Raw genomic sequence first — 57,671 nt, forward strand, 5'->3', positions numbered from 1 at the left:
ACTCTAACTAGAGATTGAGAATGAATTGCACATGACATAGCAGTTGAGCCCACTTTGTTCTCAGATAGAACTATACCCTCTTGGAAAGCACTATTAATCGCTAAGTTTGTATTTGATTTACTTTTAATGGCCCTCAATGATCTACATTTTGTATCTGTAAGCATGAGTGACCAACCAGCTGGAGAAACAGCTTGTGCAAGGCGATCGATATGCACATTGGCAATTCTAAGAAGATTGAGGTTTTTATCTCTAATAGATTCAAATTCGAAACCCTTTAGAATCTCGTAATCTAAGGAAGCATTCATCGATAAAGCGCCATTCGCACACCGCATCCACGAGTCCAATATAGGGTGATGAACACCATGTATTTTATCAAATGCGCCGTTCTGAAATAGCTCCCGATTTGTTTGGATTAGAGACCCCATTTTGAATCCTTATATTTTTATTTTAAGTCCAAGACTACCCAAAAATTCTTAGCAAAGAAACATAACTTTTCTTCATTTTTTTGCGAAAAAATCAAAGATAAAATGAGTCGCAAGGATCCAAAAAAGCACACCTGAACTCTTTTAACAGTCCTTTGCTCTTACGTAACAATTTCAAGACATCCCTAATCCAGAGCACTTGACCATCAAGCATAACTAAACAAATAAAAAATATAACTCATTGGAATATCTAAAGTAGTTAATCAATCAAAGCCTCTAATGCCACATTCATGCAGCCCTGACATTTACAGGCAGGGCAACCGATACCAATCGGAATTGGCTCAATAAACGGATCGCCAAAGTGGACACTCTGTACGGCACTAACGCACTGACTACAAGGTTGCTGTAGAGCCTCGACACGCCGCTTATCCATCTCCGCATTCCAGTGTGCTGATTCTGTTAAATAACGATCATTAAGCTCTTTCTGGCGATTCTTACGCCCCCACCAACCAGTACCTGGTTCAGGTCTTACAGGGCAATTTTCAGGAAAGTCATAGCTGCGATTCTCAATACTGCAACAAGCATCACAGGATACCGTGATAAACTCATTGGCCAGCAAACGGGTAGAGCCTTCACACACAGTTTTAGTGAAATCACATTTTGAGCATTGGAGTTTGAAGAGCTTTCCCATAATTTATTGCCCTGAGCTTAGTTTTTGATTGCAGTTGCAGCTTAAACAAGCTTGGAAAGTATATTTTAAGCAAGTTAAATCATACCAATCTCTAGCATAACAGCTTCTAACTCACGTAATTCTCGCAGTTTGTGCTTTCTGGCGTCACGTAGTGCACTAGTTTCTCTTCCGTGAACATATCGTGCGTTATCGCGGCGTTTCTTACCTTCTAATGTCTTAGCGCTAGTCGAACGACTCCCGTGAAACCTACAGTTGTTTTTGCCGCGCTCTGATGGGTTTCGGCATTGTTGCTTACTTCGCTTACTTACTGCTTGGCATCGTGGGCACGTTACTCGGCCACCAAGGGTTGTGATAGTGGGTTCCTTAATCATTTCGTAGTACCTCTTGGAAGGAAGCATGGTAGATGCAGGTTTGCAGGTTTATATGCCAATTTCTATTTCTTCTACTAAGAGAAAATTTGTAAGAGCTATTAGAAAACACCACTAAAACCTGCAAACCTGCACCACATGAGCTACCCCCCATTTGCCAATTTTTCAGTTAGCTCATCCTCAGCTACTTTTATACCAAGCCGATTACGATTATCAGGAGCAAGTTCATACCCATGTTCTTTTAACTTACGACCGAAACTTTTAGACGTCATACCTTTAAAGCCGTTACAACGACACCAGTTATCAAATGATTGATATAGGATGCTTGCTGGTGTCTTAAAAGTACTACCTATATCGCAGCACTCCATCAACCACTGATTCAGAACATCTTGATCATCCCGATACTCTTTCGTAGCCCCCAATAGCTGATTAGGGACCTCTAAACCTGACTTAACCCATGCTCCTACGCCACTTATAGCCCAGTTCAGAATACCAGCTGCTTCATTACGTAATTTCTGCTGAAGTTTTGGATCTACCTCTTGGTCTGTTATGACATGATTGAATGGTACCAACACCATTCGCCTCCACATTCCCTCACTGTTATCCGTGATGATAGGCTTATGATTACCAACCATTAGTAGTTTATGAGTAGGCGAGAAAGAAATCTCACTACTGTATAAAGGTCTAGCTGTAATTGTATCTCCGCCACTAAGTTCTTTAACCCTCGCATCATCGAGCATTCGCCCTTCTGTTGTCTCACTACAGTAGGCAAATCGCGCGCCCCTCAATTTCATGAGGTCTGGGCTAGCCTGTTGTGTGCTTCGAGTGTGTTTCATTAGTAATTCAGTCTGCAATTTCACTGCGTAATCACCCAGCAACCATCCAAGAAGCTCTATCAAAACAGTTTTGCCGTTGCGGCCAAGACCGTAAAAGAAAACAAATTTGTGCTCAATTACTTCGCCTGTTAAGAGATATCCGACATATCGTTGTATAAACTGCCTGACATCGTGATCAGGCAATACCTTGTTCAAGTACTTTAAAAAGAGAGGACAACTAGCTTCAGAATCGAATGAGACATTGGCACGCTTTGAAACCCTCAAACTGGGCTCACTCCGCAGCAATGAGCCTAACCGAAGATCGATAACACCGTTTTGAACCCCCAGTAAATATGGATCGGCATCGAAGTAAGTCGAGTTTGCCCACATGCCGTGTTCAACTCGCCCCAATTCAACCATCGAATTCAGTGCATTTTTCATGCTAACCCTGCGAATTTCAGTAGCTAAATCCGCAATCCCCTTGTTTTGAGGGTCTATCTGAGCGATAGCGTTCATCTGCGCATGAAGCGAGCATACAACGCTTTTGGCAGCCTCTATTACAACTGGAGGATCTACTTTCGACCACCCTGTTTGTTCATCGAACATCAAATAGATGTTTAAATCCTGAATATAAATTAGACGATCACGATACATGTCAGCGAATAGCTTACCGTTAGCGATATCGCCCTTGTGATTACCACTCGATGTTCGATTAACTAGCGATTTAGTCAGCACCTGTTGGTCGATAGAGCTTCTTTCAATTGCAACTGGCAAGGTTGATTCATAATCGAGCGGTATCCGATGATCCCAAGTATTCGACTGCTTTGCTTTAGCTACAAGGCTTTTCACTCCGAGACCCTCTGGGCGCTCTATACGTTCAGCTAAAGCCCTATCGAACCTCCTGTTACACTCATCGAAACTGTATTTTTCTGATGATGTACCTTGCAGAGCTCCCGAACTGTATTGATGAAACCATTCTCGACCTTCCTCACCATAGACTCTTGCAAGAGCATTCGCCGTATCAGACCAGTCTTGTTCATCATCAGGGTAAATATGCGCTAACACTCTGCTTAAGGATTCTTCTGTAAGTTTCGCGTAGTGGGTCGACTGTTTAGAAAGCTCAGCAGGTTCAAGTTTTTTAGAGGCCGTGTTTCTTAATCCCGAGCCTCCTGTTTCTTTTGCCCAGTCATCGAGATACCCAAGAAGCTTATCCATTCGCTGTTCAGATAAAAACGCTAGCTTTAGACAAGTATCCTCGCCATAGAATGGAATACCCGTTAAGGCCATGAATGAGCCTTGCGAAAACACTTCAATTTGCCTGTTTTTGTATTTCGATATGCCGGGATGACGAGCAGCAAATACTGAAGGACTAAAATCAAAAACCTCCTTGGTTCTAGGTGGGCGATCACTCAATATGAAAATCTTAAAACCCGTGCCTGAGGGACTTTCCTCCACATAGGCGTCTAGTTTGTTCACTAGGTCGCGAACGCCCGAATCAACTTCAGTCGAATCTATATCGGCGAATCCGTCGCCATCTAAACAATAAAGGTAATACTTATCGACTTCATTGACGGCAGTTGTCGCCAACCCTGATTTACCAAGAGAAATACCAACTCCAGTCCCCGCTCTATTTGCTAGATCAATTGTTTCATGCAGCTGATACCTGTTCTGATTCTCTAGGTGACTTACACGATCGCCATGGGAGTTAACTGGTGATTTTAACCACTTACCACTCTCGGACTTAAATCTGTTCCACAGCATGAAATCACGGCCGAAATAATCTAAGAAAACTTCGCTTAAAACATCTCCAGCAAATTCACTACTTGGTTCTATATGAACTGTTTCAATAGCCATCAATGAACCCCGCTCGCGCCGAATACGGTATTTTTGATTGGCTTAGGTGTCCAATGCCCAACCGTAATAATTTCATCGTATGGCCTAGCGCAATCTTCACAAATAACTGCATATGACTGCTTAAGATCTCTAGGCTTACGAATTGTAAGAACGACAGATGCTTGCGCATTACATCTATGACAGTTTTTATCACCATATCGCTGAGTGGCCTTGGCTATTTTTGTTCTAGAAATTTTCATCACAGCCCCCCAACTCTTCGATAAGTGACTTGATATCAGATTTACGCCATGCCCTACGTTTGGCAGAAACTTGAACAGATGAGGGATAAACCCCACTTTGAACGCATCGATAAAATGTAGCTTTAGATATTGGAATCAGATCAGGGATGATCTGTTCGATTGAAATGAAACCCGGCCCATCCAGACTGATAGGCACTGTAGTGTTTTGAGTCATGTTGCATCTCCCGATTAACAGAAGATACCCATCATAGGCATATTACCTACCCTCGCAACCAGTATTTCTCCAACCCACTGTTAACTTGTTAACACAAAGCATCAACGAAACTTTATCCAATAAAAACAAACACATAAGAACTACCTAATATATAAAAACCATATTTTTAATAAAAAATAATTCTATAAAAAACCAACTAAACCACTGTAATGATCGGATAGTTTTTTTAGCCACTCACGTTTTTCATCTAGGTATCTGTGCTGATTATAAAGACCACCGACACCGGGAAGTTTATGGTGGAGAACACCTTCTGCCACTTCGAAGGGACAGCCAATCGCTGCTAGTTGGCTACGTGCAGTTTTACGAAGATCATTAGGAGCCCAATCCTTTACTGGGCATACGGCTTTATCTGAATAGATTTTAGCCTTTGATCGGCCGGAATGAGCATACACCTCAACGCCCAAAACCTTTTGAGCTATATGCCCCCCGATTCGTGAGGGGAACCAATACCCACTACCTTTGCGTCTATTTACAATTTCTAACGCTCTACCCTCAAGCGGCACCCAGTGATCAGAGTGCTGCCTTTTCATTTCTGCCTTAGGGATAACAATCCACAAACCTTCCTCACGCTCATGTAACCACTCATCACGAAGTTTGCACACCTCTCCACTACGCAACCCAAGATAAAGTACTAGTGCTAATACATCGGCCACAGTATCAGAGTAATTATTTAGCCACGGTAATAGCTGGGATATCTCTTTAACATCAAGCGAACGCTCTCTTTTACCTTGAGTTAACTTCCCGCCCATATCAGTATTAATCAAGCAAGCCTTGTCTGTACGTCCGACATTAACTGCAAATTGCCATGCCCTGCGTAGCTCTTGCCGAAACACTCTTGCAACATCTGGAGCTCTATCAGCGATGTTCAGAATATGGTTGTGCAACAACGGCCCATTCGACTCAGATACTGCCATGGACTTCAACTTACCAAGATCACCTTCAAGCAACCTGCGCGTCTCACGTGCGCCTTTTAGCTGCCGATCCTTTTCAACTCGCTCAGTTAAGTAATCCTCAACCATATCACCAAACGTATAGACAGGTTTCACTCTCTCACTTTCAGCTAGGTATTGCTTAGCGCGCTCAGCCTCTGCGACAGATCTAGGGTCACAGTTAGTCTCTCTCAGCTTCCTCTGATTCAGAAATGCTGCCCGCGCCTCGGCTAGTTCCATACCGGGCCACGTACCTAGCTTTATCTGCTTTAGCTTATCTCCAGCCCGATAGCGATACGTCCAAGTTTTTGTCCCATTCGCATTAGCCCTAAGCCTCAAACCTTGATACGGATGTGTATCAGCCAAGATACCTGCTTTGTGATTCTTAACGGCGAGAGCAGTCAGTGGTTTCTTTGGAGTAGCATCTATACCGCTCGTTTGTTTGCGCGATTGAGTCGGCAGTTTTAGAATGTCAGCAGCCATCCTCACCTCCTTCTAGGTAGAGTGGTTAGCAGGCCCAGCGTTGCAGCGTTGGGTTTTGCGTAAATAAGTAGCTTAGGATTTAGTTTACTACACCAAGCACTATTTACTACACCAAATGCTACACTAACAACTGAGATTTAATGAAATCTCTTGAAATCCATTGAGACGCACCGAGACATCAAAACACTTAACGCAAACCGACAAATAACATATGAATCAAATAGTTAAAAACAAAAACATCAATAATAACACCGGTTTGCATATGCAAAATCTTTCCCAACACACTCCAATGATGCAACAGTATTTACGCATCAAAGCCGATCACCCACATGAATTTCTGTTCTATCGCATGGGGGATTTTTATGAGCTTTTTTATGACGATGCTAAACGAGCTGCCGAACTGTTAGACATATCGCTAACTGCACGTGGTAAATCTGGCGGTGAGCCCATTCCAATGGCCGGAGTCCCTTTTCATTCAGCCGAGGGCTACGTCGCCAGACTGGTTAGACTGGGTGAGTCCGTTGTCATTTGCGAGCAAGTTGGTGATCCAGCCACCAGTAAGGGGCCGGTTGAGCGTCAAGTTGCTCGAATCATCACACCTGGCACATTGACAGACGAGGCGTTTCTAGAGGAACGTCGTGATAATCTTTTAGCCGCCATTTATGAGCATAAAAATCGATACGGCCTAGCTGTATTGGACATTAGCGCAGGGCGCTTTCATGTATCTGAACTCGACAATTCAGCATTCGCCCACTCCGAAATCGAGCGACTAAAGCCTGCAGAGCTGCTTGTCTCAGATGAGCTTGCTGAGCAAGAGTGGATCCAGTCGCTTCGCGGCCTTGGCCTGAGGCGCCAGCCACCTTGGGCATTTGAGATAGAGACCGCACATCGAATTTTAAACGAGCAATTCAAAACTCGAGACCTAGTGGGGTTTGGCTGTGAAGGCATGTCACTTGCTATTGCGGCGGCTGGCTGTTTAATGCAATACGCTAAAGATACTCAGCGAAGCGCTCTACCCCACGTCAACAGTTTAATCGTAGATAAGGGTAACGAGGCGGTTCATATCGACGCCGCTACACGCAAAAATCTTGAGATCGATATCAACCTTAATGGTGGTAGCGAGCAAACCCTGGTCTCTGTTTTAGATAGAACTAAGACTCCCATGGCCGCCAGAATGCTGCGCCGATGGCTGCACAGACCCCTTCGCAGTATCACTGTTCTACAGGAAAGACAGCAAGCCATTCAGTGGATGCTGGATCAGTTCCGTTTTGAAGCCTTTGACGATGTCATGCGCTCAATTGGCGATATAGAGCGAATTCTGTCACGTGTTGCTCTGCGCTCAGCTCGACCAAGGGATCTAGAGCGTCTCAAATTGGCACTGAATGCGCTACCAGACATCCAAGAATTACTGACAGATTGCGAAGGCAATCGACTCATCCACCTCAAACAGGCTGTCTCTTCCTTTCCGGATCTAGCCTCGCTTTTGAGCCGAGCTATTAAAGTGAATCCTCCCGTTGTCATTCGTGAAGGCGGTGTCATTGCCAGTGGCTACGATGCTGAGCTTGATGAGCTTCAGGGCCTGAGTGAAAACGCAGGTAGCTATCTAATTGACCTCGAGGAACGTGAACGAGTTCGCACAGGCATCGCCACACTTAAGGTTGGCTACAATCGCGTGCACGGCTACTTTATTGAGGTCGGTAAAGCCCAACAGTTTGAACCTCCAGTAGAGTATCAACGCCGTCAGACTCTTAAGAACGCAGAGCGTTTTATAACACCGGAACTTAAAGAGTTTGAGGATAAAGCACTTAGCGCGAAAAGCCGTGCATTGGCCCGCGAAAAAGCCCTCTATGATGAGCTGCTCGATCTACTTGCCGAACAGCTTACTCCTCTTCGTTCATCAGCCGAGGCACTGGCAGAGTTAGATTTGCTACGCAACCTCGCTGAACGCGCCTCTACTTTGGAATACAGCTGCCCAGCTTTGATTAATTCGGCTAGTTTAAGGATTACTGAAGGTCGCCACCCTGTTGTTGAACAGGTGTTAGACACGCCCTTTGTCGCCAACAATGCCGAACTCAATTCAGAACGACAGATGCTGATGGTGACCGGTCCAAATATGGGTGGTAAATCCACCTATATGCGACAAATAGCCATCATTACCTTAATGGCTCAGATTGGCTCCTTTGTTCCGGCCAGCAGCGCGGAAATTGGCATCGTCGATCAAATCTTCACTCGAATGGGTAGCTCCGATGACCTGGCGGGCGGACGCTCTACCTTCATGGTTGAGATGACCGAAACGGCTAACATACTGCATAACGCAACAGAGCGCTCTTTAGTTCTAATGGATGAGGTAGGAAGAGGCACAAGTACATTTGATGGCCTATCACTTGCATGGTCCGCAGCAGAGTATTTAGCTAAAGAGTGTAAGGCTCTGACGCTATTCGCAACCCACTATTTTGAACTAACACAACTATCAGAGCTTATTGACGGCGTCGTCAATGTGCACTTAACGGCTGTTGAACATAACGACCATATTGTCTTTATGCATGAGGTCCAAGAGGGGCCTGCAAGCCAGAGTTACGGTCTGCAAGTTGCTCAATTGGCAGGTGTACCTCGCTCAGTGATTCAAAGTGCCCGATCAAAACTGATTCAGCTCGAAGAGGGGAGCCAATCTCAACCTCTTACTTCAACCAGCCTCAAAACAGCTGGAGCGGCATCACCACAACAAAACGATCTCTTTATCGCTCCTATTCCATCTGAGAGCGACTTAAAGTTAAAAGCATTGGATCCTGACTCACTCACACCTAGAGAGGCATTGGACCTAATCTATGAGCTCAAACAGTTAGTTGAGAAATACTGATCCGCTTAATCTATACTCAATAGAAAGCTGATGGGAGGTAACACATGACGTTTATCGTGACCGAAAACTGTATCAAGTGTAAGTATACGGATTGTGTCGATGTGTGCCCCGTGGATTGTTTTTACGAAGGCCCCAATTTCTTAGTGATACATCCTGATGAGTGTATCGATTGCGCACTGTGCGAACCTGAATGCCCTGCTCAAGCTATTAAACATGAGGATGACCTTCTCCCACAGGAGGATATCTACTACAAACTCAATGCCGAACTGAGTGAGCAGTGGCCAAACATCCGTTACCGGAAGGCACCACTCTCTGATGCTGAAGAGTGGAATGGAAAAACCGACAAGCTAGCGTTACTAGAGCGTTAGCTACAGCCTAAACAGCGAATCGACGTTAAGACCATTCTCTAAACAGATCGCTCTAAGCTTTTTGAGTCCTTCCACCTGAATCTGTCGTACCCTTTCGCGAGTCAGGCCGATTTCATTACCCACCATTTCCAGGGTCTGAGCATCAAAACCACGCAAGCCGAAGCGTCGAGAGATAACCTCGCAATGTTTTTCTGGAAGCGTGCCTATCCAATATTCTAGATTCTTGTGAAGGTCTTCATCGGCGTTATGGTCATCGGGGGACTTAACATTTTCATCCGAAATGGCTTCCGTTAGCGATCGACCATCCTCTGTTGCCACAATATCCAAAGACCCAACGCGTTGATTCAACCGCATAATCTTTTCAACATTCTCCAGAGGCTCATCTAGATGACGAGCCACATCTTCTGGGGTCGGCTCACGATCCAGTGTAAGAGAGAGCTCACGTGCAACGCGAAGATAGTTGTTCAACTCTTTAAGAATATGGATGGGTAGACGTATGGTTCGCGTCTGGTTCATGACCCCACGTTCAACCGCTTGGCGAATCCACCAAGTGGCATAGGTGGAAAAACGAAAGCCTTTTTCAGGGTCAAACTTTTCTACTGCACGAATAAGTCCAAGATTACCCTCTTCAACGAGATCCATCAGTGATAAGCCGCGATTTTGGTAACGACGCGCAATGTTAACCACCAACCTCAGATTAGCCTCGATCATTCGCGCACGGGATTTCATGCACCCCTCTTGTTGGATCGCTCTACCCAAAGATTTCTCTTCATCGGGCGTCAACAGCGAGGCAGCACCAATTTCATTGAGGTAGAGTTGGGTCGAGTCCAGCTGACCTGCTGAGATTAAATCTTCATGAGCGACACCGTCTTTACCACGACGAGAGTCGACGACTGTCTCATGCTCATTTTGATTATTATTCTGTTCGCCATCTAAAAGATCTAAATCATCTGACAACTCATCATTGAACTCAATCTTGCTGTCTGAATTCATACTGCACTCACTTCATCAAGCTATTGGGTGAGGGCTTGTTGAAACGTTCGGGCTATCGTTTGGGTAGATAGCGCAACGGATCAACCGGCTTACCGTCTTTTCGAATCTCAAAGTGAAGCATGGGAACCGTTGCTCCGCTGCTTCCAAGCTCAGCAATCACTTGCCCCGCTTTTACCTGCTGATTCTCTTTAACCAGAATTTTACTGTTGTGCGCATAGGCACTCAAAAACTCTTGGCTATGACTGATAATGACAAGATTTCCGTATCCTAGCAAACCGCTGCCGGCATATACCACCTGCCCAGGTGCTGCTGCTTTAACTGCATCACCCAGTTTGCCAGAGATATCCAAACCTTTATTGCCACCCTCTTTAGCTGAATACCTAGCAAGAATCTTGCCAGAATGTGGCCAACCCCAAGAAAAATTTGTCACGACTGGCGCAACTCTCTTTTTAGGTGATGGGGTTTTGTTGACTGATTGCTTAGCAACCGCTCTAGAGGGGGGCTTTGAAGGAGTAGCAACAGGGCTGCCTTGAGTTTTTAAAACCTGGCCGGCGTATATTAGATCTTTATCTTTAATGCCATTGATTGCTGCCAATCTTCTGTGATCGATCCCTAATTTAAAGGCGATACCAATCAAAGTATCACCCGATCGAACACGATACTCACCCGCACCGATGGTGGGTCGCTGAAGACCTAGTGACTGATCTGAAACTGGGGCATACCCTGTGCTACAAGCAGAGAGAAGTAGCGCAAATGCAAGTAAAGCAGTGAGCCGCAAACAGTTAGCCTCTCGATGGCAGTCTATCGATTAACAGAACAACCGCTAAGCCAAACAGCATCAATAGAATGGCCAACACTAGTTGAGATGGTTCACCCGTAAGATCTGTAAAGGCTGTTGGGGTAACATTCTGCTCCACGAGCGGCACCTGATGCCCTTTAGAGTTGATGGTGTAAGAGAGTGTGTACTTCCATGGCCACACCTTATTGAGTGAACCCAGCAAAAAACCTGACAACAGCGCTAAAGTCATTGAGCGATAATGATTGAAAGCCCAACTCAATACTCGAGAAAACGCCAATAAACCAGAGGCCGCACCAGCGGCAAACAGTGCGATAACAGCAAAATCAAACTCTTTAATCGCTGTCAGAATGGTCGTATACATCCCTAATAGAAGCAGAATAAAGCTACCTGAGATACCTGGAAGAATCATGGCACAGATGGCAATCATCCCTGCAAAAAAGACCATCAGCGCCGAATCAGGCACACTACTGGGCGACATGGAGGTCAACAAATAGGCCAACACCGCGCCAAGAACAAAGACGGACATCCGATTGGCGCACCAACCTGCAACATGACGAGCCACACTCCATGTTGACGCAAGAATCAAACCAAAGAAGAACGACCACAACAGAACCGGGTACTCGTCTAGGAGAAACAGAACCGTCTTCGCCAATAAGATGATACTGAGCGCGATACCGGCTACAAGGACCAACAAGAAGGTTCCGTTAACCTGTTTCCAGGCAGCCACTAAGCCTTTCTTAAAAAGAACATTCAGTGCTTTCAAATCGAAGCGACGAATCGAGTGAATGAGCTCTTCATAGATACCGGTAATGAAGGCAATAGTTCCACCTGAAACACCAGGAACAGCATCAGCCGCACCCATCAACATCCCTTTCAATAACAACTTAAAATATTGAAACGCTGTGCGCTGCTTATTTAAATGATCCATTGTCTATTAACTTACCAACCCATTGAGTAGAGGAACAAACTTAACCGGCTCTATCACTTTGGTCTCAAAATGCGAATCACTGCGTCGCAAAATGCGAACCAGTTTTTGCTCTTCATCTCCAACAGGGGCCACTAAAACGCCACCCACCTTCAATTGCTTCTTCAAAGATTCAGGAATAACTGAGGGGGCTGCCGTTACCATAATGGCATCAAACGGTGCCTCATGCTCGAGCCCCATTCCACCATCAGTGTGAAAAAGAGAGACATTACTCAATCCCAAGTAGCCCAGTACAGATGCAGCTCGCTCTTGTAACGGAAGAATTCTTTCTACACTGAAAACCTGCTGACAGAGCTGAGCAAGAACTGCTGTCTGATAGCCAGATCCCGTGCCAACTTCTAACACCTTATCTTTAGCACCAAACTCCAACAGCAACTCGCTCATTCTAGCGACAGTGTAGGGTTGAGAGATGGTTTGGTTATATCCAATTGGCAGCGCGGTGTCTTCATAGGCTTTATGCGATAGCGCTTCATCAATGAAGAGATGACGGGGCGTTTCAACGATCGTCTCTAATACCGCTTTATCGGTGATCCCTTGATCCTGCAAGCGATTGAGAAGCCTCTCTCTTGTTCGGCGTGAAGTCATTCCGATCCCTTCACGTAAAAGCTGTTGGGACACTATTACTGCTCCAACCAATCAGCCACCTGATCAAGATCAGAGTAGCGAGTCATATCCAGCTGCAGAGGGGTGACCGCAACATAGCCATTTTCAACCGCATAGAAATCGGTACCTTCAACACGATCTTTGGCTTCACCGACGGCGGCAATCCAATAGCGAGTTCGACCTCGTGGGTCTTGAGTAGGTAGTGGCGGTTCGCCAGCACTGCGGTGGCCCAAACGGGTAATTTGCACACCCTTTAATTGATCCATAGGGAGATCAGGAACATTCACATTAATGACGGTTCTCGGTGCAACCTTCAAGGATTCAATATTCGCGACCAGATCAGCCACTACCTGTGCGGCCGTTTCATAGTGTTTAGGGTGAAAATTGCAGGTCGATACTGCTATAGGTGGTAGTGTCAAATGACGACCTTCGGTTGCCGCAGCGACGGTACCTGAATAGACAATATCGTCACCCAAGTTTGCACCCGCATTGATACCGGAAACGACGATATCAGGGATATCACCATCTGAGAAAATCCCAGAAACCCCTAAATGCACACAATCGGTTGGCGTTCCATCGACTCCAAAATAACCACTACTATGCACAATTGCATCAAGAGGACGATCCAAGGTTAACGAGTTACTAGCACCGCTTCTATTACGATCAGGTGCTACAACCGTACAGCGGTGACCTGCCTCTTTTAGACGTTCAGCAAGAACCCGCAACCCCGGTGCGTAAACACCATCATCATTGGAAACCAAAATATGCATCTAGTTATCTCTTATCTATTATTGGCTCAATCCTAAGTGGAAAGGGTTACCAGACACACAGCTCACGCAAAACACTCGTGGCAAACGAGCCTGATGGAAGAGAGAAACTGAGTTTTACGACCTGTTCCTCTAGCACTTCCACATGCAAATCTCTTGGGACCAATCGCATACTGCGACGCTCTTGTCTAAGCCCAAGCGTTTCCAACCCCTCAGATATTTGAGGATACCCCGCGACGACCGACTTTTCTATCATCTGAGCCTTATCCAGGGAGTATAATTCGCCTTTACCCCACATCGGCGCAGTCAAATGCAGATCGCACTGATCGAAACGGGCTTTTTGATCAGGATCATTAGCGTCGTAACGATGAACTTTTTGCGTGAAGTCTTCGATCAAGACATCCCCATCGAGAGGGCTATCCCAGGTGCCTTGATCTATACGAGTGGAGATCACTCGATTGAATAGATAGGAACGCAGTGCCGAAATGTACATGCTGCGTTTGTTGCGCTGACGTTCAACCAACTCACCCGACAGGATAGCCAATCCTGAGTGAAGATTACCGAACGACTGACCAAATCGCTGCTCACCAAAGTAGTTAGGAACCCCTGATTCAAGAGAAGTCGCTTTATGCAGAAGTCGATTTACATCAGAGACCTCTCTGAGGGTAATCTCAAATCGGTTACCCTTAAGATGACCGAGTTTAATCTTGCGACGATGTTTACTCGACTTGAGAACATTGATCGTATCACCACCGAATAACGCCCAGTTAAGCACACGTCGAGATCCGGGCAGATGGACACTGAACCACTGCTCAGTTACGGCATGGCGATCTTTTTTACCTGCGTAGGCCACATCTCTGGGGCTGACCTGGCAGAAGTTAGCTAGCTGACGCGCCACCCAATCGGTGTTTTCACCGCGTTTCTGAATGTATAGGTAGTGATGTTCGCCTTCACCCTCTGGTTCATACCCCAAATCTTCAACAACACGAAAATCCTCTGGTGCAGAACGAAGCTGTGCCTTCACATCGGGTTGGCCGTTCACATAGCTGAAAGGCTCTACAACAAATTCAGTCACTATCCATCTCCGATGGTGTCAAAGGCTTAACCACCTGATAAAAAGTCTCCTCTTTACCAATCATTCCCATTTCAGATCGGGCTCTCTCTTCGAGTGCTGACAAGCCGCGTTTTAGATCTTGCACTTCAGCTTCCAGCTCTGAGTTTCGCTCCAACAGCCTCTGGTTAATCTTGCGCTGCTCTTCAATATCGCTCTGTACCTGCCAAATTTGAGGCAAGCTTGGCTCTCCGAACCAGAGTCGATACTGAAGCGCCACTGCCATTAGGAGCAGAATTAACCAAAACCAACGCAAGCTGTTTTTCTCCACAAAAAAAGGGCCTAAGGCCCTTTTATATCATGTTTCTATTAACCCTGGCCTTTAATCTCAACTAGGCCTCGGTATGCTGCTGCAGCACCCAACTCCTCTTCGATACGAATGAGGCGGTTGTACTTAGCAACACGGTCCGAGCGACAAAGTGAACCGGTCTTAATTTGCCCAGCGGCTGTTCCCACTGCAAGGTCAGCAATGGTTGTATCTTCAGTTTCGCCAGAACGGTGTGAGATGACTGCCGTGAAGCCAGCATCCTGAGCCATTTTAATCGCATCCAAGGTTTCAGACAGTGAACCGATCTGGTTGAACTTAATCAAGATCGAGTTACCGATGCTCTGTTCGATACCACGAGATAGAATCTTAGTGTTGGTTACGAATAGATCGTCACCAACTAGCTGAACCTTATCGCCGATCTTGCTTGTCAGGCTCGCCCAACCATCCCAATCAGACTCATCCATGCCATCTTCAATAGAGACAATTGGGTAGTTTTCAGTCAATGCTTTAAGGTAGTCACCGAATCCTTCTGAATCAAACTTCTTACCTTCACCCGCAAGATCGTACATACCCTCTTTGTAGAACTCAGAGGAGGCACAGTCTAGTGCCAGAGTGACATCTTTACCCAACTCGTAACCTGCGTTAGCGATCGCCTCTTTAATGACAACCAGTGCCTCTTCATTAGACGCAAGGTTTGGCGCAAAGCCACCTTCGTCACCAACCGCTGTATTAAGGCCTTTAGCTTTAAGCACCGCTTTTAACGCGTGAAAAATTTCAGCACCGCAACGAAGCGCTTCGGCAAAACTTGATACGCCAACCGGCTGCACCATGAACTCTTGGATATCAACGTTGTTATCCGCGTGCTCACCACCGTTCAAGATATTCATCATTGGCACAGGCATAGAGTAGCGACCTGGAGTACCATTGATCTCTGCGATGTGTTGATAAAGTGGAATGTTTTTAGCTTGCGCAGCCGCTTTTGCAGCAGCAAGTGAAACAGCAAGAATGGCGTTCGCACCAAATTTGCTCTTATTCTCTGTACCGTCAAGCTCAAGCATCTTGTTATCCAGAGCGCGTTGATCAGTCACATCCATGCCAACTAGGGCATTTTTGATTTCGCCGTTCACAGCAGCAACCGCTTTAAGCACGCCTTTGCCTAGGTAGCGAGATTTATCACCATCACGTAGCTCTAGTGCTTCACGTGAACCGGTTGATGCACCCGATGGCGCACAAGCAGATCCCATGATGCCGTTCTCAAGAACAACGTCCGCTTCAACCGTTGGGTTACCACGTGAATCCAATACTTCACGTGCTTTGATGTTTGCAATTGTAGTCATTTCCCTAACTCCTAATTAGCTGTTCGCTTGGTACTCAAGCGCAGCGCCAATAAATCCTTTAAATAGACCGTGTCCATCACGTGGCGTAGAGGTAAACTCTGGGTGGAACTGACAAGCCACAAACCACGGATGATCTGGTGCCTCCACAACCTCTACTAATTCTCCATCCGTTGAACGACCTGAGATAACAAGCCCGGCAGCTTCTAGCTGTGCAACGTAATTATTATTCACTTCATAACGATGGCGGTGACGCTCAACGACCTCAGTTGAGCCATAGGCTTCAGCAACATGCGTGCCCGCTTTAAGATGACATAGCTGAGCACCTAGACGCATAGTGCCACCTAGATCTGAATCGTCAGTACGCTGTTCAACTTCACCGGTGTGATCCGTCCACTCAGTAATCAAACCGATAACAGGGTGTTCAGCTTCTGTGTTGAACTCCGACGAGGTTGCACCCGCCAAGCCCGCAACGTTACGTGCATACTCAATAACAGCAACCTGCATGCCTAGACAGATACCTAGATAAGGGACTTTGTTTTCACGAGCGTAACGTACCGCCTCGATCTTACCCTCAACACCACGCTCACCAAATCCACCAGGTACTAGGATCGCGCTGAAGTCCTTAAGGATCTCAACCCCTTCACGCTCAACACGTTCAGAATCGATGTATTCGATTTTTACTTTCTTACGATGTGAGATGCCTGCGTGTGATATCGCCTCGATAAGAGACTTGTAGGCATCCAGAAGTTCCATATATTTACCGACCATCGCGATGGTCACTTCACCCTCTGGATTCAAAAACGCATCGGCTACCGCATTCCACTCACCTAGATCAGCCTTAGGGCAATCCAAGTTGAATCGTTCAACAACGATCTGATCCAAGCCTTGTGCTTCTAACATCGCAGGGATTTTGTAGATGGTATTTGCATCAGGCAATGAAATAACAGCGCGCTCTTCTACGTTGGTAAACATAGAGAGTTTTTTAGCTTGTGATTCAGGCAGCGCAAAATCAGAGCGGCATACCAGAATATCAGGCTGAATACCGATAGAGCGCAGCTCTTTCACGGAGTGCTGTGAAGGTTTAGTTTTAATCTCACCGGCCGTAGCAATATAAGGTACAAGTGTGAGGTGCATGAACATAGCGCGGTTTGAGCCCAGCTCCACTTTCAGCTGACGAACAGCTTCCAAGAACGGCAAGGACTCAATATCACCAACGGTACCGCCAATCTCACAGAGAGCGATATCAGCATCACCTGCACCTTCGATAACGCGGCGCTTAATCTCATCAGTGATGTGAGGAATAACCTGAACAGTTCCGCCTAGGTAATCACCACGGCGCTCTTTACGAAGAACGTGTTGATAAACACGGCCTGTCGTAAAGTTGTTTCGCTTGCCCATGGTCGTACGAATAAAACGCTCGTAGTGGCCAAGGTCCAAATCGGTTTCAGCACCATCTTCGGTGACAAATACCTCACCATGCTGAAACGGACTCATAGTACCCGGATCCACGTTAATGTATGGATCGAGCTTAAGCATGGTGACTTTAAGACCACGCGCTTCCAAAATTGCCGCGAGAGAGGCCGAAGCAATGCCTTTGCCCAATGAGGAAACAACACCACCGGTGACGAAAATATAGCGCGTCATGCAGAACCTGTCAGATAGAGTTTGTAGGGAGTTCTAGCGAACTCAAGATGGGAAATCAGTCTACCAAAAGAGCGCTTTGGTAACAAACATCAAACGACCCAATTTAGTAAAAATCCGTCTTTAACGCAGACTTTTTCATCCAGCCATATTTCAGGAATCGCCACCACCTGACCCGACGAACAGACAATTGGCCAACACTCTCTTAACCAAGGTGGGATTCGATGCTCATTCATCAGCTTTTTAATACTGACATGCCCCCCGCGAGACTCAATGTAAACAGACTCACCTGGCTCTCGAGCTCGAAGAGTTAGTTTCATATCTACCGGCAGACCAGCCTCAGATCTAATGGCGCTCAACTGACCAGGACCAAATGTCACTGTCTCATCAGAGACCACCCACTCAATGGACTCACAGGGTTGACGTTCAATATCAGGTGATAAAAATAACTTCTCATCATAGGCGCGCAAAATCACTGTGGAAAATTGCCACTCACCCTTTGCCTTAACATCCAGCTTTGCAATCGATTCCAGCTGTTTCTCCGAGCCTACCCTCTGGCCAGCAGAACTTAACCAGTGATAGAGAAGATTTTTCTTACGTGCCAGTGAGAGCTGCAGCAGGAGTGCTAAGGAGAGAACCCCCTCCTCTAGCTGACAACGTTCAAGATCCATCTGCGCCAGCGCTTCATGCAATTGACTCGCTTCGCTCAAGCGTGAAGCTGTTTTAGCCAGCGTAGATTTCCAGTCAGGCCATTGAGCGCTCAAAACGCCCGACAAATCTCTACGAATCCAGTTTCTGGTAAAGCTTGTATCGAGATTACTGGGATCATCCACCCAAGCAATCTGCAACTCTTTGGCCGCTGACTCGATATCAGACTTTGTCGTATTCAGAAGCGGTCTGAAAAGCTCTCCTTCCCCAACTCTCCTATTTGAAGCAATTCCCGAAAGCCCATTAACACCTGAGCCTCTAAAGAGGTTAAACAGGACCGTTTCGGCTTGATCATCTTGGTGGTGGGCTAGCAGCAAAGCCTCTTTGGGCTTTAAACGCTTGTTAAATGTAGAGTAACGCGCCTGCCTTGCGCTCTCTTCAGACGAGGAGTCACAGGTCACTTTTTCTGATTCAAAAGAGACACCCCATTCGGATGCTGATTCAGCACAAAATCGCTCCCAGCTATCAGAGCCGCTTTGCAGCTGATGATTAACATGCAGTGCTGACAAGCGATCAGGAGGGAGTATGTCAGAGCAGAGCTTAAGAAGCAGACTTGAGTCTAGACCGCCGCTGTAGGCAACGACCCAATGCTCAATATGGGGATGTTGTAGAAAAAAAAGCCGCAGACTCTCTCGAATATCTGCGGCTGTTTTATTGCTCATTAACGACCAATGGCGCCGTAAGAGAGAATTCGCTGATAACGTTGATCCAGCAACTCTTGATCAGCTAGGCCAGTCAGTTTTTTCAGTGAGGCTTGCAACTGCTGCTTAAGACTAGCGGCCATCAACGCGGGATCACGGTGCGCACCACCCAGCGGTTCAGCAACAATCTGATCAACCAGACCCAGTTCGTGGAGACGCTCAGACGTGATACCCATCGCTTTAGCTGCGTCTGAAGCACGCTCTGCGCTTTTCCATAGAATTGAAGCACAGCCTTCTGGAGAGATGACTGAGTAAGTTGAGTACTGAAGCATTAGTAGCTCATCGCAGATACCGATAGCCAATGCACCACCAGAACCCCCTTCACCAATCACTGTTGCGATAATAGGCGTCTTCAACTTAGACATTTTCGCAAGGTTGAATGCAATCGCTTCGGATTGACCACGCTCTTCAGCATCGATGCCTGGGTAGGCTCCTGGAGTATCGATAAAGGTAAGAATCGGCATGTTGAATCGCTCTGCCATCTCCATCACACGGAGTGCTTTACGGTAACCTTCTGGACGAGGCATACCAAAGTTGCGACGAACCTTCTCTTTGACTTCACGACCTTTCTGATGACCAATCACAGCAACAGGCTGACCATCCAAACGACCAATACCACACACAATCGCCTGATCATCAGCAAAATGACGATCGCCATGAATCTCTTCAAACTCATCGATGATGTATTTGATGTAGTCCAGAGTGTATGGGCGTTGCGGATGGCGAGCTAATTGAGAAACCTGCCAAGCACTCAGGTCAGAGAAGATTGAACGAGTCAGAGAGTGACTTTTTTCACGAAGGCGCGATACCTCGTCAGAGAGATTGATACTCTCATTATCTTCGCCAACGTGTTTAAGTTCATTGATCTTTGCTTCCAGATCAGCAATTGGCTGTTCAAAATCAAGGTAGTTGGGGTTCATACAATTCGCTTCTAAAAGATAAAACTGATTGTTGAATTCTACCGCGCACGCAAAAAAGTAGCCACCCTAGGTGGCTAAATACTGTCAGGAAAACTAGTAGATCAGCGAGACGCTCTGATTACCAAACTGCTCGCGAAGTGATTGCATCAGGTCGTCATCAGGAGAGACAATCCACTCTGAGCCAAGCTCAATCCGACCCTTCGCCTCAGCACAGCTATAGTCAATCACAACAGGCATACCCTGCTGATAAGCGCGTGCTTTTTTCAAAGAGTCCTGCAACATTCTCAAGCTTTGTTGAGTTAATCCCTTTGCGTCGGCCTTAATCGTTAACGACTTCGCATAACGAATACGGGCATCCGCGACACTTAATACCTGCTGCCCACGCACCTTGAGGCCACCGTTATAGTCGTCTTGAGCCACCTCCCCTTCCACCACAATCACCTGATCTTTTTGAATCAGACGACGCGCTTCATCATAGGTTTCACCAAACAGACTCACATCGATACGAGCAGATCGATCATCCAAGGTTACAAAGCAGAGATTTTCGCCTCGCTTGGTCTTTTTAACACGCAGGTCGACAACCAAGCCGGCCATTTTTTGAGCTCGCCCTCTAGCCGGTTGAAGCTCTTGTAGTTTGCGAGAAACAAAGTGTTTTAATTCAGACTCATACTCATCAATAGGGTGACCCGTCACGTAAAGACCGAGGGTATCCTTCTCGCCATTCAGACGCTCTTTGTCGCTCCACTCGCGAGCATTCATGAACTGCTCGAAAGGATCGGCATCGACAACCTCTTCAGACTCACCAAACAGGTCGAACATTCCCGCATCTTGATTGCGCGCATCTTGATCGGCCGACTGCAAAGCTGCAGGTATAGCGGCCCACAACACCGCTCGATTGGGACCTAAGGCATCAACAGCACCAGAGCGTACTAAGGATTCAAGCACTCGCTTGTTGAGTTTTTTAGACCCTACTCGTTTACAGAAATCGAACAGATCTTTAAACGCTCCCGATTTCCGAGCCTCCATGATCGCTTCAACAGGACCCTCACCTACGCCTTTAACCGCTCCAAGCCCGTAGACAACCTCCTGATTTGGACCCACCGTAAATTTGAACTCACTCAAATTAACGTCGGGAAGCAGTACTTTAAGCTTCATTTGACGACACTCTTCAATGAAGATCACCACCTTGTCGGTGTTCTGCATATCAGAGGACATAACAGCAGCCATGAATGGCGCTGGATAGTAGGTTTTTAGCCAAGCTGTTTGGTAAGAGACCAATGCATAGGCAGCCGAGTGGGATTTGTTAAATCCGTAACCCGCAAATTTTTCAACTAGGTCAAAGATATTACCGGCCAGTTTTTCATCAATGCCCTGAGCGCTTGAGCCCTCAATGAAAAGATGTCGCTGTTTCGCCATCTCTTCTGGTTTTTTCTTACCCATCGCTCGACGCAGCATATCCGCTCCGCCCAGCGTATAACCCGCCATCACCTGAGCGATCTGCATGACCTGCTCTTGGTAGAGAATGATGCCGTAGGTCGGCTCCAATACCGGCTGAAGAGAATCCAGCTGGTAATCAGGGTGAGGCCAAGCCATCTCAGCGCGGCCATGCTTACGGTTAATAAAGTCATCAACCATGCCCGATTGCAAAGGACCGGGACGAAACAAGGCCACCAGTGCGACGATATCTTCGAAACGTGACGGCAAGAGACGACGAATCAAATCTTTCATACCACTGGATTCGAGCTGGAAAACCGCCGTAGTCTCTGCACGCTTGAGTAGAGCGTAGACCTCTGGATCCTCTAAATCGATCGCTTCAATTCGCAGCGGCTCTTCGCCTTCAATCTCTTTCTGTTTATTGATGGTCTCAAGTGCCCAGTCAATGATAGTCAGGGTTCTAAGGCCCAAGAAGTCGAACTTAACGAGACCCGCTTCTTCAACATCATTCTTATCAAACTGGGTCACCAAGCCCTGACCTTCAGCATCACAGTAAGTTGCCGAGAAATCGGTCAGTTTGGTTGGAGAGATCACCACACCACCGGCGTGCTTACCTACATTTCGAGTAACCCCCTCGAGTTTGTAGGCCATCTCCATAATCTCTTGAGCCTCTTCACTGCCTTCAACGAACTCGCGAAGCGCCTCTTCCTGCTCCCAAGCTTTATTGAGTGTCATTCCCACTTCAAATGGGATCAATTTAGAGAGGCGGTCAGCAAGACCGAAGGGCTTACCTTGAACACGCGCCACATCTCGAACCACCGCTTTAGCCGCCATGGTACCGAAGGTAATGATTTGCGAAACGGCATCGCGCCCATAGGTTTGAGCGACGTAGTCAATGACTTGATCTCGATTATCCATACAGAAATCGATATCAAAGTCCGGCATCGAAACACGTTCCGGGTTAAGGAAACGTTCGAACAGAAGATCGTACTCAAGTGGGTCAAGGTCGGTAATTTTAAGGACATAGGCGACCAATGAGCCGGCACCCGAACCACGCCCTGGCCCTACAGGAATACCATTCTCTTTAGCCCATTTAATGAAGTCCATGACGATCAGGAAGTAACCTGGGAAACCCATCTGGATGATGATATCCAGCTCAAACTTCAACCGCTCATCATAAGCCTTACGAATCTCAGCAAACTCTTCGGAGTTTCGATCAAAAAGAAAATCGAGGCGCTCTTCTAAACCGACTTCAGACACTCTCCTGAAGTAGTCATCCATCAACACCCCTTCAGGTATTGGGAATCTTGGCAGGTAGTAAGTTCCAAGTTCAATCTCGATGTTGCATCGTTTGGCGATTTCAACGCTGTTTTCGATCGCTGAGGGAATATCAGAGAAGAGCTCAATCATCTCCTCAGAGGATTTGAAATATTGCTGATCAGAGTAATCTCTTGGACGCGTCGGATCATCCAAAGTGCGCCCCTGGTTAATACAGACTCGCGCTTCATGAGCATCAAAGTCATCCTCGCGGACAAACATCACTTCATTGGTTGCAACGACAGGACAACCCAGCGACTGGGCAAGCTCGATACTTTTATGGATGACCGTCTCTTCATCAGAGCGCCCTGTTCTAACCAATTCCAGATAGAAGGCATCTGGAAAAAGATCCATCCAATATTGCAGACGAGCCTCTAAATCCGCCTGACCAGATAGGATCGCCTGACCTATCTCCCCACGGCGACCGCCCGAGAGCGCGATCACACCCTCAGATTTTTCAGCAATCCAGCTTTTATAGATAAGCGCACGCTCAGGGTCGAGTGACTGACCTTCGGCATAGGCTCTAGAGACCAGTTCGGTGAGATTACGATAACCCAAGCCGTTTTTAACGAGCAGCGTCAACTGGGTCGGTGGCGACTCCGGATCGGCATCATCTACCACCCAAAAATCGACCCCGCAGATTGGTTTAATCCCCGCCGCAGTGGCCGCTTTGAAGAACTTAACCAACGCATAGAAGTTGGTCTGATCGGTTAACGCAACAGCGGGCATCTGCGCCTGTGCAGCATGCTTAACTAGCTCTTTAACACGAACCAGACCATCATAGAGTGAGAACTCAGAGTGCGCACGAAGATGGACGAACGATGCGTCAGTCATTCTACTGATTCCCCTCTATTAGGCGCCTTACTGGCGCAAATGAACGACGATATTCCGGTAATACCCCGTGCTCTTGTATCAGTTGAAGATGAGCCGGCGTCGGGTAGCCTTTATGTTTGGCAAATTGATACTGCGGAAATTGTGCGTCCAATTCTAGCATTTGATGATCACGATGTACCTTAGCAATGATAGAAGCCGCACTGATCTCTGCGACTTTTGAGTCACCTTTCACTACCGCTTCAACAGAGTAAGGAATCTCGGGGCATCGATTACCGTCCACATAGACATGATCAGGCACTTGGGATAAACCCAACACCGCTCGCTTCATCGCCAGCATTGTCGCGTGCAAAATATTCAATTCATCAATCTCTTGCGGCGTTGCAACCGCGATTGACCAGCACAACGCTCGCTCTTTAATTTCAATGGACAAAGCTTCACGACGCTTTTCAGACAGCTTTTTCGAATCCATCAACCCCTCAATAGGATTGTTAGGATCGAGAATCACTGCTGCTGCAACCACATCGCCAACAAGCGGTCCTCGCCCTACTTCGTCCACACCGGCAAAGAGAGAGTGCTCAGCAAAGTTAAATTCTTGAGGCTGCATCAGCTTCTAAACTCCAATAGTGTGGATACAGCTTCTGCCGCTTGCTCATCGGCATCTTGGCGAATTAGCCCAGACAGATCAGAAAATTCCTGCTGCAGCGATTGAATGTAATGGCTATCCGTCAGACTTTGTAAAACCAGAGGCTCTAATACCTCGACCCTCACATCAGACTGAAAAATCTCGGGAACCAATGCTCTGCCTGCCAATAGGTTAGGCAGGGATACATAGGGAGTTTTTAGCATTCGAGAAATAATCGCATAACTCAGCGGGGCCATTTTGTAGGCCACCACCATAGGCGTTGAACAGAGCATCGCTTCCAGTGTTGCCGTACCGGACGAAATCAAAACTGAGTCTGCCGCCATCAAACACTCCTGCGAGGAGCCTTGAACAAGTTTAATCTTACTCTCTGCCTGAGCCTCTCGAATTAACAGGGCTATCTGCTGATAACGGGCTTCGTTAGCGGCTGGAAGGATGACCTGAAGATTGGGAATCTTACTGCAAAGCGCGAGTGCCGTTTCAATGAACGGGGGTGCCAACTTACCCACTTCAGAACTGCGACTTCCTGGCATCAGAGCCAATACGGGACTCGCATCACTCAGACCAAGAGCCGTTTTGGCTTGGCTTTGACTAATAGAGAGTGGCAGCTGAGTGGCTAATGGATGGCCAATAAACTGAGCCTTAACCTGAGTATCTTTGTAATACTTCGCTTCAAAAGGGAGAAAGCAGAGCATCAAATCAACCGACTGTTCAATCTTTTTTAGACGTTTCTCTCGCCAGGCCCAAACCGAGGGGCTGACATAGTGAACCGTTGGGATGGCACGCTCTTTTAGGACTCTCTCAAGACCTAAATTAAAGTCGGGAGCATCAATGCCAATAAAAAGATCGGGGGGTGTTTGCAACCACTTTTCTATTAACTTCTTGCGCCGTTTTAAAAGTTCGCGAAGCCGTTTTAAGACCTCCACCAGACCCATAACCGACAGACGCTCCATAGGAAACTCTGAATCAAGGCCCTTGGCAATCATTCGACGGCCCCCTACCCCCTCAAATGTGGCATTGGGATAGCGTTTCTTTAACGAACTGATCAACCCAGCGCCAAGAATGTCACCGGACTCTTCTCCAGCAACAATAGCAACCTTAATGGGTCTAGTTGAATTAACGGATGATTCCACGAGAGGAGTGACGTAGCGACTCAATCAATGGGGTCAGAGCTGACTCGCCAGCTTCAAGGGACTCTAGTTGAGCGATCGCATCCGCAAGAGTGAGGTTTTTACGGTAGATCGTTTTATAGGCATTCTTAAGCGCACGGATCGACTCAGATGAGAAGCCTCGACGTTTTAGACCTTCTGCATTGATGCCGTGTGGTGACGCTGGATTACCGGTTGCAAGGGTGTAAGAGGGGATATCCTGAAGCACAACAGTACCAGCACCGCACATGACATGTGCACCAATGTGACAGAACTGATGAACGGCTGTAAAACCGCCCAAAATCGCATGATCACCCACATGAACATGCCCAGCTAACGCTGCATTATTGGCCAAAATCGTATGATCACCGACTACACAATCATGCGCCACATGGACATAAGCCATCAGAAGGTTATGACTGCCAATCTGCGTCAGGCTTTTATCCTGAACCGTTCCGCGGTGAATCGTTACGCCTTCTCGAATAACGTTGTTATCACCGATAATCAACTCTGTGGGTTCACCAGCATACTTTTTATCTTGGCAATCTTCGCCCACTGATGCGAACTGAAATATATGATTTCCGCTACCGATTTTGGTCGGGCCTTTGACAACAACGTGAGATTCAATGCGAGTATTAGCACCGATCTCAACATCAGGTCCAATGTAACTCCAAGGTCCAACCTCAACACCCTCTGCCAACTTAGCAGAGGGATCGATAATCGCTTGCGGGTGAATCAAAATCAGACCTTCCTATCAGCACACAGAATGGTTGCCGAGCTAACTGTTTCACCTTCAACCGTCGCTTTAACCTGGAACTTCCAAATACCGCGTTTTTCAGACAATATCGACGCTTCAAGTTGAAGACGATCGCCAGGCACAACTGGGCGCTTAAAACGGAGATTATCAGCACCAACGAAGTAGTAGATCGAACCATCCTGAGGTGTTTTATCCATGGTTTTAAAACCAAGAATACCGGCCGCTTGAGCCATCGCCTCAACAACCAAAACACCGGGCATGACGGGATGATCTGGGAAGTGGCCGTTAAAGAAAGGCTCATTAACGGTCACATTCTTATAAGCGACAATGGATTCACCTGGTGTTAGTTCTACAACGCGATCAACCAATAGAAAAGGGTAGCGGTGCGGAAGGTATTTACGGATCTCGTTTACATCCATCATATTCAGTTTTTAGCCTTATTCAGCAAGCTTTTTTACAAGCTTTTCTAGATTTTTAACGCGCTGGGACAACTCATCAAGTTGCTTAAACCGTACCACATTTCGCTTCCATTGAGCGTGAGGTTCAACCCCAGTACCCGATGAATAAGCACCCGACTCTTTGATTGATTTACTGACCAAAGTCATCGCCGTGATGTGGGTTCGGTCGGCAATCTCTAAATGCCCCGTGACACCGCTCATACCTGCAATAGTACAATGAGAGCCGATGCGAGTGCTACCCGCAATTGCAGTACAACCTGCTATGGCCGTTGACTCTCCGATCTCAACATTGTGTGCAATCTGAATTTGATTATCCAATTTCACACCATTAGCAATCAAAGTATCCGACAGAGCACCGCGATCGATCGTTGTGTTTGCACCGACCTCAACATCATCACCTAAAATCACACCACCGGCTTGGGCGATTTTTACCCAGCCCTGACCGTCATGAGCAAAACCGAACCCATCGGCTCCAATCACAGCACCAGAATGAATGATGCATCGCTTACCGATGGATACTCCTGGGTAGAGGGTTACATTCGCTTCAAGCCGTGTTGACTCACCGACCAAGACACCTTCACCTATGACCACGTTGGGACCTACATAAGCATGGGCAGCCACCTTAACTTGAGCGCCAACAATGGCACCCTCCGCAATCTGAGCAGAGGGGTCGATCTCGGCAGAAGGGTCTACTGTTGCAGTCGGCGCAATTCCAGCGACTAAAGGACCACGCCAATCAAACAGCTGCGATAACTTTGCAAAGGCTAGGTAGGGATTAGCAACGACAATAGCGCTATTGGGGACCAGATCAACGAACTCTGCACTGACTAGAACGACTTCAGCCTGAGTGTCTGGAAGCTGTTTTTGGTATTTGGCGTTGGATAGAAAAGAGAGCTGACCAGCACCGGCTTTATCAAGGGTAGACATCCCAGAGATTAGACAATCACTACCAACAAGCTCTCCACTAACGCGAAGAGCTAAATCGGACGCTTTTTCGGAAAAATCAGTCAAACCCCAGTCACTCCTGGGCATTCAGGCGTTTAATAATCTCACCTGTAATGTCGATTCTAGGCTCAACATAGATAGCCGACTGACGATTGATAATCAGCGAAATATCGCCTTCATCAATAAGCGCTTTGATGACCTGATCCAACTTGGGACGCATACCCTCTAAAAACTCTTTCTCCATAGCCGCTCGCTGCTGCTGAAGCGCTTGCAGCTGTCGCTGATACTCGCCATAGACTTTCTTGAATTGGAGATCTTTTTGCTGAATCTGTTCTTGAGTAAGCAGCCCCTTGTTCAACTCAAAATCAGACTGCATCTTCTTAGCCTGTGTCTCTAGATCACGAACCTGAGACTCTTGCTGGGAAGTGCTTTTGACTAAATCAGCGCGAAAGGCCTCTGCAGCATTACTCGACTGAAGCGCCGCTTGGACATCCAATACAACAGCCTGACCCGCATGCGCTGCAGAGGTAATAAAGATTGCCAGAGAAACTAGGAGATTTTTCAACATCAGAACATACGCCCAATCGCAAACTGAACCTGCTCTTCGGTATCATCTGACGATGCATTCAGGGCTTTAGCACTTGAAATAGAGAGAGGACCAATCGGCGTGATCCATGATATGCCTATACCCGCTGAGTATCTCATATCATCAAAACTAGGATCGTCCTGATAGACAGAGCCACCATCTACAAAGAATAGAGTGCGCCAAGAGTCTTTATCTTCGACAAAGGGCATTGGGAAGATGAACTCAGCAGAACCTGAAAATAGTCCATTACCGCCAATCACACTAGTCCCCTCTTTAGGCCCAATCGTATTAGCTGCATAACCACGTACACTGGTCAAGCCACCGACAAAATAGTTTTCGAAGAAGGGGTAGTTACCACCATCAATGGAGTCAGCGTAGCCAACGCGAGTGCGCAAAGCACCAACAAAGGTCTCTTGTCGGTCAAATGGGTAGTAGTACTTACCAGTGTAGGTTGCCTTGGCGAAACTCAAATCACCGCCAGGCACCGCTATTTCAGTACTTAAAGATTGGTAAGTACCGCGAGTCGCGAACATAGCACTATTGAGTCGGTTACTGGTCCATGACCCTGTCAATTTATAGGTCAGGTAATCCTTACCTTCAACATTGGTAAAGTCAGTAATAAATGAAGGTGGCGCGGCACCCAGAACAATATCTGTGTTATCGATACCTAGACCAAAACGAAGGCGCTGGTACTCGTCGATTGGGTAGGAGAAGTTCACATCACCGCCAATAGAGTTGACGTCATAGTCTGAAATATCAGCTTCTGCATAATCTTTTTGGCTTACATAGAAGCCAAAACCTCGGCCAACACCATCGAGTGTGTAATATGGGTCATCGTAAGAGAAGGCTACCGATGTAACGACGTCCGACATATTGAAGGAGGCGTTAAAACTGGTACCTGATCCTAAGAAATTATCCTGCTGGAACGCAGCTTGATAACCCAATCCCTCTGAGCTCGAGTAACCAACACCGGCACTGATTTGACCTAGCAGCCCCTCTTCAACATGGATGACCACATCGACTTGGTCCTCAACCCCAACAACGGGCTTGGTATTGATCGAAACCTTCGTAAAGTAGCCTGTTTTATCCAACAACTCTTTGGAGCGTTTAATATCTTTGCCGACCGCAACCGTTCCCTCCATTTGCGGCAGGGTACGACGGATCACTTCATCTGCAGTGGTCGAGTTACCACGAATCTCTATGCGACGAACGTAGGTTAACTTTCCTGGAGCAACGAAGAATGTTAAGTCAACCTTACCCTCACCCTTCTCTTCAGGAACAACGGATACGCGTGCATTAAGGAAACCGTAACCTGAGATGATCTCATTGAGTTCTGACTGAGTCTCAGTCACCAATTTTCTAGAGAAGGTATCACCTGTAGAGACAAGCAGTGCTGCATTTAACTCTTCTGCATACTCCGCGATATCTCCGGCCACTTTTACGTCACTAAGAGTGAATAACTCACCCTCGTTGATCGCTATCGTGATAAAAATCTGTTTCTGATCTGGGCTAATTGAGACATCGGTAGAGTCAACATTGAATTTCAAATAGCCACGATCCAGATAAAAACTGGTCATACGCTCAATATCAGCACTTAAGCGCTCTTTTGCGTATTTATCGTTATCGGTCCACCAAGAGAGGTAGTTGGTTAAGCCTGAATCAAACAGGTCAAGCAACTCTTCATCGCTGAATACGGTATTTCCTATAATGTTGATCTTCTGAATAACGGCCGTTTGACCCTCTGTAATCTCAACATTAATCGCCACACGATTGGACTCTAACTGTTCAACCTCGGTAGTCACCTCAGCGGTGTAGCGACCGGCCTCATTGTAGACACGAAGAAGTTCTAAGCGGATTTTATCCAATGCAGCCCGTCGAAAAATATCTCCCTCTTGAACGCCAGCTTGTTCTAGAGCACCCATAAGCTGCTCATCTTTAAGCATGTCGTTACCTTCAAGACGAATCAGCGCAACGGACGGGCGCTCTTTAACTCGAACAATCAACACACCTTGATCTTTGAGTAGCTCTACATCATCAAAATAACCGGATTCGAACAGATCTTTTGTCGCATCATTGAGAGCTCGTTGATCGACAAGATCACCACGATTAATCGGAAAATTTCGGAATACAATGGCTGGATCAACCTGCTGCAAACCTTCGATACGAATGTCATCGACGGCAAAATCACTGGCAATAGCATGGACCGAGAAGATAAGTCCTAACAGTGATAAGAGTGTGAAGCGTTTCATCCAGTGATTCCTCTAGTACGCTTAAAGACGCGCTAAATCGTTAAAAAATGCAATGGCCATCAAACTAAACAACAGCGCCATACCCAACCTCATTCCGAAAGCTTGGGTTCGCTCGCTGACAGGACGACCTCGAATCAGTTCTACAAAATAGTACACTAAATGACCGCCATCTAGCATCGGAATTGGTAAAAGATTTAGCACACCCAAGCTGATGCTGAGATAGGCCAAAAAACTGATAAAGGATTCCAACCCTGATGATGCCGAATCGCCGGCCACCTTAGCGATCGTAATTGGGCCACTCAGGTTTTTCACTGAAATGACACCAACGATCATCTTTTTGATCGAGTCCAGCGTCAGTCCAATCATCTGAACGGTCTTTTCGTAGGCACTCACGAGAGCATCCACCGGCCCCTGAGAGAGATCCCTTAACATATCGTCTGGCCACTGGGGGACGACAACGCCGGCACCGATATAGCCAACTAAGGCATCACTGCCGGGTCTTAGGCCGGGTCTTACAATCACCTCTTCGGACTGTTCATCACGAACAATTTCAAATCGAAGATCGGTATCGTAAGAAGCTTGCACTTTGCCAACCAAAGCCATCCAGTTATCGATAGGCGTATCGTCAATGCTGACGACCCTATCGCCCTCTTGCAGACCTGCTTTATAAGCTGGGCCATCAGGAGAGATTTGACCTATAACGGCAGGCACTTCTGGCTGCCAGGGTGACAAGCCAAAGGCTCGAAGTGGCGAAGTGGTCTCTAGATCAACATCCCAAGTTTGCAGATCAGCCGAGTAGTTTCTTAACCAACCAGAATTAGGTCCACCTGCACGAAGAGTTAATACACCTGTCTCACCCACTCGTGCTGCCAACGCTAAATTGATCTCCTCCCATGAGAGCACTTCTCGCCCGTCAATCTCAGCGATCTCATAATTGGGCTGAAGACCAGCTTGCTCTGCAAGCGAGTCAGGTGCAACGGCGCCAACGACAGGTTTTACAACCGTCACCCCCCATATGAATAGGAACCAATACGCAAAGAGGGCAAAGATCAAATTAACAAACGGGCCTGCTGCAACGATCGCGATTCGCTGATAGACGCTTTTGTTGTTGAACGCTTGGGACTTTAGATCATCTGGAACCGGTCCTTCACGCTCATCGAGCATTCGAACATAGCCACCTAAAGGGATGGAGGCGACAGCATACTCAGTGCCATCTTTGCCCTTACGCATCCAGATAGGTTTACCAAAGCCGACAGAGAAGCGCAGCACCTTAACGCCACAACGACGAGCTACCCAGTAGTGACCCCACTCGTGAATGGTGACCAGTATGCCAAGTGTTACAAGAAGAGAGAGAACCGTTTGGATAAAATCCATCACTTACCCTTAAAGAATCGGAAGCAGTTGAATTCCTAACAAAAACAGCGGTGCAGCAGCCGTAAGACTGTCGACACGATCCAGTACGCCACCATGACCTGGCAGGATCACACCACTGTCTTTGATACCACGTTCACGCTTAAACATGCTCTCAAACAGATCGCCAAATACAGAGACAACCACCACCAAAGCAGAGAGCGCCAGCAGCAGAATAATAGAAGTAGAAGAGAGACCTAAGACAATCGAGAATCCAAGAGCGATCATCATGGCCGCTAATAAACCACCATAAACCCCTTCACGCGTTTTGCCAGGACTAACTTTGGGTAAAAGCTTAACTCGACCAAAGCGCTTACCGGCAAAGTAGGCGCCTATATCAGCCCCCCAAACCAACAAAAACAGCAGCAGTAGTAATAGATGCGCGCTCTCATGGGTTTTCAGACCCACCATCGCCACCCAAGCAGGGACTAGCACCAACAGACCGGTAATCAACTTAGTCACAGTCCCATCGATACCTAGGGTCTTTGGGTAGCGAACCACCCGAGTAATCGCAAACACCCAAAATAGCGCTGCGACAACTAATATAGGGAGCGTCAAAGCAGTAACAAATGGGTAGATCGCTGCGATTACCACTCCCACTAACGCCACAAAGAGCGCTCGCATGCGACGTGAATAGAGCGCGAAATTACCCCACTCCCAGGCCCCAATCATCATCACAAGCGCCATAACGATAGCAAACCCAGACAAAGGTAGAAGGAAAACCGAACCTAGCGCCAATGGCGCCAAAATTGAAGCGGTAATGACGCGCTGTTTAAACATGACTTTCGGCCTCCAGTTGCTCACTGGTTCGGCCAAATCGACGCTCACGCGTTTGGAAGTTATCAACCGCTTTGAGAAGCTCTTCGCGGTTAAAGTCTGGCCAGTAGAGATCGCTGTAGTAGAACTCTGTGTAAGCGAATTGCCAGATTAAAAAGTTAGAGATTCGCTGTTCACCGGCCGTTCTGATGCAGAGATCTGGCAGAGGCTGATCGGCCAGTGAGACATGCTTTGAAATAAGATCTGCATTGATATCGGTCGGTTCTAGCTCGCCCTGCTTGACCTGCTCAGCAATCTGCTGAACCGCATGAGCAATATCCCACTGACCACCGTAGTTAGCTGCAATATTCAGATTAAGCGCAGTACAGTGGGCAGTCGCTTGTTCGCCTTTTTCGATGCGCTGCTGTAGTGATTCGGAAAAACCAGACTTATCACCAATGACACGAAGACGAATATTATTTTTGACGAGTTTTTTAACCTCACGATCGAGGGCAAACTTGAAGAGATCCATCAGACCACGGACCTCTTTTTCAGGACGGCGCCAGTTCTCAGAACTGAAGGCAAAAAGAGTCAGAGATTCAACCCCTGACTCCATACAGCCTTGAATGACATCACGGACACTATCGACGCCCGCTTTATGACCGGCGAGAGACGGCAAGCGACGCTCTTTGGCCCAACGGTTATTGCCATCCATAATGACGGCAATATGGCGTGGAGCAGGACGTGTATTGACGGTGTTATCGTTATTATCGGCCATTAAAGGTCGTATCCTAATGCGCTGTGCGCGAATTTGATGGATTAAATCTCCATCAAATCCTTCTCTTTTTGAGCCAACAGCTTGTCGATCTCAGCAACGTGCTTATCAGTCTCTTTTTGAACCTGATCTTCGCCACGACGCGCATCGTCCTCTGTTATCTCTTTCTCTTTCAAAAGATCTTTAATATCACCGTTAGCATCACGACGCACATTGCGCACAGCCACTCGAGCATTCTCAGCTTCGCCACGTGCCTGACGAATATAGCCCTTACGAGTCTCCTCGGTCAGCGCTGGCATTGGCACGCGAATAACATCACCGGCTGTCGCTGGGTTAAGACCAAGATCTGATTTCATGATCGCTTTTTCGATCTCAGGAACCATGTTCTTTTCCCATGGGATGATCGACAGTGTACGCGCATCTTCAACCGTCACGTTAGCAACCTGCTGAATCGGCATATCAGAACCGTAGTAGTGGACCATCACAGAATCAAGAATGGCAGGGGTCGCACGACCTGTTCGAATTTTTTTAAACTGCTCTACAAGAGAATCAACGCTTTTTGACATACGCTGATCAGCGTCTTGAACAATCTCAGTAATCATTATTTATCTCCGTTAGCGCTGCCGCTATCGATCAATGTACCCTCGTCGCCACCTACAACTAGGTTAACAAGAGCACCATGCTTGTTCATATTGAAAACGCGCACGGGCATATCGTGGTCACGGGTCAGACAGATTGCTGTCATATCCATCACACCCAGCTGACGCTCAAGCACCTCATCAAAACTTAGACGGTCGTAGCGCTCAGCCGTTGGATCTTTCATAGGATCCGCAGTGTAGACGCCGTCAACCTTAGTTGCCTTAAGTACCACATCGGCTTCGATCTCAATGCCGCGCAGACAGGCAGCAGAGTCGGTTGTAAAGAAAGGGTTACCGGTACCAGCAGAGAAGATCACCACATCACCTTGTGACAGGTAACGCATCGCATTTCGACGATCATAGTGATCCACAACGCCGCTCATCGGAATTGCCGACATCACTCGCGTCGCAATATTACAGCGTTCGAGTGCATCACGCATTGCAAGTGCGTTCATCACAGTGGCTAGCATACCCATATGGTCGCCAGTCACTCGATCCAATCCTGCTTCACTTAGCGCAGCGCCGCGAAACAGGTTACCACCACCAATCACTAGACCGACCTGAACGCCGATACCCACTAACTGACCGATCTCCAGAGCCATTCGATGAAGAACTTTTGGATCGATACCAAAGTTCTCTTCTCCCATTAAAGCTTCACCGCTTAATTTCAGAAGAATTCGCTTATATTTGGAGTTAGGCTTGTTTACAGGCATGGGCACCCCCGGCAGGCGATTAAAAGAAGTGTGATAAAGGTATATCGAAAACAACTAGCCCCGCAAGTCGGCAGGGCTAGTTTAGTACAGAATTAGCCTTGCAGCTGCTCTGCTACCTCTTGAGCGAAGTCTTTCTTCTCAACTTCAATGCCTTCACCAACTTCTAGGCGGGTGAAACCGTTGATGTCAGTACCAGCATCTTTGATAAGTTTGCCGACAGTTGTCTCTGGGTTCTTAACGAACGCCTGTTCAACAAGGCTGTTTTCAGAAAGGAACTTCTTAACACGGCCGATTGCCATTTTCTCTTTGATCTCTTGTGGCTTACCTTCCATGTCAGGCTGAGCCATGATGATCTCTTTCTCGCGATCAAGCTCTTCCTGTGGCATATCTTCAGGCTTACACACACGAGGGTTAGCTGCAGAAACGTGCATAGCAACGTCACGAGCCACTTCAGTGTCACCACCTGCAAGAGAGACAAGACAAGCGATACGGTTGTTGCTGTGTACGTATCCAGCAACGACTGCACCTTCAACAAGAGCGATACGACGAACAGTAATGTTCTCGCCAATCTTTTGAACTAGCGCTTCACGAGCCGACTCAAGGTCACCAGCCATTAGAGCTGCAACATCTGTCTGCTTATCAGCAAACGCTTTGTCAGCTACCTGGCTAACAAAACCAAGGAAACCTTCGTCACGAGCAACAAAGTCTGTTTCAGAGTTAACTTCAACGATTACACCGTAGCTGTTGTCGTCAGCAACACGAACCACAACAACACCGTCAGCAGCAGTACGGCCAGCTTTTTTAGCAGCTTTTAGACCTGAAGACTTACGTAGATCTTCAATCGCCTTATCAACATCACCACCAGACTCAGCAAGTGCTTTTTTACACTCCATCATGCCTAGGCCAGTACGATCACGCAGCTCTTTTACCATTGCCGCAGAGATATTTGCCATTTTGCAATCCTCATTTAAGAAATTAGTTAGGTAAATCTAAAAAAGGGGAGCCTGGCTCCCCCTTTTGAAAGTATGTAAGTTAAAGGTTACAAACCTAAGACTGAATTACTCAGCCGCTTGCTCTTCAACTTCAACGAATTCGCTTGCAGCGCCACCCGTTGCATCAGAACCTTCTAGGCACGCGTCTGCAACAGACTGAGCGTAGATCTGAATGGCACGTAGTGCGTCATCGTTACCTGGGATAACGTAGTCAACACCGTCTGGGTTGCTGTTAGTATCAACAACACCGATGACAGGGATACCAAGCTTGTTAGCTTCGTTGATTGCGATGCGCTCGTGATCTACGTCGATAACGAATAGAGCATCTGGAAGACCGCCCATATCCTTGATACCGCCGATAGATAGCTCAAGCTTAGCCATTTCACGGCTACGCATTAGCGCTTCTTTCTTAGTCAATTTCTCGAAAGTACCATCTTGTGCTTGAGCTTCAAGATCACGTAGACGACGGATCGACTGACGGATTGTCTTGTAGTTAGTTAGCATGCCACCCAACCAACGGTGGTTTACGTAAGGCATGCCCGCACGTGATGCTTCTTCTTTAACAACCTTAGCTGCTGCACGTTTAGTACCAACAAAAAGAATTTTGTTTTTGTTAGAAGCCATGTTTTTAACAACGTCTAGTGCGTTGTTCATAGCTGGCAGAGTGTGCTCAAGGTTGATGATATGAATTTTGTTACGCGCACCGAAGATGAACTTCGACATTTTTGGGTTCCAGTAACGAGTCTGGTGACCGAAGTGAACACCTGCTTTAAGCAGATCGCGCATATTTACTTGTGCCATTTGGTATTTCCTCTATGGGTTTAAACCTCCACACCCCCCATTTATCAACCCCTTAGGGCACCCAGACAAACGTGACGAAGTGTGTGTGTTTTAGTTTTAGTGCCGAAGCACGATTTTTGGGAGCGCAGTTTATACCATAAAGACTAACGTTTGAGAAGTAATTTTACTCCCTACCTACCTTTTAAAGCGGATGTCAGGCTGAAGGCCAGACACCCAATTAAAAACCACTTAAAGATCTAGGGCGTCTGGCTTTCAGCCTGACATCCGCTTTCAAAATTACATAGCAAACTCCGGTAGACCAAAACACTACCTCCTGTACAATAAGCAGTATCAAAAACGCCTTCAATTTTCCGAAGCGCAAATCACCGATTTAAAAAGGATTCACCGATGACCATCAAGATCAAAACCGCTGACGAAATCGAAAAGATGCGAGTGGCTGGACGCTTAGCCGCCGAGGTTCTTGAGATGATCGAAGAGCATGTAAAGCCTGGCATCACAACCAATGAGATTGACCAAATTTGTCACAACTACATTATTGATGTGCAGCAAGCGATTCCAGCACCTTTGAACTACCACGGTTTTCCTAAATCCATCTGTACATCAGTCAATTCAATCGTTTGTCACGGCATCCCCAATGACAAAGCCTTAAAGAACGGCGACATTGTCAACATCGACATTACCGTGATCAAAGATGGGTACCATGGCGACACCAGCAAAATGTTCTTTGTAGGTGATGTTGCACCACATGCAAAACGCCTCTGCGAGATCACTCAAGAGTGTATGAACATGGGTATTGAGCTGGTCAAACCGGGTGTGAAACTCGGTGATATCGGCGCCGTGATTCAGAAACATGCCGAAGCAAACCACTACTCGGTGGTTCGCGAGTATTGCGGCCACGGCATCGGTGCAGAGTTCCACGAAGAGCCTCAAGTCCTCCACTACGGCAAAGCAGGAACTGGTGAAACCCTTGAAGAGGGTATGTGCCTAACCATCGAACCGATGATTAACGCCGGCAAACGCCAGGTTAAGTTAAACAAGCGTGACGGCTGGACTGTAGAGACAGCAGACCGTCGTCTCTCTGCTCAGTATGAACACACGATTTTAGTGACGGCTGATGGCCATGAAATTCTCACCCTGCGTAGTGAAGAGAAAGGCTAAATTTGATGAGCCAAGCTATCAAGCTGACACCCGTCCCCATCAATGGCATCGAGAAGTTTTTAGATATCAAACGGCTCGAACAAGAGATCAATGATGGCAACTTGACCACTGCCCTGAAAAGCGCAGTTAGACATGCTACGGAAACGATGCATGAGAGCTTCAAAGCGAAAGAGGATATTCGCAAGTTGATCTACGGTCGTGCCTGGGTGATTGACCAAATCTTACGAGTTGCCTGGCAACATTTCGATTGGCCAGACGAATCCAAAGTCTCGCTGATCGCAGTCGGGGGCTATGGCCGAGGGGAGCTACACCCCCACTCCGATGTCGACATTCTGATTTTGATCGATGGTGTTGAGGCTGAAAGTTTCGAGGAGACCATTAGCGGCTTTTTGACACTTCTTTGGGATATCAACCTGGATATTGGCTCTAGTGTGCGCACCATTGAAGAGTGCTATCAAGAGTGCCGTAATGACATTACCATCGCCACCAACTTGATCGAGTCACGCCCGCTGACAGGGGACCCATCCCTGCAACTAAAAATGTTTGAGCGCGTCACTCAGGATGACGCCTGGACAGACTCTGAATTTTTCAAAGCGAAAATGAAGGAGCAGACAGCACGGCATCTAGGCACCAACAACACCGAATACAATCTTGAACCTAACATCAAAAACTCCCCAGGTGGACTGCGCGATCTTCAAACCATCGGCTGGGTTGCCAAGAGACACTTTGGTGCCACCTATATTAGAGACTTAGTCAATCACGGCTTTTTAACGGAGTCAGAGCTTGAAACACTCAACAAAGGTGAACTCTACCTCTGGACAGTTCGTTATGCCCTGCATATGCACTCAAAGCGCCGTGAAGATAGACTGCTGTTTGATCACCAGCGCACTCTGGCTGAGTACTTTGGATACTCGGATGACAAAGGTTCGTTAGCGGTTGAACAGTTCATGAGCCGCTACTACCGTGTTGTTAAAGCGATGTCAGAATTCAACGGCATGCTACTGCAATACTTTGACGAAGTTATTCTTAGAGCCGATGTAGAGCAACAGATACAGAAGCTAAACTCACGCTTTATCGTTCGCGACAATTTTCTGGCCGTCGCACACAACAAGGTATTTGAGCAGAACCCTTTTGCCATCATGGAGTTGTTTGTTCTGATGGCACAGAATCCTGAAATTAAAGGTGTTCGTGCCTCGACGATTCGATTACTTCGAGATCACAAACACCTGATCGATGATGATTTCAGGTCTGACCTCCGAAATACCAGCCTCTTTATGGAGCTACTGCGTTCACCTGAACGTGTCTCGACAGAGCTGAAGCGAATGAATCGTTACGGCATTTTAGGCCTCTATCTACCTGAGTTCGGTAATATTGTTGGCCAGATGCAACACGATCTTTTCCATATCTACACGGTTGATGCACACACGCTCAAAGTGATTCAGATGATGCGTCAGTTCCGGCACACAGAGTTTCGTGAAACCTTCCCTGTCGCTCATCGCGTAGTGAACAATCTACCTAAAATTGAGCTGCTTTACGCGGCCGGCCTGTACCACGACATCGCCAAAGGTCGCGGAGGTGATCACTCAGAACTCGGCGCAGTCGATGCACTGGAGTTCTGTAAACGACACCACCTAGGAAAATGGGACAGCGCACTGGTCGCCTGGCTAGTGGATAAACACCTGATCATGTCGATGACGGCACAACGACGCGACCTTTCAGACCCTGAAGTCATTCATGAATTTGCTAGCATCGTGGGCGATGTGACACACCTGGACTATCTCTATGTGATGACCGTCGCTGACATCAATGCGACCAATAATGAACTTTGGAACAGCTGGCGGGCAACCCTGCTTCGTCAACTCTATGCCGAAACCAGGCGTGCTCTTCGACGCGGACTAGAGAACCCTCTGGGTAAAGAGGAGTTGATTGAACAGACTCAGTTTGAAGCACTGCAATCCCTTAAGCGATTGGGAGCCAAAGAGGAGCGCGTTAAAAATCTGTGGCAACACTTTGGGGATGACTACTTTTTACGCATCGACAGTCAAGCCGTTGCCCGGCACACACAGGCCATACTTGAACATGGCAACCAGCCATTGCCGGTTGTGACGCTGCACCAACACAGCTATCGCTCTCATGAGGGTGCGACGGAGATTTTCATCTTTACTGAAGATACGACCAACCTCTTCGCCGCAACGGTTGCCTCATTAGACCAGCAAAATCTCAGTGTTCAAGATGCCCGCATCATGGCAACCAATAACGGCTACACGCTCAGCATCTACATGGTGCTGGATGAGAACAATCAGCCATTGAATGACAATCCAGACTACCAAAAAGAGATTCAACAGCAGTTGGTCGATGAACTGGATGATCCCGCAGACTTCCCTGACATCATTCATCGAAGAGTACCGAGGCAGCTTAAACTGTTTCCGATCAAAACCAGTGCTTCAGTACACACCGATCCCAATCTGAAACAGACCGTACTTGAGGTATTCACAGCGGACCGCCCTGGTCTACTCTCTCGAATCGGACGTATCTTTGCGCAGTTTGAGATCAATGTTCACAACGCCAAGATCGCCAACATCGCCGAGCGCGTTGAGGATTTTTTCTATTTAACCAATGCCAACAATCAGCCGATTACTGATCCCGAAATCTGTGAGCAACTCACCAGTGAGATCTGTAAAGAGCTTGATCAGCATATGCAGTAAGGAACCGAGATGGAACAACAGACTAAAACAGAAATCGAAGCGGCGGTATTTCGCCGTCTAGTGGAGCATTTAGACAACCACAAAGAGGTTCAGAACATCGACCTGATGAACCTAGCCTCTTTCTGCCGAAACTGTCTCTCGAAGTGGTATGTTGCAGCGGCTGAAGAGCGCGGCGAGAGCGTTGATTATGAGCAAGCGCGAGAGCTTGTCTACGGCGAACCTTATGCTGATTGGAAAGTGAAGTACCAAAAAGAGGCCAGCGCAGACCAGTTGAGCAAGTTCAACGAAGTCACCGGCGCTAAGTAATCTTTTTACATTCTGGTGCTCAACCGAGCACCATCTTCTTTTTTAAACTTCCGCACCACGAATCCAGATCTCTACTCGGCGATTCTGTGCACGCCCCTCTTCTGTCTCATTAGAAGCCAGCGGATAGCGTTCACCAAAACCGCGAGTCGCGATACGAAGAGCATCCACACCTACCTGTCTTAAATAGTTCGACACAGCAGCCGCACGCCTTTCAGATAGCATCTGGTTGTATTCAAATGACCCAGTCGAGTCGGTGTAACCATCCACATTAATGCTGGTCTTTTCAAACTTCGCCAACACTTTAGCGACTGAATCCAAAACCGGATAAAAGGCGTTATCAAAACGCTCACTGTTCACAGCAAAGGTGATATTACTCGGCATGACCAGGCGAATCTCATCACCCACTCGTTCGACGCGGACACCCGTTCCTTCAAGCTCTTGACGAAGCAGCATCTCTTGCTGATCCATGTAGTAACCGACACCTGAACCAACAGCACCACCTAGGGCTGCACCAATCAGTGCACCTTCGGCACGATTACCTTTAGATACAATGGCACCCAGTACAGCACCCGCTGCTGCGCCAATACCGGCACCGCTAGTCGCATTGGCTGTTTTAGTTTGCTGTGTATAGGGATCAATGGTTTGACACCCAACCAGAGCACAACATACCGCTATCGAGAGTATTGAACCTTTCATCAAATTCCTCTTACATCTCTTAAATTCATCCTTTTCTATGCTCAGTGTAGCCTCAAAAGTCGAACCGAGCATGTGGGTTAACATTTTTTTACATTTGCCGCCTCAGCGTCTAGCCAGAACCTGACCTGCAAGTTACAATTTCCTGATATTTTTTGTGTCATTTATGGGGAGCAAGGCAGTGTCTCATTTACCGGTCATCGTTGGTTTTGGTGGCATCAGCCCCGCCGGTCGCTCCTCATTCAACCAAGGCTACAAACGCCTCATCTTTGACACCTTGTCTGATAAAGATCAGCAGGATGTGTTACAGGATCTCGCCGTTCTCACCAACAGTCATGCAGATGAGCGACAGGCACTGCTTGATGCCACCCTGATCCGTAAAATTCCAACTTCATTCTTTGACGCAAATCGTGTCCTGATGAACAAGGCATCAAAGATCCATCCGGCAGGTGAATCCATTAAATTCACTCTGCGCAAACGTGATCTTCCGACCAACATCCCCGACAACTGGACATTGGCAGATACAGAGGCAGGCCAGGTCGAAGTCACCCTAACCGGTGCGCTCGACCTAATCTTCAACGATACACGCGTACTGCCTGTTCAGAGCGCCGGTATGTTGCCTGAAGGGTTTGAACCGGGTTCTCTATACCAATCACGCAACCATCCGCGCGCACTGCAAATGGCGATCTATGCAGCCTCTGATGCACTGGCCTCCACAGGTCTGGATATCGATAAACTGCTCGATACTCTGGCTCCTGATCAAATTGCGGTATTTGCCTCTAACTCAATTGGCCAACTCGACGACTTAGGCTTTGGCGGTCTCAATAAATACCCTGCGATTGGTAAGCGCACAACCTCTAAGCAGATGCCGTTGGGTTATGCGCAAATGCCGGCTGATTTCGTTAACGCCTACATGCTTGGCAACCTTGGCACGACCGGCGGCGCGCTCGGTGCCTGTGCGACTTTCCTGTACAACCTGCGTAATGCCGTTGAAGCGATTCGCACCAATAAGGCTGAGTTTGTTCTGGTTGGCGGGTCTGACGCCCCGGTCACTCCAGAGGTTATTGAAGGGTTCCGCGCCATGGGCGCATTGGCTGAAGACAAACAGCTTCAGGCACTGGATAAGCTCGCTTCACTTGCTGATGTAGACCACCGTTCAGCCTGCCGTCCATTTGGGGACAACTGCGGTTTCACCATTGGTGAATCGAGTCAATTTATTGTTCTGATGAGTGATCGCCTAGCGATCGAGACCGGCGCTCAGATCTATGCTTCGGTGCCTGATGTCTATGTTCATGCCGACGGTTATAAAAAATCGATCTCAGCACCCGGTGTCGGTAACTACTTAACCCTGGGCAAAGCGGCCTCTTTGGTTGAGAAGCTACTCGGTTCTGAAGCGCTACAGCAGCACTCAATGATTCAAGCGCATGGCACCAGCACACCACAGAACCGAGTGACTGAATCACATGTATTAAACGAGGTCGGCAAAGCGTTCAACATCAATGATTGGACGGTCACTGCGGTTAAGACTTACCTCGGACACTCTCAGGGCACTGCGGGTGGTGACCAACTGGTTTCAACACTGGGTGTTTGGGAACAGGGAGTCATCCCCGGCATAGTTACTACTCAGGCAGTAGCTAGCGACGTTCATCAGAGCCATCTTGAGCTACCTCTTCAGCATAAAGAGGTGGGTAATCAATTCATTTCTAACGCGTTGATCAACTCTAAAGGCTTTGGTGGCAACAACGCGACTGCGGTACTCATCTCGCCGACTGAGACGATTAACCTGCTTCAAAAACGTTATGGCGCTGCAGAGATGCTTGAGTGGCAGAAACGCTCAGAAGCGACAGTCGCTCAGGCTCAAGAGTATAACCAAGCCGCACTCAAAGGCACGACTCGACCGACCTACCGTTATGACTATGCGGTGCTTGCTGGTGAAGATTTAGAGATCACTCATTCTGGAATTAAAGTTCCAGGTCGCTCTTTGCCAGTCAGCTTCGACGTTTCAAACGCCTACGAAGATCTAACCTAAAGCCCCAAAAGAGCAGTCACATTGTGATGAGTTTGCTGAGCAATAGATTCAGTAGACTCACCACGTAACTCGGCGACGGCATCAGCCACTTCTGCAACCCGATACGGGTGATTTGGCTTACCCTGATGACCGCTTAACGGCATATCGGGCGCATCCGTCTCAAGCGCCAAGCTTGTCACTGGCAGTGAACAGACGACCCTTCTGAGTCGATTAGCTCGATCATAGGTCACTGCCCCACCAACACCAATCAAAAATCCCAAGGCAACAAGATTATCCGCTTGCTGCTGGCTACCCGAGAATGCATGGGCAACGCCACCTCTACGTAAACGGTGGCGTTTTAAGCGCTGCGTAATCAGATCGACGGAGCGGCGAACATGAAGCACAACCGGCAATTCAAATGCAGCCGCTAACTCTAACTGAGCATCAAAGAGTTTCTGCTGCCTATCTAATTGTGGATCTTCAATAAAAAGGTCTAATCCACACTCACCAATCGCAACAACGTCATCTCTCTGCTTAAGGAGCGTCTCTAGGGTCAAAAGATCTTGATCAATATCGTGCTGTTTTAGAAAACAGGGGTGCAAGCCAAGCGCCAGATGACGCCGAATTAGATGGTTAAGCTGACAGGTATGGATCACTCTAGGCCAATCGCTAGCCGTGACTCCGGGTACCAGAATATCCGTTACACCCTTTGCCTGTGCTTGATCGAGATGAGAGCTGATTCCCACTGCAAACTCGGGAAAGTCGAGATGGCAATGGGAATCAAAAAGCATGTTAGTGCTCGCGAGTAGCGCGGAACTGAATATCCGGCCAACGCTCTTCGGTGAGGTTTAAGTTCACTCGTGTCGGTGCCAAGTAGGTCATTAGACCTGCACCATCTTCGGCCAGGTTGTCATACCCTTTTTTGCGGAAGTCATTGAGCATCTTATCGTCAGCACACTCAACCCAACGAGCCGTCGCAACACTGATCGCCTCATAGACACAGTCCACTTTATACTCATCTTTAAGGCGATACATGACCACGTCAAACTGAAGCTGACCTACCGCGCCGAGAATCAGATCGTTGTTGCGAAGTGGCATAAACAACTGCACCGCACCCTCTTCTGATAGCTGCTGCAACCCTTTCTGAAGCTGCTTCATCTTCAGTGGATCAGTAGGACGCACACGCTTAAATAGTTCAGGAGCAAAGTGTGGAATGCCGGTAAATTTAAGCTCTTCACCTTCTGTAAAGGTGTCGCCGATTTGAATGGTACCGTGGTTATGCAATCCGATGATGTCACCAGACCAAGCCTCTTCCACCGCCTCGCGATCACCCGCAACAAAGGTAACCGCGTCTGCGATACGAACATCTTTGCCGATGCGCGTATGTTTCATCTTCAAACCTTTGGTGTATTTGCCTGAACAGATACGCATAAAAGCAATGCGGTCACGGTGCTTTGGATCCATATTTGCTTGGATCTTAAAGACAAAGCCTGTGAATTTATCTTCATCCGCCTGAACCTCACGTGTCTCTGTTGCACGATGAGAAGGGGCAGGAGCCCAATCAACAAAATCATGCATCATCTCTCGAACACCAAAGTTACCTAATGCCGTACCAAAGAATACCGGAGTCATGGTACCCGCTAGGTAGGACTCCTTGTCCCACTGGTGGGTAGCCCCTTGTACCAGTTCGATCTCGTCACAGAACTCTTCATAATCGGCACCCAACAGCTCACGAGCTTCGTCGCTATCCAAGCCTTGAATGATATTCTGTTCAGCAAGCAGATGCCCCTGCCCCTTGGTGAACAGGTGAATTTGATCCGTGTAAAGATTGTAGACCCCTTTAAAACGCTGACCGGCACCGATAGGCCAGTTAATCGGTGCGGCTTCAATTTTTAGTACCGATTCAATCTCATCCAAGAGCTCAATAGGGTCACGTATCTCACGGTCTAACTTATTCACAAATGAGAAAATAGGAGTATCGCGAAGACGACAGACATCCATCAGTTTAATGGTACGGTCCTCGACACCCTTTGCGCCGTCAACCACCATCAAAGCAGAATCCACCGCGGTCAATGTGCGATAGGTATCTTCCGAGAAGTCCTCGTGCCCCGGTGTATCCAGTAGGTTAACGATACGGTCACGGAATGGGAATTGCATCACAGACGAGGTGATCGAGATGCCACGCTCCTGCTCCATCGACATCCAGTCAGAGGTCGCGTGACGATCACTGCCTCGGCCTTTTACGGTACCAGCAACCTGAATCAACTGACCTAATAGCAATAGCTTTTCGGTCATAGTGGTTTTACCCGCATCAGGGTGGGAGATGATTGCAAAAGTGCGGCGGTTAGCCACTTGATCGTGAACTGCGTTTGACATGAATCGTTCTTCTAGAAAATTGAAAAGAGCCGTCGCTCAGAATTGGCGCGTATTTTCGCTGATTCTAAGCGATTAGACAAACGACTCGACCGTTTTAGAGCAGATTGACTAGGAACCTAGCTCTTCCGCTTTGGTTTCTACCGTCGGTTGAGGCACTTTACTGCCATCTTCACCGTAGATTTCACGAATCAGTCTTTGCAGGTCGACGCGCCATGGACGTTGACGAATACCGAAGGTATTCAAAATCTTCTTACAGGTCAGCACGGATGAAGTTGGGCGTTCGGCCCCCTCCTCTTCTGCGCCAGCCACCGGGCGAATTTTACGAACCGCCAGCTCCTCATATTGGCCAGCAGCAGCGATGATCGCCTCAGTAAATCGGTAGCGCGTTGTGATCTCTGCACCGGAGTAGTGGTAGGTACCCCAGTGATCAGCACCCTCTTCCAACTGTTGGATAATCGCCAAAATTACTCGAGCCACATCATGCGCAGCGGTTGGGCATCCACGTCGATCATCCACCGCTTCAATGGTTTTATACTCACGCGCTTTATCGAGCATTTTGGTCAGATAGTTGACTCCGGACTCACTGAATACCCAGCTGATTCTAAGAATAATGTGTTTAGGTTGATAAGCTCTAACATGCTCTTCACCGCGCAGTTTTGACTCACCAAAGGCTCCTAAGGGAGCCGGCTCATCCAGTTCAGTATAGCCACTCGCATAGTGACCATCGAACACGTAATCAGACGAGATATGGATAATTGGAATACTAAGGTCACTGCAGGCTTTAGCCAGATTAAGAGGCCCATCCGCATTAATTGCAAAGGCTTTGCCTGGGTGGGCATCGGCCGCATCAACCTGATTGAAACCGGCACCATTAAGAACGTAATGTGGAAGTACATCCGCCAATTTGGCTTCAATGGCAGCCGGATCAGTCACATCAAAACTGCGATGGTTGACGGGGATTATTTCGATATTTTCTAGCTTTTCAGCGACACGACAAAACGCTCGGCCAATCTGCCCTTCCGAACCGGTTACTAAAATTCTAATTTTATCGCCGTACAACTCTGAATCACTCCAACAACCATTAATATGAGTTTAAAAAGGGGAAACCGGCAGTGCAACCAGTAATTGCTGCTTCAGTCACACCCTTGCAGGTTGTGACTGCTGTGCGATCATTTCGATCAGAACTTGAGAGGTTAGATAACGCGCTTTGTCATTACTGCGTAAGCTGATAACCGAATCTAGAACATCGCACGCAGCGATTGAGATCTGTTTTTCCAGCAACACTTGAGCAACCTTAGCAAACTGATCACTCGACAGCCGGGTAAAGTCATAGACTTTACTGAGTAGAAGCAGATCGCCCGACTTCAATTTATCCAAAATCTTTAAGAGCTGAATGGGTTCAGAGGTCTCTTCAAAGGCCACTGAATCAAGCTCGATACCGGCCACTCGAGCACTGTCAGCCAATCGAGCCTGAAGCTGGGCTTTACCTTCATCGTCATGTATTGAGGCGTATCCAAACAGTGACATAGATCCTTATGCTTTGATGCGTGTAAGACTTTCTTCAAGCCAGTCTACAGAATCCTTATGCACTTCTTCAACAGTTCTCTCTGTCGTTTCGATAGGTTTACTTATAAGAACATCAACCGTACCAGGGTGCTTAATAAAACCCTTTCCTGGCCAGAAACGACCCGCATTATGAGCGATGGCGACTAGAGGAACTTCACTGCTCACAGCCAACATAGCTCCACCTTTATTCCAACGACCTAATTCACCCACCGGAAGTCGGGTACCCTGAGGAAAAATAAGGATGGGCACACCCGCAGACAATTTTGCCTTACCTTGGTCCAGCAGTTGTTTTAGTGCGCCTCGACGTTTACTGCGATCAAGAGCGATCGGTTCTAGCAGAGCAAGCGCCCAACCAAAAAATGGGATTTTCAGTAACTCCTGCTTAAGGACCACCACCTGTGGCTGGATCAACAGCTGAAAATAGATCGTCTCCCACTCACTCTGGTGATTAGATATCGCAACATAAGCACCCGATGCAGGGAGGTTTTCTCGCCCCTGAACATTGACCTTAACGCCACAACAGACTCGTAGCCAAACAATGTAGAAGTTATTGATCGCGGTTACAAAATAGAATCTTGGTTTAAACGGCAGTGCACGAGCAACCACCAGACAGAGTGATGCCCAGACGATCGTCACTGGATAGAAGCCTGCGTAATAGCAGAGCGCACGAACAAACCCAATCAGCTTAGTCACTGCATCAACCCCCTGTCACAGGCGGGAAGAAGGCGACTTCATCACCCTCTTTAATGGGAGCACTTCTATCAGACATCTCATGGTTCACCGCAACCAAAACCGTCGACCCATTAATGGTTGAAGACCACTCTTCCCCGTGCATTGTCGAAAGATGATCAATCAAAGAGTCGACTGAACTGATACCTTCAGGAAGGCCGATACTCTCTTCAGAGCGACCGATGCGATCTTTTAAACTGGCGAAATAGACAATTTTTAACATGTAGCTTCCAAAATAGTGCTGTTATTCAGCAATCCAGTGGCCCGATTTACCACCCTTTTTCTCTTGCAGAGAGACTTGATCGATCACCATACCTTTATCGACCGCCTTACACATATCATAAAGTGTCAAACCGGCCACAGAGACAGCGGTCAGCGCTTCCATCTCAACACCCGTCTGGCCACTCAATTTGCAGATCGCGCTGATCTCAACACAGCTCTCTGCTTCATTCGGCGTCAGCTCAACTTTCACACTCGACAGCATCAGAGGGTGGCACATTGGAATGAGGTCGGAAGTACGTTTAGCCGCCATGATCCCAGCAATACGTGCTGTCGCCAGTACATCACCCTTTTTATGACCGCCATTGACGATCATTGAGAGAGTCTCTGGCAACATGGTCACACGACCATAGGCTCTTGCTTCACGGAAGCTAACCTCTTTTTCAGAGACATCGACCATTCGAGCCTGACCCTTCTCATCGATATGAGTAAACTCTGACATCAGTGGCTCTCCGTTTGCGCATTGTTGTAGTTTAAAACCGGTTTAGCGTACATCGCTTTCAAAATATCTTTAGCAGCGCCATCAACCTGACTCAGCCTTGACTCAAGTAACGCCAGCCCCTCATCAGTTGCTTCACCTGCAGCGGCTAGATTGGTGGCATGCAAGCGGTAATTTTGGTGTATCTGACGGTCAATTTCTGCCGCCAGCTCTTCTGCCGATTCAAATCCACCTCGAATAGGCTCACCAAAGCCTACATGAACGCGGCCTTTGTCACCGACAATCCCTTTGACGATACTCTGAATATCTTCGAACTCACTCTTCTCATAAGTGCCGCCCTCAGCTTTGGCAGCCAACTCATTGGCTTTAGCCGAGTCACAAGGGTCTAGTTCGTAAGCGATAGAAACTGGAACAATATTGAGTCGCTCCACCATCTCAGAGAAGCTACGTTGCTTACGCTGAGACATATAGAACATTTTCAGTAGCGCTGGATCTGTGCGATCGTCACCATCTTTCGCACGCCCTTCACGCTGAGCGATCCAGACGGAGTGCCCCGTGGTGACACTGTGATCAATATAGCTAGAGAGTTGAGTTAAGGCCGTCATCATCTCACGTCCTTTAGCTGAACGGTTGACGATAAACGACTTGTTCAAACGCATCAGATCTGACACGTAAGGCTTACGCAGCAGGTTATCACCGATCGCAATTCGGACTGTGTCCATCCCTGCATGGTAGAGCATCCAATTCACGAACGCTGGATCCATAGCAATGTCGCGATGATTAGAGACAAACAGATAAGCATCCTCTTTATCGAGCTTATCCAATCCACTGCAACTTAACTTGGTCGTGGATCGTTTGATCATCTTGTTCATGTAGCTTTCAACAAGCTGTTGAAAATCACGAACGGTATCAACATCACCCATGCGTGCCGCTAGATACTGCTTGACGATGGGCCTTAAAAACCATCCCGCCCAACCTGAGGCTTTAGGAAACTGATACTTTGTAATGGCATCCACAAACTCATTATTGTGGAGGAGATCAAACAGAACCTGACCCACTTCATCATCGCGGTAGGGGCGAATCTCTTTATAGGGGTCGTCGTTGTTAACAGCAGTGTGACTCATAGATATCCAGTGTTATAGCAATAGGCGCTTATTTTAGAGCTTTAAGCGCTAATTAGCACCTGCCATCTACCTAAACAAAAACGGGGAGGGTTCATAGAACCATCCCCGTTTAAAAAATGAGTCGAATTAAGGACTATTTGGTCACTAATTCAGGACCCATGATGCTGTAGGGTAGCCAGGTCGAGATCGCTGGCACATAGGTCACAAGAATCAAGAAGACAAAGAGTACCGCGACAAACGGTGCGGCCGCCTTCACGACACGCGACAAGCTCATACCTGTAATCCCCGAGGTTACAAACAGGTTCAAACCGATCGGTGGTGTGATCATACCGATTTCCATGTTAACTACCATGATAATACCTAGGTGAATTGGGTCGATGCCCAACTCCATGGCAATCGGGAATACAACCGGTGCCACAATAACCAATAGACCTGATGGCTCCATGAACTGGCCACCGATCAACAACAGAATGTTGACTGCAATCAGGAATGACCACCAAGTAAAGCCCACATCGAGCATCCACTCAGTCACGTGCTGAGGAATACGCTCAGCCGATAGAGTGTGAGCGAACAACAGTGCATTGGCGATGATAAACATCAGCATCACTGTGGTTTTGGTACCCTCAAGCATGGTCTTACGGCTCTCTTCACCGAACAGTGATGGGAAGAAGGCTGTAATCAGAGTCACAAAGTTACGTTTCCAGATCGCTAAGCCTGCAACAAAGCAGTGAGCAAAACTCTCATGCATGGCGTGACTGCGCTTAACGGTGTAGAAGATGGTCAAGGCGATACTGACCACAGCACCCCAGATTGCACGCTCGCCAGCGGTTACCGTGCTATCTGGATCCGACGTCGCAAAGAACGACAGGATCATCCAGACTAAGAAGAGTGACACACCATAAACCGAACCACTGAAGCCGACTTTCGCGTGTGGCGCATCCGACTCAAGTACCCATGGCGTGTTTTTCAAAGGCCCCATATCGCGATAGATAAAGAGCGCAACAATAATTGAGTAGACCGCCGCAACAACCGCAGCCTCTGTTGGAGTGAATGCGCCTCCGTAGATACCGCCCATGATGATGACGATCAGGAACAGTCCCCAGAATGCATCCTTACCACCACGAACGATGGTACCGAAACCTTTCCACTCCTCTGCAGGCAGGTTTTTAATACGTGCAACCACGTAGATAGCCAGCATCAGCATACCGCCGGCAATTAGACCTGGAATAACACCAGCCAAGAACATACGACCTACCGACACATCCGTCGATGCCGCGTAAACGACCATAACGATAGAGGGCGGAATCAAGATACCCAAAGTACCCGCGTTTGCGATAACACCCGAAGCGAACTCTTTTGAGTAACCCACTTGGCGCATACCGGCGATAGCAATCGTACCGATCGCGACAACAGTCGCTGGCGATGAACCAGAGAGTGCAGCAAACATCATACAGGCCAATACTGACGCCATCGCAAGACCACCACGGAAGTGCCCCACTGACGCAATCGCAAAGTTAATCAAGCGTTTCGCAACACCACCGGTCGACATGAACGACGACGCGATAATGAAAAACGGGATCGCTAAAAGAGTGTAGTGTGTACCCACACCAAACAGCGAAATCGCTACAGACGACAATGAGTCTGTAGAGAAGAAAGTAATAAATAGAATTGAGGATAGGCCTAGCGCCACACCCACAGGAAGACCGATAAAGAGCAGACCCAATACCAGTGCAAATAGAATTAATGCTTCCATCAGTTCAGGCCCTTAATCTTTCAGTGCATCTTTGTGCTCATCAACAAGGTCTTCCGCCTCGTGACCAGCAATGAGGTGATGACGTGCACCGGTCCAAATACCGACAAACGCCTGCAGTGAGCGATAAGCCAACAGAGCCAAACTGATTGGCAGAATAACCAACACCAACCAACGTTGAACACGCTCTTTAACGCCGAACCACTCCATAATGAAGTCAGGCCAACGCATCTCTTCGACACCGATGTTGATCTTGTACATTTTAGCCCAGTACTCAATGGCACCACCGCGGACATCGACGCCCAAGGCTGCCAACCAAGCACTATCAAGAAGAATCAAGGCGTACATCAGCGTTGCAAAAGCTGCAAACAGCGACAACCACTTACCGACCCTGCTAGGTACCGCATTAAGAACGATATCGACACCCAAGTGGGTACCATTCTTAATACCGAAGCTCATCCCCATCAAAATCAGCCATGAGAACATCACCATGCTGAATTCAAGTGCCGCTGACCAACCGGTTCCGAAGGCGTAGCGAGCAATAACCTGACCAAAGGATACGGCCATGATCGAGAAGATGATTAGAACAAGGAAATTCTCTTCCAGTTTTTCCATAAATCTTGGGAAACGTTTCTCTAAGCCCCAGATCACTAGAATAAGAATTAAGAGGTAAAGATGCGGCCACTCCACGTCAGTACTCCAATATGTTGAGCTACATAAGCTCGGGAAAAGGAAAGGACGGGCTCTAAACGAGCCCGTCGATCATCAACCTAAGTTGATTAAGAGTTTGCAGCAGCTTCGATTAGATCAGCACCGATCTTATCTTCAAACTGTTTCCAAACAGGTTTCATAGCGTCAACCCACTCTTTACGCGCAGCATCGTCAAGTGTGTTGATTTTGCCGCCACCCTTAAGGATGTTTTCACGGTTGCCCTGCTCTTTCGCTTTAACTGCTAGGTTAGCTTCGTTAGTCACGTCTTTAGCGATCGCAATGAACTGCTCACGAGCGTCTTTAGGCATAGAGTCTAGGAACTCTTGAGACGTCATGAATAGGTATGCAAGAAGCTGGTGGCTAGTCTCAGTCGTTGAATCTTGCACTTCGAAGAACTTCTTAGTGTAGATGTTTGACCAAGTGTTTTCCTGACCGTCTACAACGCCAGTCTGTAGTGCACCGTAAACCTCTTTAAATGCCATTGGCTGTGGTGAACCGCCCATTGCTGCGATCATCGCTTTAGCAACGTCAGAGTTCTGTACGCGGAACTTTAGACCTTCAGCATCAGATGGTTTTAGTAGTGGTTTGTTGGCAGAGAAGTACTTCATACCAGACATCCAGTAACCTAGGCCTACAAAACCAACATCTTCCATTGCAAGAAGAAGGTCCTGACCAGCATCAGAGTTAGTGAAGTGCATTGCAGCGTCCATATCTTTGAAGATGAATGGAAGGTCGAATACGCCAAACTTAGAAGTGTAAGAACCGAACTTAGATAGTGAAGGCGCTAGGATCTGTACGTCACCTAGTAGAAGCGCTTCAAGCTCTTTAGAGTCACCGAACAGTGTAGAGTTTGGGTAAACTTCGATACACATAGTGCCGTTCATTTCAGCGTTTACACGCTCAGCAAGTTTGTTAGCCGCAACCACTTTAGGGTGAGTTGTACCACCAGTAACGTGTGAAAGTTTTGCAACGATCTCGCCAGCGTCACAGTTAGCCTGTGCAGTAGCAGCCGATACAGATAGAGCCAAGGCAGAAAGGCCAAGAGTTAGTTTTTTCATTATTTACACTCCAGTTTGTATTAGGTCACAACGACCTTGTAAAAAGCACTTTTACAAAGCAGAAAACGTGCCAACAACCTAGATATATATTTATTTTCAACAAGTTAGTGAAAATAAATACAGGACATAAGACTTAAAGGAGGCATTAATGGCGGATGCTCGCCGAAGCTAATCAGCAAGAAGTGGCGGAAAACCGCCACTTAGCAATGCGATGGCTTACTACTGATTGTCGATGTACTTAGCCGCGTCAAATGTACGAATCCAATCGGGATGAAACACCATGACAGCGGTCATAAGAATGCCGTTAATGAGCCCCTCTGGGAACATAATCAACGGCAAGAAGGAGATGTACTCGTGATAAATCGTTTGCCAACTGTGGATACCTGACAAGCCAAGCACAAGCGACAGGGTCAACCCCGAGCTAGCGACTGCAAACCCACCACCAATAAAGGCGGCTAAAAAGAGATAGGCAAAGAAGTTAGGCGGGTATCGTCTCTCAATATATTTAAGAAGCGTGATGGTCAGTGTCGCTGGCACCACAACAATCGCAATTAAATTTATGGCCAGCATATCAAAGCGCTCCACTCCAACTAGAGTGATGCCGAGCATCGCAATCGCGCCAGCCAAGATGGCAAGATCCCAGCCAAACATCAGTGTCAACGCGGTCATACCCAAAAAGTGAACACTCAACCCTTCCGATAGGCCCGCTCTAAAGGTCCAAGTCAACATCAGCAAGACCATAGCGCCGAACAACAGATGCTGAAGTCGAGGCTCAGCCCAAAGCGCTTGAAAAGGCACACGTTTAAAGGCACTCCAGATAGAGGTAACCGCTAAAAGTGCCGCTACCAGATGCCAAATAAGATTGATGTCTAAGATAGGATTTTCCATCTGTTTAATTTACACCGGTCGTGACATTAGGATCGCATCCTCCCTACCCTCTTGACCGATCAGCGGGTAGTAATGTTTACGCAGACCGTCCGTGACAAAACCCACCGATTGATAGAGACGAATCGCCGCCTCATTAGAAGCACGCACTTCCAACATGACACGGCTGATTCCATCCCCAGTGAACTGTTCAAGCTGATCAGTCAGCATCTTCGCCGCCCAACCTTCTCCACGCCGATCAGGCACTACGCCAATGCGGAGCAGTTCCGCTTCATCAAATAACCTTTGGTAGAGCGCAAAGCCGATCGGTTCGTTAGCGTCAAACAGTGTGTAGCAGGGAAAACGATCATCTTGAGATAGATACGTCTGCCATTGAGATTTTGACCAGTAATCAGGAAAGCACTGTTGATCCAGAGCAAACAGTTGATCAATCGTCATCACAGCAGGCATTTCAGAAGATAAACACTAAACCAGTGGCTGAAGATCAGACCAGATCTGCTGTTTAGCGCCAGGCATATTGAGCGCCTGCGAGAGTGATTGGGTCGTTAGATAGTTCAGTCCCGATTGTTGCAGTGGCAGCAGTTGCCCATGAGTCTCATCCACACCTTCACCAACCACCCAATTCGCAAGCCCCTCGCCAAACAGAATAACGGTCTCTAGACCAGACTCTTTCTGCATAAAGCTCAACTGTCGCTGCACATGTTTTCTCGCTTCATGCGGCCCCTGATCCAGGGTTTTACCGGCAAGCATAGGCCACTCAAGCGTAATCGGCAGTGTGATTGATTGTGGTGACTCTCCAAGAGCTTGAACAATGCCCGCCAAAAGACGCTTATGCTTATTGGAGAAGCCTTCGCGAGCACGAATGGGAAGATTATCGATTAGTAGGAGTCGGCCCGCTCGAGCCATAACAATTTTATAACGCGGCGCAGGTTCAAAGCTTCGTTTGACCGAAGTAGTGGGCGATGTTTGAGGCTCTTTAGAACTCTCATCAGCCGTCAACTCAGCAACGGCAGCACGTCTGATGTTAGAAGAACCTACCTCTGCCTCATCGGGAGCGGAGACCTCTAAGGCTTCACCAATCTGAGTAATCGCACGACGCTCAGCATGAGGCTCGACAGGCTTGTGTGCTTGTGGAGCCAACGCCTGCATCACCTCTTCATCGTCACCAAGGAGATCCGCAGGATGAGCAAAGCGATAGACCCAATCAGGCGAAGGCTTTGCTGCTGGCAAGATTTGACGAGGCATCCACTGCTGGATACCAAGCTGATCTAAATAGGCGGCTTGGATTCGAGCCTGCTGAACTGACATGATTAAACCTGTGGGTGCGCTTTTTCCGCGTTAGTATCCAGAAGATTGAGCGCATGGATATAGGCCTTAGCCGATGCAATGATGACATCGGTATCGGCACCTAAACCATTTACGATGCGACCACCCTTCTCAAGACGCACGGTGACTTCACCTTGCGAATCGGTTCCTTCAGTCACGGCATTCACCGAATAGATCAACAGTGTAGAGCCAGAGTTCACCTGTGACTCAATCGCTTTAAAGATAGCATCGACTGGACCACTACCCTCAGCACAGCACGAGTGCTCTTGCCCATCAATACTCACAACTAGATCGGCTTGAGGTGTCTCACCCGTTTGCGATGTCACAGATAGGTTGACCAACTGAAAACGTTCGCTTGACGCTTCGGCACGGCTATTGCTGACCAGCGCCATAAGATCCTCATCAAAGATCTCATGTTTCTTATCGGCTAACACTTTGAAGGCTTGGAAAGCGCTGTTTAGATCAGCATCACTCTTGAACGTAGTACCCAGCTCCTCAAGACGTGATTTAAATGCAGCACGGCCTGAATGCTTACCCAATACCATTTTATTGGTCGTCCAACCGACACTCTCTGCGGTCATGATCTCATAGGTTTCACGGTGCTTCAGTACACCATCTTGGTGAATGCCCGATTCATGAGCAAAGGCGTTAGCGCCGACAATCGCCTTGTTAGGCTGAACAGGGAAACCTGTCACGCTAGACACCAGTTTAGAGGCACCGACAATGTGCTGAGTATCAATATTGGTCTCAAGACCCATAACGTCTTGGCGAGTTTTCAGTGCCATAACGATCTCTTCTAGGGCTGCGTTACCAGCACGCTCACCCAAACCGTTGATCGTACACTCCACCTGACGTGCACCCGCTCCCACGGCTGCCAGTGAGTTGGCGACCGCTAGGCCTAGATCGTTATGACAGTGGACAGAGAAGATCGCTTTATCCGAGTTTGGAATACGCTGAATGAGCTCCCCGATCACCTCAGCAAACTGATGAGGCACGGCGTAACCGACCGTATCAGGGATATTGATAGTACGAGCGCCAGCATCGATCACTTTTTCGATAATACGGCACATAAAATCCAACTCAGAGCGGCTAGCATCTTCTAACGAGAACTCGACATCATCGATCAGATTACGCGCTCGCTTAACGGCATGCACAGCCTGCTCGACAACACGATCAGGCTCCATCTGAAGCTTGTACTTCATATGAATCGGCGAAGTCGCGATAAAGGTATGAATACGACCTTGCGCAGCATTCTTCAGCGCTTCACCCGCACGATCAATATCCGCATCCAAAGCACGAGAGAGTGAACAGACTCGGCTATCTTTGATGTTGTCGGCAATATTTTTCACCGCCTCGAAATCACCAGGACTCGCAATGGCGAAACCCGCTTCAATCACATCAACTTTCATACGTTCAAGCTGACGAGCGATTCGCAGTTTCTCTTCACCGGTCATAGACGCACCGGGACTCTGTTCACCATCGCGCAGCGTGGTATCAAAAATAATAACGCGATCGTTGCTCATAAGGGTCTCCACGAATTTAGGCCGTAGAAATAATTTCTCTAACGGCTCGCTATAAAGAGTAATTGGCCTATGATAGCTTGATGATCGACCAGTAGAAAGGGAAGAGTAGTGAGTGAACCAATGAATGATTTCGATTTTGATCACTTAATTGATCGCCAAGGGACCTGGAGTGACAAGTGGTCTAAATACGCCGGTACAGACATACTTCCAATGTGGGTTGCTGATACCGATTTTCGCTCTCCACAAGCTGTGATTGATGCTTTAAAAACGCGTGTCGATCATGGCGTTTTTGGCTACACCCGCACACCAGAAACACTCAATCAGCTGTTTTCTGAACGCATGCAGCGCCTATACAACTGGACGGTCTCTGCTGAAGATCTAGTCTGGTTACCCGGTCTCGTCTGCGGGCTAAATTTAGCGACCCGCGCTTTAAGCACGGCTGAGCAATC

General features: G+C 47.7%; 55 protein-coding genes (2 of these 55 cut by a window edge). 7 read left to right on the forward strand and 48 right to left on the reverse strand.

Translation table 11 applies throughout. The features are described 5' to 3' along the window. From XMA152_RS09140 to XMA152_RS09160, 6 genes are all read right to left on the reverse strand, one after another. On the reverse strand, nucleotides 1-305 hold the beginning of the coding sequence (locus tag XMA152_RS09140) for a sigma-54-dependent Fis family transcriptional regulator (protein ID WP_173483404.1). 1,471 nt of this gene lie to the left of the window's left edge; the window shows 305 of its 1,776 coding nt (coding positions 1-305); the start codon lies at nucleotides 303-305; the stop codon falls past the left edge of the window. A 376-nt stretch (nucleotides 306-681) separates the two neighbouring features. Beyond that, on the reverse strand, nucleotides 682-1,113 hold the full coding sequence (locus tag XMA152_RS09145; protein ID WP_173483405.1) for a hypothetical protein: 432 nt from the start codon (nucleotides 1,111-1,113) through the stop codon (nucleotides 682-684). A 74-nt stretch (nucleotides 1,114-1,187) separates the two neighbouring features. Beyond that, a complete protein-coding gene (locus tag XMA152_RS12840) occupies nucleotides 1,188-1,511 on the reverse strand; it encodes an HGGxSTG domain-containing protein (RefSeq protein WP_371731529.1) in 324 nt (107 codons plus the stop codon). Nucleotides 1,512-1,624: 113 nt separating this feature from the next. Beyond that, nucleotides 1,625-4,150 carry a phage/plasmid primase, P4 family gene (locus tag XMA152_RS09150; protein ID WP_173483406.1) on the reverse strand — a complete coding sequence of 842 codons (2,526 nt, stop codon included), beginning with the start codon at nucleotides 4,148-4,150 and terminating at the stop codon, nucleotides 1,625-1,627. A gap of 225 nt (nucleotides 4,151-4,375) precedes the next feature. Next, on the reverse strand, nucleotides 4,376-4,603 hold the full coding sequence (locus XMA152_RS09155) for an AlpA family transcriptional regulator (RefSeq protein WP_173483407.1): 228 nt from the start codon (nucleotides 4,601-4,603) through the stop codon (nucleotides 4,376-4,378). A 182-nt stretch (nucleotides 4,604-4,785) separates the two neighbouring features. Continuing rightward, the gene (locus XMA152_RS09160; protein WP_173483408.1) at nucleotides 4,786-6,075 is read right to left on the reverse strand and encodes an integrase family protein; all 1,290 of its coding nucleotides are present in this window, start codon (nucleotides 6,073-6,075) and stop codon (nucleotides 4,786-4,788) included. 262 nt (nucleotides 6,076-6,337) lie between these two features. Between XMA152_RS09160 and mutS the strand changes: the two genes are divergently transcribed. Beyond that, complete coding sequence (gene mutS, locus XMA152_RS09165; RefSeq protein WP_173483409.1) at nucleotides 6,338-8,932, forward strand: DNA mismatch repair protein MutS; 2,595 nt, start codon at nucleotides 6,338-6,340, stop codon at nucleotides 8,930-8,932. Between the two features lie 44 nt (nucleotides 8,933-8,976). Then, nucleotides 8,977-9,300, forward strand: coding sequence for a ferredoxin FdxA (gene fdxA, locus XMA152_RS09170; protein ID WP_173481434.1), 324 nt, complete (start codon nucleotides 8,977-8,979; stop codon nucleotides 9,298-9,300). Here the strand turns inward: fdxA and rpoS are convergent, their stop codons facing one another. The 26 genes from rpoS to rpsB form a co-directional block, all read right to left on the reverse strand. Further along, nucleotides 9,301-10,293 carry an RNA polymerase sigma factor RpoS gene (rpoS, locus tag XMA152_RS09175; RefSeq protein ID WP_173483410.1) on the reverse strand — a complete coding sequence of 331 codons (993 nt, stop codon included), beginning with the start codon at nucleotides 10,291-10,293 and terminating at the stop codon, nucleotides 9,301-9,303. It lies immediately after the preceding gene. Between the two features lie 52 nt (nucleotides 10,294-10,345). Beyond that, nucleotides 10,346-11,071, reverse strand: a complete 726-nt coding sequence (locus tag XMA152_RS09180) for a peptidoglycan DD-metalloendopeptidase family protein (protein WP_217362076.1) — start codon at nucleotides 11,069-11,071, stop codon at nucleotides 10,346-10,348. A gap of 4 nt (nucleotides 11,072-11,075) precedes the next feature. Beyond that, nucleotides 11,076-12,020, reverse strand: a complete 945-nt coding sequence (locus XMA152_RS09185; protein ID WP_217362077.1) for a DUF368 domain-containing protein — start codon at nucleotides 12,018-12,020, stop codon at nucleotides 11,076-11,078. A gap of 6 nt (nucleotides 12,021-12,026) precedes the next feature. Beyond that, nucleotides 12,027-12,662, reverse strand: coding sequence for a protein-L-isoaspartate(D-aspartate) O-methyltransferase (locus tag XMA152_RS09190; protein WP_173481480.1), 636 nt, complete (start codon nucleotides 12,660-12,662; stop codon nucleotides 12,027-12,029). 35 nt (nucleotides 12,663-12,697) lie between these two features. Continuing rightward, complete coding sequence (gene surE / locus XMA152_RS09195) at nucleotides 12,698-13,450, reverse strand: 5'/3'-nucleotidase SurE (protein WP_173481436.1); 753 nt, start codon at nucleotides 13,448-13,450, stop codon at nucleotides 12,698-12,700. Between the two features lie 46 nt (nucleotides 13,451-13,496). After that, the gene (gene truD, locus XMA152_RS12845) at nucleotides 13,497-14,522 is read right to left on the reverse strand and encodes a tRNA pseudouridine(13) synthase TruD (protein WP_173483411.1); all 1,026 of its coding nucleotides are present in this window, start codon (nucleotides 14,520-14,522) and stop codon (nucleotides 13,497-13,499) included. Beyond that, nucleotides 14,515-14,829: a cell division protein FtsB gene (gene ftsB, locus XMA152_RS09205; RefSeq protein ID WP_371731460.1), complete on the reverse strand. Its 315-nt coding sequence runs from the start codon at nucleotides 14,827-14,829 to the stop codon at nucleotides 14,515-14,517. The genes truD and ftsB overlap by 8 nt, the downstream gene beginning before the upstream one ends. A gap of 38 nt (nucleotides 14,830-14,867) precedes the next feature. Further along, the gene (eno, locus tag XMA152_RS09210) at nucleotides 14,868-16,163 is read right to left on the reverse strand and encodes a phosphopyruvate hydratase (RefSeq protein ID WP_173481439.1); all 1,296 of its coding nucleotides are present in this window, start codon (nucleotides 16,161-16,163) and stop codon (nucleotides 14,868-14,870) included. A gap of 15 nt (nucleotides 16,164-16,178) precedes the next feature. Beyond that, nucleotides 16,179-17,807 carry a CTP synthase gene (locus XMA152_RS09215; protein WP_173483412.1) on the reverse strand — a complete coding sequence of 543 codons (1,629 nt, stop codon included), beginning with the start codon at nucleotides 17,805-17,807 and terminating at the stop codon, nucleotides 16,179-16,181. Between the two features lie 89 nt (nucleotides 17,808-17,896). Continuing rightward, a complete protein-coding gene (tilS, locus tag XMA152_RS09220) occupies nucleotides 17,897-19,174 on the reverse strand; it encodes a tRNA lysidine(34) synthetase TilS (protein ID WP_173483413.1) in 1,278 nt (425 codons plus the stop codon). Beyond that, nucleotides 19,174-20,133 carry an acetyl-CoA carboxylase carboxyl transferase subunit alpha gene (gene accA / locus XMA152_RS09225; protein WP_173481442.1) on the reverse strand — a complete coding sequence of 320 codons (960 nt, stop codon included), beginning with the start codon at nucleotides 20,131-20,133 and terminating at the stop codon, nucleotides 19,174-19,176. The genes tilS and accA overlap by 1 nt, the downstream gene beginning before the upstream one ends. A 93-nt stretch (nucleotides 20,134-20,226) precedes the next feature. Next, on the reverse strand, nucleotides 20,227-23,718 hold the full coding sequence (gene dnaE / locus XMA152_RS09230) for a DNA polymerase III subunit alpha (protein ID WP_173481443.1): 3,492 nt from the start codon (nucleotides 23,716-23,718) through the stop codon (nucleotides 20,227-20,229). A 1-nt stretch (nucleotide 23,719) separates the two neighbouring features. Further along, nucleotides 23,720-24,322, reverse strand: a complete 603-nt coding sequence (gene rnhB, locus XMA152_RS09235; RefSeq protein WP_173483414.1) for a ribonuclease HII — start codon at nucleotides 24,320-24,322, stop codon at nucleotides 23,720-23,722. Further along, nucleotides 24,322-25,491 (reverse strand): lipid-A-disaccharide synthase, encoded by a 1,170-nt coding sequence (lpxB, locus tag XMA152_RS09240; protein ID WP_173483415.1) that lies wholly within the window; start codon nucleotides 25,489-25,491, stop codon nucleotides 24,322-24,324. The genes rnhB and lpxB overlap by 1 nt, the downstream gene beginning before the upstream one ends. Further along, nucleotides 25,475-26,245, reverse strand: coding sequence for an acyl-ACP--UDP-N-acetylglucosamine O-acyltransferase (lpxA, locus tag XMA152_RS09245; RefSeq protein ID WP_173483416.1), 771 nt, complete (start codon nucleotides 26,243-26,245; stop codon nucleotides 25,475-25,477). Before lpxA ends, lpxB begins: the two co-directional genes overlap by 17 nt. Before the next feature lie 2 nt (nucleotides 26,246-26,247). After that, nucleotides 26,248-26,685: a 3-hydroxyacyl-ACP dehydratase FabZ gene (gene fabZ, locus XMA152_RS09250; protein ID WP_173483417.1), complete on the reverse strand. Its 438-nt coding sequence runs from the start codon at nucleotides 26,683-26,685 to the stop codon at nucleotides 26,248-26,250. A 15-nt stretch (nucleotides 26,686-26,700) separates the two neighbouring features. Beyond that, nucleotides 26,701-27,732 (reverse strand): UDP-3-O-(3-hydroxymyristoyl)glucosamine N-acyltransferase, encoded by a 1,032-nt coding sequence (lpxD, locus tag XMA152_RS09255; protein ID WP_254447110.1) that lies wholly within the window; start codon nucleotides 27,730-27,732, stop codon nucleotides 26,701-26,703. A 7-nt stretch (nucleotides 27,733-27,739) separates the two neighbouring features. Further along, a complete protein-coding gene (locus XMA152_RS09260) occupies nucleotides 27,740-28,234 on the reverse strand; it encodes an OmpH family outer membrane protein (protein ID WP_173483419.1) in 495 nt (164 codons plus the stop codon). Next, a complete protein-coding gene (bamA, locus tag XMA152_RS09265; protein ID WP_173483420.1) occupies nucleotides 28,234-30,501 on the reverse strand; it encodes an outer membrane protein assembly factor BamA in 2,268 nt (755 codons plus the stop codon). The genes XMA152_RS09260 and bamA overlap by 1 nt, the downstream gene beginning before the upstream one ends. A gap of 21 nt (nucleotides 30,502-30,522) precedes the next feature. Next, nucleotides 30,523-31,875 carry an RIP metalloprotease RseP gene (rseP, locus tag XMA152_RS09270; RefSeq protein ID WP_173483421.1) on the reverse strand — a complete coding sequence of 451 codons (1,353 nt, stop codon included), beginning with the start codon at nucleotides 31,873-31,875 and terminating at the stop codon, nucleotides 30,523-30,525. 9 nt (nucleotides 31,876-31,884) lie between these two features. Next, a complete protein-coding gene (locus XMA152_RS09275) occupies nucleotides 31,885-32,691 on the reverse strand; it encodes a phosphatidate cytidylyltransferase (protein WP_173483422.1) in 807 nt (268 codons plus the stop codon). After that, a complete protein-coding gene (locus XMA152_RS09280; protein ID WP_173481452.1) occupies nucleotides 32,684-33,445 on the reverse strand; it encodes an isoprenyl transferase in 762 nt (253 codons plus the stop codon). The genes XMA152_RS09275 and XMA152_RS09280 overlap by 8 nt, the downstream gene beginning before the upstream one ends. Nucleotides 33,446-33,486: 41 nt before the next feature. After that, nucleotides 33,487-34,044, reverse strand: a complete 558-nt coding sequence (gene frr / locus XMA152_RS09285; protein ID WP_173481453.1) for a ribosome recycling factor — start codon at nucleotides 34,042-34,044, stop codon at nucleotides 33,487-33,489. Further along, nucleotides 34,044-34,793, reverse strand: a complete 750-nt coding sequence (gene pyrH, locus XMA152_RS09290; RefSeq protein WP_173481454.1) for a UMP kinase — start codon at nucleotides 34,791-34,793, stop codon at nucleotides 34,044-34,046. The genes frr and pyrH overlap by 1 nt, the downstream gene beginning before the upstream one ends. 92 nt (nucleotides 34,794-34,885) lie before the next feature. Further along, on the reverse strand, nucleotides 34,886-35,746 hold the full coding sequence (gene tsf, locus XMA152_RS09295) for a translation elongation factor Ts (protein ID WP_173481455.1): 861 nt from the start codon (nucleotides 35,744-35,746) through the stop codon (nucleotides 34,886-34,888). Between the two features lie 105 nt (nucleotides 35,747-35,851). Continuing rightward, entirely contained in the window at nucleotides 35,852-36,586 is a 735-nt protein-coding gene (gene rpsB / locus XMA152_RS09300) for a 30S ribosomal protein S2 (RefSeq protein ID WP_173481456.1), read from the reverse strand. 387 nt (nucleotides 36,587-36,973) lie between these two features. On the opposite strand from rpsB, the gene map reads away from it, so the two are divergent. Genes map through XMA152_RS09315 form a run of 3 tightly spaced genes read left to right on the forward strand, consistent with a single transcriptional unit; the run spans nucleotide 36,974 to nucleotide 40,755 of the window. Then, nucleotides 36,974-37,744, forward strand: a complete 771-nt coding sequence (gene map, locus XMA152_RS09305) for a type I methionyl aminopeptidase (RefSeq protein WP_173481457.1) — start codon at nucleotides 36,974-36,976, stop codon at nucleotides 37,742-37,744. Nucleotides 37,745-37,749: 5 nt separating this feature from the next. Beyond that, nucleotides 37,750-40,449 (forward strand): [protein-PII] uridylyltransferase, encoded by a 2,700-nt coding sequence (locus tag XMA152_RS09310; protein WP_173483423.1) that lies wholly within the window; start codon nucleotides 37,750-37,752, stop codon nucleotides 40,447-40,449. A gap of 9 nt (nucleotides 40,450-40,458) precedes the next feature. Next, nucleotides 40,459-40,755 carry a DUF1244 domain-containing protein gene (locus tag XMA152_RS09315; protein WP_173483424.1) on the forward strand — a complete coding sequence of 99 codons (297 nt, stop codon included), beginning with the start codon at nucleotides 40,459-40,461 and terminating at the stop codon, nucleotides 40,753-40,755. Nucleotides 40,756-40,797: 42 nt separating this feature from the next. On the opposite strand, the gene XMA152_RS09320 is transcribed toward XMA152_RS09315, so the two are convergent. Beyond that, complete coding sequence (locus tag XMA152_RS09320) at nucleotides 40,798-41,451, reverse strand: OmpA family protein (RefSeq protein ID WP_173483425.1); 654 nt, start codon at nucleotides 41,449-41,451, stop codon at nucleotides 40,798-40,800. 178 nt (nucleotides 41,452-41,629) lie between these two features. On the opposite strand from XMA152_RS09320, the gene XMA152_RS09325 reads away from it, so the two are divergent. Then, nucleotides 41,630-43,477 (forward strand): beta-ketoacyl synthase, encoded by a 1,848-nt coding sequence (locus XMA152_RS09325; protein ID WP_173483426.1) that lies wholly within the window; start codon nucleotides 41,630-41,632, stop codon nucleotides 43,475-43,477. Here the strand turns inward: XMA152_RS09325 and XMA152_RS09330 are convergent. From XMA152_RS09330 to XMA152_RS09400, 15 genes are all read right to left on the reverse strand, one after another. Beyond that, nucleotides 43,474-44,247 carry a TatD family hydrolase gene (locus XMA152_RS09330; protein WP_173483427.1) on the reverse strand — a complete coding sequence of 258 codons (774 nt, stop codon included), beginning with the start codon at nucleotides 44,245-44,247 and terminating at the stop codon, nucleotides 43,474-43,476. The two genes, XMA152_RS09325 and XMA152_RS09330, sit on opposite strands and share 4 nt — an antisense overlap. Before the next feature lies 1 nt (nucleotide 44,248). Then, a complete protein-coding gene (locus XMA152_RS09335; RefSeq protein ID WP_173483428.1) occupies nucleotides 44,249-45,832 on the reverse strand; it encodes a peptide chain release factor 3 in 1,584 nt (527 codons plus the stop codon). A 108-nt stretch (nucleotides 45,833-45,940) separates the two neighbouring features. After that, the gene (rfbD, locus tag XMA152_RS09340) at nucleotides 45,941-46,891 is read right to left on the reverse strand and encodes a dTDP-4-dehydrorhamnose reductase (RefSeq protein ID WP_173483429.1); all 951 of its coding nucleotides are present in this window, start codon (nucleotides 46,889-46,891) and stop codon (nucleotides 45,941-45,943) included. Between the two features lie 78 nt (nucleotides 46,892-46,969). Beyond that, on the reverse strand, nucleotides 46,970-47,359 hold the full coding sequence (locus XMA152_RS09345) for a hypothetical protein (RefSeq protein ID WP_173483430.1): 390 nt from the start codon (nucleotides 47,357-47,359) through the stop codon (nucleotides 46,970-46,972). 6 nt (nucleotides 47,360-47,365) lie between these two features. Then, nucleotides 47,366-48,091: a lysophospholipid acyltransferase family protein gene (locus XMA152_RS09350; protein ID WP_173483431.1), complete on the reverse strand. Its 726-nt coding sequence runs from the start codon at nucleotides 48,089-48,091 to the stop codon at nucleotides 47,366-47,368. Between the two features lie 4 nt (nucleotides 48,092-48,095). After that, nucleotides 48,096-48,350, reverse strand: a complete 255-nt coding sequence (gene moaD, locus XMA152_RS09355) for a molybdopterin converting factor subunit 1 (RefSeq protein ID WP_173483432.1) — start codon at nucleotides 48,348-48,350, stop codon at nucleotides 48,096-48,098. A 21-nt stretch (nucleotides 48,351-48,371) separates the two neighbouring features. After that, nucleotides 48,372-48,848, reverse strand: coding sequence for a cyclic pyranopterin monophosphate synthase MoaC (gene moaC, locus XMA152_RS09360; RefSeq protein WP_173482231.1), 477 nt, complete (start codon nucleotides 48,846-48,848; stop codon nucleotides 48,372-48,374). Then, nucleotides 48,848-49,969 (reverse strand): 1-acyl-sn-glycerol-3-phosphate acyltransferase, encoded by a 1,122-nt coding sequence (locus XMA152_RS09365; protein WP_173483433.1) that lies wholly within the window; start codon nucleotides 49,967-49,969, stop codon nucleotides 48,848-48,850. The genes moaC and XMA152_RS09365 overlap by 1 nt, the downstream gene beginning before the upstream one ends. Before the next feature lie 133 nt (nucleotides 49,970-50,102). Next, on the reverse strand, nucleotides 50,103-51,722 hold the full coding sequence (locus tag XMA152_RS09370; RefSeq protein WP_173483434.1) for a TRAP transporter large permease: 1,620 nt from the start codon (nucleotides 51,720-51,722) through the stop codon (nucleotides 50,103-50,105). Nucleotides 51,723-51,734: 12 nt separating this feature from the next. Then, entirely contained in the window at nucleotides 51,735-52,409 is a 675-nt protein-coding gene (locus XMA152_RS09375) for a TRAP transporter small permease (RefSeq protein ID WP_371731479.1), read from the reverse strand. Nucleotides 52,410-52,498: 89 nt separating this feature from the next. Continuing rightward, complete coding sequence (locus XMA152_RS09380; protein WP_217364027.1) at nucleotides 52,499-53,488, reverse strand: DctP family TRAP transporter solute-binding subunit; 990 nt, start codon at nucleotides 53,486-53,488, stop codon at nucleotides 52,499-52,501. A gap of 219 nt (nucleotides 53,489-53,707) precedes the next feature. Next, nucleotides 53,708-54,376, reverse strand: coding sequence for an energy-coupling factor ABC transporter permease (locus XMA152_RS09385; protein WP_173482228.1), 669 nt, complete (start codon nucleotides 54,374-54,376; stop codon nucleotides 53,708-53,710). A 9-nt stretch (nucleotides 54,377-54,385) separates the two neighbouring features. Continuing rightward, nucleotides 54,386-54,811 (reverse strand): ribosomal protein S18-alanine N-acetyltransferase, encoded by a 426-nt coding sequence (rimI, locus tag XMA152_RS09390; protein ID WP_173482227.1) that lies wholly within the window; start codon nucleotides 54,809-54,811, stop codon nucleotides 54,386-54,388. Between the two features lie 27 nt (nucleotides 54,812-54,838). Next, nucleotides 54,839-55,681: a hypothetical protein gene (locus tag XMA152_RS09395; RefSeq protein WP_173482226.1), complete on the reverse strand. Its 843-nt coding sequence runs from the start codon at nucleotides 55,679-55,681 to the stop codon at nucleotides 54,839-54,841. Nucleotides 55,682-55,683: 2 nt separating this feature from the next. Beyond that, nucleotides 55,684-57,222 carry a 2-isopropylmalate synthase gene (locus XMA152_RS09400; protein WP_173482225.1) on the reverse strand — a complete coding sequence of 513 codons (1,539 nt, stop codon included), beginning with the start codon at nucleotides 57,220-57,222 and terminating at the stop codon, nucleotides 55,684-55,686. 108 nt (nucleotides 57,223-57,330) lie between these two features. On the opposite strand from XMA152_RS09400, the gene XMA152_RS09405 reads away from it, so the two are divergent. Further along, nucleotides 57,331-57,671: the 5' portion of a MalY/PatB family protein gene (locus XMA152_RS09405; protein ID WP_371731480.1), read on the forward strand. The gene runs 805 nt beyond the window's last position; the window shows 341 of its 1,146 coding nt (coding positions 1-341); it begins with the start codon at nucleotides 57,331-57,333; its stop codon lies beyond the right edge, outside the window.

Origin of the sequence: Marinobacterium sp. xm-a-152 (assembly GCF_013282965.1) — a bacterium.
GTDB lineage: Bacteria > Pseudomonadota > Gammaproteobacteria > Pseudomonadales > Balneatricaceae > Marinobacterium_E.

Bases quoted from the DNA above. Each gene is read 5' to 3' on its own strand.
- surE (WP_173481436.1), bottom strand. From the start codon at position 13,450: ATGCATATTTTGGTTTCCAATGATGATGGTGTTTACGCACCGGGGTTG.
- XMA152_RS09145 (WP_173483405.1), bottom strand. From the start codon at position 1,113: ATGGGAAAGCTCTTCAAACTCCAATGCTCAAAATGTGATTTCACTAAA.
- fdxA (WP_173481434.1), top strand. From the start codon at position 8,977: ATGACGTTTATCGTGACCGAAAACTGTATCAAGTGTAAGTATACGGAT.
- XMA152_RS09335 (WP_173483428.1), bottom strand. From the start codon at position 45,832: ATGTCAAACGCAGTTCACGATCAAGTGGCTAACCGCCGCACTTTTGCA.
- rpoS (WP_173483410.1), bottom strand. From the start codon at position 10,293: ATGAATTCAGACAGCAAGATTGAGTTCAATGATGAGTTGTCAGATGAT.
- XMA152_RS09330 (WP_173483427.1), bottom strand. From the start codon at position 44,247: ATGCTTTTTGATTCCCATTGCCATCTCGACTTTCCCGAGTTTGCAGTG.
- XMA152_RS09160 (WP_173483408.1), bottom strand. From the start codon at position 6,075: ATGGCTGCTGACATTCTAAAACTGCCGACTCAATCGCGCAAACAAACG.
- XMA152_RS09400 (WP_173482225.1), bottom strand. From the start codon at position 57,222: ATGAGCAACGATCGCGTTATTATTTTTGATACCACGCTGCGCGATGGT.
- frr (WP_173481453.1), bottom strand. From the start codon at position 34,044: ATGATTACTGAGATTGTTCAAGACGCTGATCAGCGTATGTCAAAAAGC.
- accA (WP_173481442.1), bottom strand. From the start codon at position 20,133: ATGAACCCCAACTACCTTGATTTTGAACAGCCAATTGCTGATCTGGAA.
- rseP (WP_173483421.1), bottom strand. From the start codon at position 31,875: ATGGATTTTATCCAAACGGTTCTCTCTCTTCTTGTAACACTTGGCATA.
- moaC (WP_173482231.1), bottom strand. From the start codon at position 48,848: ATGTCAGAGTTTACTCATATCGATGAGAAGGGTCAGGCTCGAATGGTC.
- dnaE (WP_173481443.1), bottom strand. From the start codon at position 23,718: ATGACTGACGCATCGTTCGTCCATCTTCGTGCGCACTCTGAGTTCTCA.
- bamA (WP_173483420.1), bottom strand. From the start codon at position 30,501: ATGAAACGCTTCACACTCTTATCACTGTTAGGACTTATCTTCTCGGTC.
- XMA152_RS09280 (WP_173481452.1), bottom strand. From the start codon at position 33,445: ATGGCCGATAATAACGATAACACCGTCAATACACGTCCTGCTCCACGC.
- XMA152_RS12840 (WP_371731529.1), bottom strand. From the start codon at position 1,511: ATGCTTCCTTCCAAGAGGTACTACGAAATGATTAAGGAACCCACTATC.
- XMA152_RS09315 (WP_173483424.1), top strand. From the start codon at position 40,459: ATGGAACAACAGACTAAAACAGAAATCGAAGCGGCGGTATTTCGCCGT.
- XMA152_RS09380 (WP_217364027.1), bottom strand. From the start codon at position 53,488: ATGAAAAAACTAACTCTTGGCCTTTCTGCCTTGGCTCTATCTGTATCG.
- XMA152_RS09260 (WP_173483419.1), bottom strand. From the start codon at position 28,234: ATGTTGAAAAATCTCCTAGTTTCTCTGGCAATCTTTATTACCTCTGCA.
- XMA152_RS09150 (WP_173483406.1), bottom strand. From the start codon at position 4,150: ATGGCTATTGAAACAGTTCATATAGAACCAAGTAGTGAATTTGCTGGA.
- XMA152_RS09215 (WP_173483412.1), bottom strand. From the start codon at position 17,807: ATGACGCGCTATATTTTCGTCACCGGTGGTGTTGTTTCCTCATTGGGC.
- rimI (WP_173482227.1), bottom strand. From the start codon at position 54,811: ATGACGATTGATCAACTGTTTGCTCTGGATCAACAGTGCTTTCCTGAT.
- XMA152_RS09370 (WP_173483434.1), bottom strand. From the start codon at position 51,722: ATGGAAGCATTAATTCTATTTGCACTGGTATTGGGTCTGCTCTTTATC.
- XMA152_RS09395 (WP_173482226.1), bottom strand. From the start codon at position 55,681: ATGTCAGTTCAGCAGGCTCGAATCCAAGCCGCCTATTTAGATCAGCTT.
- map (WP_173481457.1), top strand. From the start codon at position 36,974: ATGACCATCAAGATCAAAACCGCTGACGAAATCGAAAAGATGCGAGTG.
- XMA152_RS09190 (WP_173481480.1), bottom strand. From the start codon at position 12,662: ATGACTTCACGCCGAACAAGAGAGAGGCTTCTCAATCGCTTGCAGGAT.
- XMA152_RS09320 (WP_173483425.1), bottom strand. From the start codon at position 41,451: ATGAAAGGTTCAATACTCTCGATAGCGGTATGTTGTGCTCTGGTTGGG.
- XMA152_RS09310 (WP_173483423.1), top strand. From the start codon at position 37,750: ATGAGCCAAGCTATCAAGCTGACACCCGTCCCCATCAATGGCATCGAG.
- XMA152_RS09365 (WP_173483433.1), bottom strand. From the start codon at position 49,969: ATGAGTCACACTGCTGTTAACAACGACGACCCCTATAAAGAGATTCGC.
- rnhB (WP_173483414.1), bottom strand. From the start codon at position 24,322: ATGCAGCCTCAAGAATTTAACTTTGCTGAGCACTCTCTCTTTGCCGGT.
- tilS (WP_173483413.1), bottom strand. From the start codon at position 19,174: ATGAGCAATAAAACAGCCGCAGATATTCGAGAGAGTCTGCGGCTTTTT.
- XMA152_RS09345 (WP_173483430.1), bottom strand. From the start codon at position 47,359: ATGTCACTGTTTGGATACGCCTCAATACATGACGATGAAGGTAAAGCC.
- tsf (WP_173481455.1), bottom strand. From the start codon at position 35,746: ATGGCAAATATCTCTGCGGCAATGGTAAAAGAGCTGCGTGATCGTACT.
- XMA152_RS09275 (WP_173483422.1), bottom strand. From the start codon at position 32,691: ATGTTTAAACAGCGCGTCATTACCGCTTCAATTTTGGCGCCATTGGCG.
- XMA152_RS09185 (WP_217362077.1), bottom strand. From the start codon at position 12,020: ATGGATCATTTAAATAAGCAGCGCACAGCGTTTCAATATTTTAAGTTG.
- XMA152_RS09155 (WP_173483407.1), bottom strand. From the start codon at position 4,603: ATGACTCAAAACACTACAGTGCCTATCAGTCTGGATGGGCCGGGTTTC.
- moaD (WP_173483432.1), bottom strand. From the start codon at position 48,350: ATGTTAAAAATTGTCTATTTCGCCAGTTTAAAAGATCGCATCGGTCGC.
- fabZ (WP_173483417.1), bottom strand. From the start codon at position 26,685: ATGATGGATGTAAACGAGATCCGTAAATACCTTCCGCACCGCTACCCT.
- rpsB (WP_173481456.1), bottom strand. From the start codon at position 36,586: ATGGCACAAGTAAATATGCGCGATCTGCTTAAAGCAGGTGTTCACTTC.
- mutS (WP_173483409.1), top strand. From the start codon at position 6,338: ATGCAAAATCTTTCCCAACACACTCCAATGATGCAACAGTATTTACGC.
- eno (WP_173481439.1), bottom strand. From the start codon at position 16,163: ATGACTACAATTGCAAACATCAAAGCACGTGAAGTATTGGATTCACGT.
- XMA152_RS09385 (WP_173482228.1), bottom strand. From the start codon at position 54,376: ATGGAAAATCCTATCTTAGACATCAATCTTATTTGGCATCTGGTAGCG.
- pyrH (WP_173481454.1), bottom strand. From the start codon at position 34,793: ATGCCTGTAAACAAGCCTAACTCCAAATATAAGCGAATTCTTCTGAAA.